Origin of the sequence: Phytoactinopolyspora halophila (assembly GCF_003287285.1) — a bacterium.
GTDB classification, from domain to species: Bacteria; Actinomycetota; Actinomycetes; order Jiangellales; family Jiangellaceae; genus Phytoactinopolyspora_A; species Phytoactinopolyspora_A halophila.
The window spans coordinates 115,343-173,013 of the sequence record NZ_QMIG01000004.1 but is presented as its reverse complement, the minus strand read 5'-3'; the positions used below and the strand labels follow the sequence as shown (position 1 = coordinate 173,013).

The following is a 57,671-nucleotide window of genomic DNA, read 5'->3' as shown; positions in this document are numbered from 1 at the left end:
GTAGAGCCACCTGCCCGCACGCGTGGGCGATAGCCCGTATCCAGCACGGTTCACGGATCAGCCGGAAGAGACGGTAAACTATGGCGACGGAGGGCCGCGCGTCCGGCCATCAACCCATACGAACATGTGTTGGTTGCCGGTCTCGCACGGCAAAATCCGAGTTGCTGCGAGTCGTCGCGCAGGGATCGAGCTCGGAGATCGAGCTCGTTCCGGACCCCGGCGGCCGGCGTCCGGGCAGGGGTGCATATATTCACCCGAGAACCGGATGTCTGGACGTCGCCGAGCGGCGTCGAGCGTTCGCGCGGTCGTTTCGCCGCGGGGGCAGGTTCGACGTTAGCCTGGTTCGGCGATGGCTCGACGCAACGGCGGGAGCCTAAACGAGGCTCTTGAAGGCCGCTCCGGAATGGTTCCGGCTCGGCTGATTGGCCAGGAAGAAGGAGACACGACGTGACTCTCACGAGCGTTCGATGAGCACGCAACGATGAGCACGCACACCACCTAGCCGGTCCGAGCCTCCGCGCCCGGACCGAGAAGGAGAGCAGTGGCAAAGGTCCGGGTACACGAGCTTGCCAAGGAACTTGGCGTATCGAGTAAAGATGTCCTCGGCAAGCTGAGCGATCTCGGTGAGTACGTCAAGTCGGCGTCCTCCACCGTCGAGGCGCCGGTCGTTCGCAGGTTGAAGGAAGCGTTCGCCGCGCAGTCGGAGGCGCCGAGTACGCCAGCCGCGAAGCCAGCGGAGCCGAGCACGAAGACGGAGTCCGACGTAGCAACGCCGCCGCCGGCGGTGTCGGCCGAAGCGGCTCCGGAGGCACCTGCCGCGCCAGCGGCGTCGTCGGCCCAGCCGGCAGCGGATTCGGCGCCGAGCGAGCCGAGCGAGCCAGCGGTCGAACAGGTGCCGTCCGAGCCCGCGGCAAGCGCTGGCACCGTCGAGACGCCGTCAGAACCTGCCGAACCGGCGACACCGGAAACGCCGCAGACGGCACCCAAGCCCGGTCCCAAGCCGGGTCCGACACCCAAGTCGATGCCCAAGCCGGGCCCGCCGGGTGCGGCCCAGGGCGGGGGCACCAAATCGAAGTCCGGTGGATCCGGGGGACAGCGCTCGCGTTCGGGTGGCTCGAGCGCGCCGAAGCCCGGCCCGCCGTCGTCCAAGCCGGGTAGCCAGCGTCCGCCGTCGGGGCCGCGTCCGGGCAACAATCCGTTCAGCTCTGGCGGCTCGACGGGTATGCAGCGGCAGAGCGGCCGCCGTGATGGCGGCGGTGGCACTGCCGGCGAGGGCCAGGGCAGTCAGGGCGGCCAGGGAAGCCAAGCCGGCCAGGGCGGCCAGGCCGGACAGGGTGGTTCCCGCTCGGGTTCGGGCACCGCTGGTCCCCGTCCCAATCCGGCGATGATGCCGTCTCGCCCGTCGCGTCCCAGCGGGCGCCCCGCCGGTGGCGGCGGCGGTGGCGGCCGCGACAGCGGTGGCGGCGGCCGCGACGGTGGCGGTGGCGGCGGCGGTCGTGGCCGTTCCGGCGGTGGCGGTGGCGGCGGCCGTCCCGGCACTCGCCCCGGCGGCGGTCCCGGTGGTCCCGGCGGCCCAGGCGCTGCGGGCCGTCCCGGTGGTGGCCCCGGTGGCCCCGGTGGTCGCCCGGGTCCTGGTGGTCGAGGCCGCGGCGGTGCCGCGGGTGCGTTCGGCCGTCCGGGAGGAAAGCCGGCGAAGAGCCGCAAGAGCAAGCGGCAGAAGCGCCAGGAGCTCGACAACATGCAGGCGCCGACCATCGGCGGTGTCCGCCTTCCGCGCGGGAACGGGCAGACGATCCGGTTGCCGCGTGGCGCGTCGCTGGCCGATTTTGCCGAGCGTATCCAGGTGGATCCCGCGCAGCTGGTCCAGGTGCTGTTCGGCCTCGGTGAGATGGTGACGGCCACCCAGTCCGTCGACGAGGAGACATTCCAGCTGCTGGGGACCGAGCTTGGCTACGATCTCCAGCTCGTCTCGCCCGAGGACGAGGACCGCGAGCTGCTGGAGTCCTTCGACATCGACTTCGCCGACGAAGGCGACGGCCGGACGGCGCCACGGCCGCCGGTGGTCACGGTCATGGGCCACGTCGATCACGGTAAGACGAAGCTGCTGGATGCGATCCGGAACGCCAACGTCGTCAGTGGCGAGTCCGGCGGGATCACCCAGCACATCGGTGCTTACCAGGTCCACGTCGACCATGACGACGAGGATCGGGCGATTACCTTCATCGACACCCCGGGTCACGAGGCGTTCACCGCCATGCGTGCCCGTGGTGCCCAGGTGACCGACATCGCCATCCTCGTGGTCGCTGCCGACGACGGCATCATGCCGCAGACCATCGAGGCACTTAACCACGCGCAGGCGGCCGGCGTGCCGATCGTCGTCGCGGTGAACAAGGTCGACAAGGAAGGCGCCAACCCGGACAAGATCCGCCAGCAGCTCACCGAATACGAGCTCGTCGCCGAGGAGTTCGGAGGCGAGACGATGTTCGTCGATATCTCGGCGCTCAAGCGCGAGGGTATCGACAGGCTTCTCGAAGCGGTGCTGCTCACGGCGGATGCGGCGCTGGAGCTGCGGGCCAACCCGGACATGCTTGCCCGGGGTGTCGCTATCGAGGGTCACCTCGACAAGGGACGCGGCCCGGTGGCCACCGTCCTGGTCCAGCGTGGGACCCTGCGCTCGGGCGATGCGATCGTCACTGGGCAGTCGTACGGGCGTGTGCGGGCCATGCAGGATGAGTTCGGCAAGCAGATCGACTCCGCGGCTCCGTCGCAGCCGGTGCAGGTCCTCGGCCTGACCGCCGTTCCGGGTGCCGGAGACAAGTTCCTCGTAGCCGGCGACGATCGCACGGTGCGCCAGATCGCGGAGAAGCGTGAGGCGATGGAACGCAATGCGGCGCTGGCCAAGGCACGCAAGCGGGTCACGCTGGAGAGCTTCCTGGCCGAGAGCAAGGTCCAGACGCTCAATCTCATCCTCAAGGGCGACGTCTCGGGTTCCGTCGAGGCGCTGGAGGATGCCCTGGCGAAGATCGATGTTGGCGACGAGGTCAACCTGCGGATCATCCACCGTGGTGTCGGTGCCATCACCGCGAACGACGTCAACCTCGCGTCGATCGACCAGGGCATCATCATCGGCTTCAACGTCCGTCCGCAAAACCGTGCCGTGGAGGAGCTCGCCGAGCGCGAGGGTGTCGACGTCCGCTACTACTCGGTCATCTATGCGGCGATCGAGGAGATCGAGGCGGCACTCAAGGGCATGCTCAAGCCCGAGTACGAAGAGGCCAAGCTCGGGGCAGCGGAGATCCGCGAGGTGTTCCGCTCGTCCCGGATCGGCAACATCGCCGGTTGCATGGTCACGAGCGGTATCATCCGGCGGCATGCCTCGGCCCGTCTCATCCGCGACGGCGTCGTCGTCGGCGAGCAGTTGCGGATCGAGACGTTGCGGCGGGTGAAGGACGACGTCACCGAAGTCCGCGATGGCTTCGAGTGCGGTATCAATCTCGGCTCGTACAACGACATCCGGGTTGGCGACGTGATCGAGACCTTCGAGATGAGGGAGAAACCGCGCACCTGATGTTCGTCGGGACGCTGACCCTGGATCTGCTGCTCGGTGACATCCGGTCACTGAAGCAGAAGCGGGCCGCCGTGCGGCCGATCGTCTCGGAGGTCCGGCGCCGGTTCGAGGTGGCCGCCGCCGAGGTGGGCCATCTCGAGCTGTACCGCCGCACGGAACTGGGCGTGGCGGTGGTGGCTGCCGACGCCGGCCACTGCCGCCACGTGCTCGAAGCGGTCGAGCGTATGGTGGCAGACCGGCCCGAGATCGAGGTGCTCTCGGCCCACCCGCACGTGCGTTCGGATGAGGACGATCCATTGCCCACAGGAGGACGAGATGGCTGATGCCGGGCGCGCACGCAAGCTGGCCGATCGGATCCGGGAGATCGCGGCGGAGACACTCGAACGTCGCGTGAAGGACCCACGCCTGGGCTTCGTGACCGTCACGGATGCCCGGGTCACGGGTGATCTGCGGGAAGCCACCATCTTCTACACCGTCTACGGCGACGACAGCGAGCGCGCGTCGACGGCCGCTGCCCTGGAGCGGGTCAAGGGACTGGTGCGATCGGAAGTGGGCCGCCAGACCGGGATCCGGTTCACGCCGTCGGTCGAGTTTGTCGCCGACGCCGTACCGGAGAGCGCCGCGCACATCGAAGATCTGCTGCGCGTGGCGCGCGAATCGGATGAGGAGGTCGCCCGCGCTGCCGCCGACGCGCAGTACGCGGGTGATCCCGATCCCTATCGCGCTGACGACGAGGAAGAAGGCGACCGGGCGGCGCCGTGACCACGGGACAACACGGCCTGGTGATCGCCGACAAACCAGCGGGCATGACGTCGCACGCGGTTGTCGGCCGGATTCGCAAGGTGGCCGGTACGCGCAGGGTGGGCCATGCCGGCACGCTCGACCCGATGGCGACTGGGGTGCTTGTCATCGGTGTTGGCCGTGCCACCCGGCTGCTGGGCCACCTCGCGCTCACCGAGAAGACGTACGAGGCGACCATCAGGCTGGGCGCCAGCACGGTCACCGACGACGCGGAAGGCGAGGTGACCGGCACGGCCGACGCCTCCGGGATAGACGAGGCGGCCGTGCGGGCCGAACTGGCCGTCTTCACCGGTGAGATCCGGCAGGTCCCGAGCGCGGTCTCGGCGGTCAAGGTGGACGGCGTGCGCTCCTACCAGCGGGTCCGCTCTGGCGAGGAAGTGGAGCTCAAGGCCCGTACGGTGACCGTGGACCGGTTCGACCTCGTCGGAATCGACCGGGTCGAGAACTACGTCGACGCCCGTGTCGTCGTCGAATGCTCCTCCGGCACCTACATCCGCGCGCTGGCGCGAGATGTCGGTGCCGCGCTGGGCGTCGGTGGGCACCTGACCGCCCTGCGGCGCACCCGGGTGGGTCCGTACCGGCTCGACCAGGCTCGCACGCTCGACCAGCTCGAAGCCGGGCTCGAACTCGTATCGATGGAGGAGGCGGCGGCCGCGACGTTTCCGCGGATGGAGGTCGAGGCCGAGACGGCCAGGCAGGTCGCCAATGGCGTGCCGCTTTCGCGGACCGATCTCGGCCCGGGGCCCGTTGCGGTGTTCGGTCCAGACGGTAGGCTGCTCTCACTCGTGGAGGATCGAGGGCCGCGAGCGAAGTACCTTGCCGTGTTCACTGGACCAGAACCGAAACGGTGACGCCCCCGACGATGACGCAACGCGATCGCCAGGAGGTCCACGAGGAACTCGAGGCCGAGCTCCTCGTTCTCGGCCGCCGGCTGCGCCGGATGGCTGCGGTTGTTGCGCGCGATGTCGACGACGGCCTGGAAGCGGCCACGTACGGGTTGTTGGGCGCCTTTCTCGACGCCGGAGACATCCGCGCGGGTGATCTCGCCGAGCATTTCGGCCTGGACAAGTCGACGGTCAGCCGGCAGGTCGCCCAGCTGGAGAGTCTCGGACTTGTCGAGCGGGTCGCGGTACCGGAAGACCGGCGAGCCCGGCTGATCCGGATCACCGAGGCCGGGCGCGATCGGGTACATCGGCTGCGCGCCGCGCGTGCGCAATGGCTGTTTGACGCGTTGCAGCCCTGGCCGGCCGATGACGTCGATCGCTTCGCCGAGCTGCTGGGACGGCTGAACGAGGTGTTAGGCAGGGAGCTGAGCCGCGTGCCACGCTGATCGAACGGTGCCGGACGTGCACGGTCGAAGGGAGCGGTGCGGTGACGAGGGAACGGACCACCGAGGCGCTGTACGACGTCGACGAGCTACCTCCGCTTCGCAAGGCTATTCCGCTGGGTGTGCAGCACGTGCTGGTCATGGTGGCCAGCAATGTCACGATTCCCATCATCATTGCCGGTGCCGTGGGCGTCACCACCGGCGAGACCGCCTTCCTCGTCCAGGTGGCGCTGCTGGTGGCCGGGTTGACCACGCTGCTGCAGACCGTCGGGATCGGCCCCGTTGGTGCCCGGCTTCCCATCGTGCAGGGCACCAGCTTCGGTTTCCTGGTCGTCGCCATCCCGCTGGCGCAGGAGTACGGCCTGGCCGCGGTTTTCGGCGGAGCCATCTTCGCCGGTGCGGTCCAGGTGGCGCTGGGGTTGAGCCTGCGCTGGCTGAAGAGGCTCTTCCCGCCGCTGGTCAGCGGCATCGTCGTGCTCGTGATCGGGATTGGCCTGTTACCCACCGGCGTGAACCTGGCCGGAGGTGGCGCGGATGCCGATGATTTCGGTTCGCCCACCCACCTGTTCCTCGCCGGGCTCGTGCTCGTGATCATATTGCTGGCGTACTCGCTCGGCCGGGGCGTGTTCAGTGCGGCGTCGGTGTTGATCGGCCTGGTCGTGGGCTATCTCGTGGCGATCCCGTTCGGCCAGGTCGACACCACCGAGATCGCCGATGCGGACTGGTTCGCCGTGCCCACCCCGCTCGAATTCGGTCTGAGCTTTCCGGCGTCGGCCCTCATCGGCATGGGCGTGATGGCGATCGCCACATCCGTCGAGACCATCGGCGATCTCGCCGCGGTGACCAAAGGGGGAGCGGGCCGCGAGGCCACCGACCGTGAGCTGTCCGGTGGCGTGATGGCCGACGGTGTCGGTACCGCCTTCGCGTCGTTGTTCAGTGCCTTGCCGAACACCTCGTTCAGCCAGAACGTCGGCCTGGTGGCGTTCACCGGCGTCATGAGCCGGCACGTCGTATCGATCGGGGCCGGGCTGTTGATCCTCGCCGGGCTCTTCCCCAAGCTCGCGGCCGTCATTGCGGCGATGCCGTCGGCGGTGCTTGGCGGCGCGGCGATCGTGATGTTCGCGATGGTCGCCGCGGCCGGCGTTCGGCTGCTGGCCGAGGCCCCGCTCGACCGCCGGGACCTGCTGGTCATCGCGGTGTCGGTCGGCGTGGGCCAGGGTATGGCCGCGGTGCCCGAGCTGGTGGCCATCGCTCCGGAGGAGGTGCGGGTGCTCCTGGAGACCGGAATCGTTCCCGCAGGGCTGCTCGCCGTCGTCCTGAACGTCGTGCTGCCCGGCCGGGAGCGTGGCAGCGACTCGCAGCTCGGGGATGCCGAGGCGCCGGACCCGACGCCGTGAGCGAGACGTACCATCGATCGCGTGACCATCAGCGATGCGTGAGCCGAGCCGAAAGTGAGGGAACTGCCCGTGGCCGTGTGGTCTTCGCCTGGCGAGGTGCCGGCTGATCTCCCCGGCAGCGTCGTGACCATCGGGGTCTTCGACGCTGTGCACCGCGGTCATCAAACGGTGATACGGGCGGCGGCGCGCCGCGCCGCGGAGCTCGGGTTGCCCGTGGTGGCGGTGACCTTCGACCCGAATCCTCTCGCCGTGGTCCGCCCGGACAAGGCGCCGTCGCCGTTGACCACGGTGACGGAGCGGGCACGGCTGCTGCGTGAGGCGGGCGCCGATCACGTGCTGGTGTTGCCCTTCACGCGTGACCGCTCGGAACAGCTAGCCCCGGATTTCATCGACGATGTCCTGGTCACGGTCTTGAAGGCGCGCGCGGTGGTGGTCGGCGAGGACTTCCGGTTCGGCTACCGGGCCAAGGGTGACGTGGAGCTGCTGCGCAGTGTCGGCGCGCGGGCTGGCTTCGAGGTGGAGGCGCTGGCTCCCGTGGGCGACGATTCCGGCACGAGGTGGTCGTCCACGGCGGTGCGCTCCATGCTCGCGCAGGGAGACGTCGCCGGTGTTGTGGGCGTGCTGGGCCGTTTCTGGACGGTCGACGGTGTCGTGGTGCGCGGTGATCGGCGTGGTCGCGAGCTCGGCTTTCCCACGGCGAATGTCCCCACGCCCGCGGGGATCGCGGTGCCGCTGGACGGCGTGTACGCGGGGTGGCTGGAGCTGCCGAGTACGGAGGAGTGGTACCGGGCGGCCATCTCGGTCGGTGAGAATCCGACATTCGAGGGCGCGAGCCACCGTGTGGAAGCGTACGTCCTCGACCGTGACGATCTCGACCTGTACGGGCATCGGGTCGTGGTGCATTTCGTCGCCTGGATCCGGGGCCAGCAGCGGTTCGACTCGCTCGATGAGCTCGTCGCGGCCATGAACGCCGATGTCGCTGCCGCGCGGGAGGCGCTTCGCGCGGATGGGCGCTGACTCCGGAATCCAGGCGGTGTCATCGGCGGGCGGCCCGGACGGTTCACCAAGAGCCTTGTGGGCAGGAATGATACGCGATTCGTCCTGGACAGCCCTTCGCTGGTAGCCTTGGGCTGCCGTCAGAACGGCCGCGGGTAAGGGAGAGCTCCGGTGAACAGGCCCGGTGGCGCCGCGCAACGAGCAGTGAGAAAGGGAGTCGCGTGTCGATCGACAGCGCAACGAAACAAAAGATCATAGCTGAGCACGCACGCAGCGAGGGCGACACGGGCTCGCCTGAGGTCCAGGTTGCGCTGCTGACGCACCGGATCACTCACCTGACCGAGCACATGAAGGTGCACAAGCACGACCACCACAGCCGGCGCGGCCTGCTGTTGCTGGTCGGCCAGCGCCGCCGGCTGCTGAACTATCTCAGAAAGACCGATATCTCGCGCTATCGCGCCCTGATCGAAAAGCTCGGTCTGCGCCGATGATCCGATGAGCGGGGAGCGGATTCCCACCCGGGAGCCGCTCCTCGTTGTTTATTTCGGGCGACAACTGAATAGCCATAGACCCACGGGGTCACCGGTTTGTCACGGGAATGTCCACGAGACACAGAGGCCGGTCCTCGGTTGTGGCATCCGGGGTGTTCCACCCCGGGCGCTTCTATCGAAGACCGGCGGTCACATGCGGAAACGGACCCGGTAGACAGCCAGGTGACCCTTGAACGACGAGGAGGGTGACCCATGACGGGTCCGCAAGTCCATTCCGCCGAGGCTGTCATCGACAACGGCCAGTTCGGCACCCGCAGGATTCGCTTCGAAACCGGCCATCTGGCCCGGTTGGCCGCTGGCTCGGCCACGGCTTATCTCGACGACGAGACGATGCTGCTCTCGGCGACGACGGCATCGAAACAGCCCAAAGAGCACCTCGACTTCTTCCCCCTGACAGTGGACGTCGAAGAGCGCATGTACGCCGCGGGCCGGATTCCCGGCTCGTTCTTCCGGCGGGAGGGCCGCCCGAGCGAGGACGCGATCCTCACCTGCCGGCTCACCGACCGCCCGCTGCGCCCGTCGTTCGCGCACGGGTTGCGCAACGAGGTGCAGGTCGTGCTCACGGTGATGTCCCTGCATCCGGAGCACATGTACGACGTCGTCGCCATCAACGCGGCATCGGCTTCCACCCAGCTGAGCGGTCTGCCATTTTCCGGGCCCGTTGGCGCCGTCCGGATGGCGCTGATCGAGGACCAGTGGGTGGCGTTCCCGCTGCACTCCCAGATGTCCGATGCGGTGTTCGACATGGTCGTCGCCGGCCGGGTGCTACCGGATGGCGACGTCGCGATCATGATGGTCGAAGCCGAGGCGACCGTCGACACCTGGCGGCACGTGAAGAACGAGCGTACGGCGCCGACGGAAGCGGTGGTCGCGGCCGGGCTCGATGCAGCCAAGCCGTTCATCAGCAAGCTCGTTGACGCCCAGAACGAACTCGCGTCGAAGGCGGCACGCGAGACCGTCGACTTCCCGATCTTCCTCGACTACGCCGACGACGTCTACGCTGCGGTCGAAGCCAGCGCGCGTGACCGGCTGGCCAGTGCGCTGACCATCGAGTCGAAGACGGAGCGCGAGGAGCAGCTCGACCAGATTCGCGACGATGTCCTCGCCGAGCTGGCCGAGCGCTTCCCGGAACGCGAGAAGGAGATCGCCACCGCGTTCCGCGCGTTGACGAAATCGGCGATCCGGGAGCGGATCCTGCGGGACGAGGTACGCATCGACGGCCGCGGGCCGGCCGACATCCGTACGCTGTCTGCCGAGGTCGGCACCATCCCGCGGGCTCACGGCTCGGCGCTGTTCGAGCGGGGCGAGACCCAGATCCTGGGCGTGAGCACGCTGAACATGCTCAGCATGGAGCAGAAGCTGGACACGCTCGCACCGGAGACATCCAAGCGGTATCTGCATCACTACAGCATGCCGCCGTTCTCCACCGGGGAGACGGGCCGTGTCGGTACCCCCAAGCGGCGGGAGATCGGGCATGGTGCGCTGGCGGAGCGAGCGATCCTGCCGGTGTTGCCCACGCGTGAGGAGTTCCCCTATGCCATCCGGCAGGTGTCGGAGGCCATCGGCTCGAACGGGTCGACCTCGATGGGATCGGTGTGCGCGTCGACGATGTCGCTCATGAATGCCGGTGTTCCGCTGCGCGCCCCCGTGGCCGGTATCGCCATGGGGCTCATCTCCGGCGAGATCGCGAACGAGGCAGGGACGAAGGAACAGCGCTACGTCACGCTCACCGACATTCTCGGTGCCGAGGACGCGTTCGGCGACATGGATTTCAAAGTCGCCGGCACCCGCGAGTTCATCACGGCCTTGCAGCTGGACACCAAGCTCGACGGCATCCCCGCGTCGGTGTTGAGCTCGGCTCTGGAGCAGGCTCGTGATGCCCGGCTGACCATCCTCGACGTGATGGCCGAGGCCATCTCCGAGCCGGACGAGATGAGCCCGCACGCCCCGCGCATCATCACCGTCAACGTCCCCGTTGACCAGATCGGTTCGGTGATCGGCCCGAAAGGGAAGATCATCAACCAGATCCAGGAGGACACGGGAGCCGAGATCGCGATCGAGGACGACGGCACCATCTTCATCGGAGCCGTCGACGGCCCGTCCGCGGAGGCCGCCCGCAAGGCGATCAACGAGATCGCCAATCCGACCATGCCCGAGGTCGGCGAGCGCTACCTCGGCACCATCGTCAAGACCACGAGCTTCGGCGCGTTCGTCTCCTTGCTTCCGGGCAAGGACGGCCTGGTGCACATCTCGAAGTTGCGGTCGCTCGCCGGCGGCAAGCGCGTCGAGAGCGTCGACGACGTGGTGGAGGTCGGGCAGAAGCTCGACGTCGAGATCACCGAGATCGACGATCGTGGCAAGCTGTCGCTGACTCCCGTGGTCGACGAGGCGCAGAGTGCCAACCAGGATGCGGTCACGGCCGGTTCGGAGTGACCGCCGTGCAGACGAGCACTGTGCTGGACGAGGACGCTGGGCCGGTGCGGCGCAGCGTCCTTCCCGGAGGGCTGCGGGTACTGACCGAAGCCGTGCCTACCGTGCGCTCGGTGGCCATCGGCGTGTGGATCGGCATCGGATCGGTTGACGAGCGTCCGGGCGAGGCCGGGGCGACCCACTACCTCGAACACCTGCTGTTCAAAGGGACCCGGCGGCGCAGCGCGCTCGACATCTCCTCGGAGATCGAGGCGGTCGGGGGTGACATCAACGCATTCACCGCGAAGGAGTTCACCTGCTACTACGCCCGCGTCCTCGACGCCGATCTCGCCGTGGCCGTGGACGTCCTGGCGGACATGGTGACGTCGTCGTCGATCGAGGCGGCCGAGGTGGACGCCGAACGCGAGGTGGTACTCGAAGAGATCGCGATGCGCGACGACGACCCGTCGGACGCGGTGCACGACCTCCTCACCGCCCGCATGTGGGGCGACAGCCCGCTGGGCCGCTCCATCCTGGGTACTGCCGAGAGTATCCAGCAAATGCGGCGTGACACGGTGTACGAGTACTACCAGCAACACTATCGCGCCCCGAACATCGTCGTCACCGCCGCCGGGAACATCGAGCACGACGACGTCGTCAAGATCGTGTCGGAGGCGTTCGCCCCGAACGGCTTCCTCGCGGGAGACGACCTTCCGGCCAGGGCGCGGACGAGCGGTACCGCTCCCGGTGTCGACAGCGGTGTCACCCTGATGTCCCGGCCCATCGAACAGGCGAACCTGTTGCTGGCGATGCCGGGATTGGCGCGCAACGACACCCGGCGTTTCACCCTGGGCGTCCTCAACGCGGCGCTCGGCGGCGGTATGTCGTCGCGTCTCTTCCAGGAGATCCGGGAGAACCGCGGACTGGCGTACTCGGTGTTCTCGTTCGCCGCGCAGCACGCGGCGGCTGGCTTGTTCGGTGTCTATGCTGGCTGTCACCCGCGCAAGGCCGACGAAGTACTCGAGGTGACCCGCGGCATCCTGGCCGATGTCGCGTCGTCGGGAATCACCGACGACGAGCTGATGCGCGGCAAGGGGCAGATGCGGGGTGGCCTGGTGCTCGGGCTCGAGGACACCAGCGCCCGTATGAGCCGACTGGCCAAGTCCGAGCTCGTGTATGACGAACTTCCGAGCATCGACGAGCTCCTGGCGCGAATCGACGCTGTGACCATGGACGATGTGCGCGAGCTCGCGTCGTGGCTGCTGACATCGCGCCCGGCTCTGGCGGTCGTTGGTCCGTTCGACGACACGTCCCGGTTCGAGTCCGTCCTGGACTGACCCGCCTGGACTGACCCGCCTGGGCAGGCCCGCCTTGGGTGTTCAGCCTCCGGTGTTCAGCTCGGCGACGAATGCCGAACCGAAGACCCGGGCGGTCCACCGGGTCCCCCACGGAAGTGTCCGGCTCTCGTCGGCGGTGACGACACGTGGATTCGTCAGCGTCCAGGTCCGTCCCCGGCGGATCATCTGGCCCTTCCCGGCGGCAGCCACGTTGCGCTGCCAGTCGGTGGGACCGTACGTGAGCGCGACCACCACGGTGGGGCGGCGTATCCACGCCCACACCACGGTTCGGTATTCGCGGCCGCTGCGCCGGCCCCGGTGCACGATCACCGCCCAGGGCGGGAGATAGGGCGCCCACAAGCCCATGACGCGGTTCGTGACGATCCGGTTGAATCGCGCCATCCGTCGCGGGAGTCGCAGGTACATGGGGCTCATCATGTCAGGCGCCGCCGAATCCGTGCTGGCGCCATGCCTCGTAGACGGCCACGGCTGCGGAATTGGACAGGTTGAGAGACCGGCGGCCCGGGATCATGGGGATGCGTACGTGGGCCGTGACCGCGGGATCGTCCTGGACGTCGGCGGGCAACCCGTCGGGCTCGGGGCCGAAGAGCATGACGTCGCCCGGATGGTACGAGACGTCGGCGAAACCCAGCGTGGCATCCGTGGTGAACGCGTAGACGTTGGCGGGCAACAGCATCGTCCACGCGGCGGCGATCTCCGGGTGGACGGTGACGTTCGCCAGGTCGTGGTAGTCGAGGCCGGCGCGGCGCAGCTTGGCGTCCTCCAGGTCGAAACCGAGCGGTTCGATCAGGTGCAGGTGGGCACCCGTAGCCGCGGCGAGGCGGATCGCGTTGCCCGTGTTGGGTGGGATCCTGGGCTGGTAGAAGACGACGTTGAACACCGATGCGCTCTTTGCCTGCCGGATCTGCTGGTCATCTGGATACCTGACGACGGCGTTGGCCGGGGACGGAGAGCCTCGCTCAGGTGGGCATCAAGCCTAGCCGGTCGCGCTCGACATGCCCTACCTGGAGGCTGGCTTCCAGATCCAGGCGCGGCAGCCGGCACCGACACGGCCGTCAGGTCCGGGCGCGGCACTTCGATACCGAGACGTGCATCAAAACGCCGAAATGACTCCTTTCGCGCATGTTTGACCATCGAAGTGGCCGTGACACGACCGCTGCGGGCGTCCGTCAGACTAGGGGCATGACGATACGCGTTGCGGTTCTCGGTGCACTGGGCCGGATGGGACGAGAGGTCTGCCGAGCAGTGGACAATGCACCCGACCTCGATCTGGTCGCCCAGCTCGACGCCGGAGACGACCTGGGAGATCTCGGTGGGGCGGACGTCGCCGTCGATTTCACGGTGCCCGATGCCACGCTCGGCAATGTCCAGCACGCCATCAGCCGTGGAGTGCACGCCGTGGTGGGAACGACCGGATGGGATGAGGGACGCTTGGACTCGGTGCGCAGCGCGCTGGCCGCGGCGCCGGGGACCGGCGTACTGATCGCGCCGAACTTCGCCCTGGGCGCCGTGCTCACCATGAAGTTCGCCGCCGAGGCTGCCCGATTCTACGAGTCCGCCGAGGTAGTCGAGCTGCACCATCCGAACAAGGTGGATGCACCGAGCGGTACAGCGATGCGGACGGCTCGGATGATCGCCGAGGCGCGTCGCGATGCGGGTCTGCCGGCCGCTCCGGATGCAACGGAGAGCAGTATGGACGGTGCTCGTGGCGCAGACGTGGATGGCGTGCCCGTGCATGCCGTACGGCTACGCGGTCTCGTCGCGCACGAGGAAGTCCTGTTCGGGGCGGTGGGGGAGACGCTTACCCTCCGGCACGATTCCTTCGACCGCGTCTCCTTCATGCCTGGCGTGCTGATCGGAGTGCGCAATGTCGGTTCTCGCCCCGGCCTGACGGTCGGGCTGGATCACTACCTCGACCTGTAACCGGGGCACCGGCAGGCGGGCCTATCCTCGTTCCCATGCTCTTCGAGAAGCGGTTCTGGGCGGGTATCGAGGATGGTTCGATCACGCTGACGTTCCGCCGGTGGAAGCGTCGGCAGGCTGTCGCCGGGCGTTCGTATCGCACCGGTGCCGGGATCATCGACGTGCTGGCCGTCGACATCGTCGACCCCGCTTCGATCAGTGATGGGGATGCGCGGGCCGCCGGATACCCGGATGCAGCAAGCCTGGTATACGAGCTGCGCGGGGATGACACCCTTCCCACCTACCGGATCGAGTTCCGCCGGTCCGATCGCTCGGATCCACGTGCCGAGCTTGCCCGGGAGAGCGAGCTCGACCACGACGAGCGGGCGGAGATCGACCGGCGGCTCGACCGGCTCGACCAGGCATCACGCTCCGGTGCATGGACTCGTGACACCCTTCGGCTGATCGGCGAACATCCGGCCCGCCGGGCGGGCGACCTGGCGGCGATGATGGGCCGCGAACGGGACGATTTCAAGGCCGACGTGCGCAAGCTGAAGAACCTCGGGCTGACCGAAAGCCTGGACATCGGCTATCAGCTGTCACCCCGGGGGCGGGCTTACCTGGCGGACCCCTCGTGATCGGGGACGGAAAATCGGGGGTGGGAAAGAGCCGCCATCACGGCCACGTTCGGCCTCGATCACCTCAAGAGCCGAGGTCGGTATGGACCCGGATCTGCTTGAGTGTGGCCGTTTCGTCACCGGTCAGGTCGAGGGTGCGATGGGCAGTGTCCGCTGCCCAGCCGGCCGATTCGACGAAGTGGCGCAGGGGATCGTCGCCTGCCACGATCCACATCCGGGCATGCTGGAAGGCGTCAGCGCGCAGGGTGTCGACGGCCGCGGTGAGCAGCCGTGAGCCGTGGCCCTGGCCCAGCGCGTCCGGGTCGACGTGAAAGGCGGAGATCTCGCCGTCGGTGGCCGAGGCATCGGGGTCGTCGCAGGGCTGGGTGGCGGCGAACGCGCAAACCTGGCCGTGGTCGAGTGCCACCAGTACCCGGTGCTTCGCCGTGGGTGGCCGAGTCACGGATTGCCGCCACACCTGGGCGAACGCCGATCCGTCGATCTCGTTCAGGAGCTGCTGGGGCAGCAGGGTGCCGTAGAAGCGCAGCCACGCTCGCGCCTGCACCTGACCGATGGCCTCGGCATCCGCTGCCCAGGCAATACGGACGCTCTTGTCGGCGACGGGTTGCTCAGCCACACGTTCCACCCTAACGTCGCGGGATCGGCGATCGGGGCAACCGGGGGTGGTCGGCTCCTGGAAGAGCCCTCGTGCCCGGTTCGGGCGTGACCGGAGTCGTGAGGGCTATCGTGTACCTGTTCTCGGAAGAGTTAACATATCAGGTGCGTAACATCGTTACGTTCCTTTCTCGCTGTGCTTTGGTCATACGGGGTTGGGTAGGTATGTTCATGCTCACCGATAACTCCCTACGTCACTAAGGAACATTGGTCGTGATTATCAAGAAAACGGGAACGAGAGCGGCGATTCTCGCTGCAACAGTGGCGCTTGTCGCCGCCGCCTGCGGATCGGATGACGACGACTCGACCGACGCCCCGGACGAGGCGGCCGAGTCGGGTGGCGAGTTCACCATCTATAACTGTGAACCGCAGAACCTGATGACCGGTAACTCCAGCGAAGTGTGCGGAAGCTCCGTGCTGGAGCAGCTCTACAGCGGACTCACCGCGGTCGATTACGACACGGGTGAGGCGTATGGCGTGGTCGCCACCGACTGGGAGACAGAAGACAATGTCACGTGGACGTTCAACCTGCGTGACGACTTCACCTTCCACAACGGCGACCCGGTCACGGCGCAGACGTTCGCGGACACGTGGAACTGGGTGGTGGACCCCGACAACGCCCAGCAGAACGCCAACTTCTACGACAAGATCCTGGGCTACGAGGATGTCATCAATGGCGACGCCGAGGAGTTGGAAGGCGTCCGGGTCATCGACGACACCACGCTGGAGATCGAGCTCAACGAGCCGTTCTCGCCGCTGCCGATCATGCTGAGCTACACCGGCTTCTACCCGCTGCCGGACGAGGCGTTCGAGGACATCGAGGCCTTCCAGGAGTCCCCGATCGGCAACGGCCGGTACCAGATGGACGGCGAGTGGCAGCACGACGTCGAGATCGCCATGGAACGGTACGAGGACTGGCCGGGCGACGACCCGGGCGTCGCCGACCGCATCGTGTGGCGGATCTACGATGACATCAACACCGCCTACCTGGACGTCCAGGCCGGAGAACTCGACGTCCTCAAGCAGATCCCGCCGGAGCGCGAGACCACGGTGGAGAACGACTTCGGCGAGAATCTCGTCCGGACGGACACCTCGTCGTTCACGTACATGGGATTCCCGCTGTACCAGGAGGAGTTCCAGGACCCGGACGTCCGGCACGCCATGTCGATGGCCATCGACCGCCAGGCGATCATCGACGCCATCTTCAACGGCGCCCGGAGCCCGGCCACGGCTGTCATCCCGCCGGTGCTGCCCCAGCACCGTGAGGATGCCTGCGACTACTGCCACTTCGACCCGGAGGCGGCCGCGGAGATGTACGACGAGGCCGGCGGGCCCGACGAGCTGACGCTCTACTTCAACTCCGGTGCGGGTCACGAGGACTGGGTCGAGGCCATTGCCAACCAGTGGCAGGAGAACCTGGGTGTCGAAGAGATCTCGTTCGAGGACCTCGAGTTCGCGCAGTACCTTGACCTGCACGACAACGCCGAGGTGACGGGGCCGTTCCGGCTGGGTTGGGTGCTGTCGTACCCGAGCCCGCAGTACGCGATGGAGCCGATCTACACCACGGGCGTGAGTTCGAATTACACGCACTACTCCAACGAGGAGTTCGACAACCTCATCACGGAGGCCAACGGCGTCCAGGATCAGGCGGAGGCCGACGCCCTGTACCAGGAAGCCGAGGACATCCTCCTGGAGGACCTGCCGATCATCCCGTTGTGGTACGAGACACGCACCACCGTGCACACCGACCGGGTGAGCAACGTCGAGGTCGACCCGCGGACGTTCGTGCGGGTCGAACAGATCCAGGTCACGGAGTGACGTAGACGTCGTCATCGGTTGAGGGCCGCCCCCTGGTGGGCGGCCCTCACCAGGTGTAAGGGCCGGGTGCGATGAAACGCTATGTGATCAGGCGGTTGCTCCAGTTCCTGCCGGTGGTGATCGGAGCGACCTTCATCATCTTCGCTCTGGTGTTCGCTATTCCGGGAGATCCGATCCGGGCACTGTCCGGTGACCGCCCGCTGAGTGACGCCGTGCAGGAGACGTTGCGGGAGCGGTACAATCTCAACGACCCGCTGCTGATCCAGTATGGGAAGTACATGCTGGGGCTGCTGCAGGGTGACTTCGGCACCACGTTTTCCGGTCGACCGGTCAACGACATCATCGTCCAACGCGTGCCGGTGTCCATCCGGCTGGCGGTGAGCGCGTTGGTGATCCAGGGTGTCATCGGCGGCCTCGCGGGAATCCTCGCCGCCCTGCGGCGGCAGGGCTTCGTCGATTCGCTGGTCCAGGTCTCTACCACGGTTCTGGTGGCCATCCCGACGCTCGTCCTCGGGATGATTGGCCAGGTGGTCTTCGGCCTGCACCTCGGCTGGTTCCCGATCGCCGGAATCGATCAAGGCTGGTACAGCTACATCCTGCCGGGAGCCATGCTCGCCTCGACGTCTATGGCGCTGGTCGCGCGACTACTCCGAACGTCGTTGCTCGAGAACTTGCGGGCGGACTATGTGCGCATGGCGACGGCGAAAGGGCTCAGCCGGACCCGGGTGGTCGGCCGGCACGCGCTGCGGAACTCGTTGATTCCCGTGGTGACGTTCCTGGGTGCCGACCTCGGAACCATGTTGAGCGGCACGGTGATCATCGAGGGGATCTTCAACCTGCCCGGGCTGGGCCGCGAAGTGTTCCGCGGGATCCAGCAGCAGGAAGGAACCGTCGTCGTGGGTATTGTCACCTTGTTCGTTCTCGTGTTCGTGACGCTCAGCCTCGTCATCGACCTCCTCTACGCCTACCTCGACCCACGGATTCGGTATGACTGAGACAACTGCGAGTCAGGATCGGTCCGCCTCCCAGGAGGCGACGGCCGGCGGCCAGACGGGCGCGGCGAGCCTGTGGGGCGACGCCTGGAGGGAGTTGCGCCGCAACCCGTTCTTCGTCGTCTCGGCGCTGCTCATCCTGGTGTTGATCGTGATGGCCATCGCCCCGCAGCTGTTCACCAGTATCGATCCGCGATCGTGCGATCTGTCGCGCTCCCTGGAGCGCCCGAGTGCCGACCACTGGTTCGGTTTCGACCTGCAAGGTTGCGACTATTACTCGAGGGTCATCTATGGTGCGCGTGCGTCGATCGTGATCGGGGTGGCCGTCACCTCCCTCACGGCTTTCGTCGCCATCGTTCTCGGTCTGATCGCCGGCTACTACGGCGGCTGGCAAGACAGCGTCATCTCGCGGTTCGCCGATCTGGTGTTCGCGCTGCCGTTCCTGCTCGGCGCTATCGTGTTCCTCTCCGTCATCGACAGCCGGGGAATACCCCACGTGGCGCTCGCCTTGATCGTGTTCAGCTGGCCGATCATGACGAGGATCATGCGCTCGTCGGTCATTGCGGCGAAGAGTGCCGACTACGTCGCTGCGGCCAAGGTGCTCGGGGCCAGCGATTTCCGGATCATGCGCAAGCACATCCTGCCGAATGCGCTCGCGCCCCTCGTGGTCTATGCGACGGTGTTCATCGGCTTGATCATCGCCGCCGAGGCATCACTGACGTTCCTCGGGGTGGGGCTGCAACTCCCGGCGATCTCGTGGGGCCTGCAACTCTCCGGCGCCCGGACCCAGATCCTGACCGACCCGCACCTGATCTTCTTCCCCGGTGTGTTCGTCGCGCTGACCGTGTTCGCGTTCGTCCTGATGGGCGACGCGCTGCGGGATGCGCTCGACCCCAAGCTACGGTAAGGACCGATTGTGATGACCGGACCCGCCCTGGAGCCTGACGTGACGCTGTCCGCGACAGCGCCCGTGCTCGAGGTTCGCGACCTCTCGGTGGAGTTCAGGACCCCGCACGGGACCGTCAACGCTGTCAACGGGGTCAGCTTCGCTCTCGACCGCGGTGAGACGCTGGCGATTCTCGGAGAGTCGGGCTCTGGTAAGAGCGTCACCGCACAGGCGGTGATGGATCTGATCGACAGCCCGCCCGGATTCGTCACCGGCGGTGAGATCCTGTTCCACGGCCAGGATCTGCTGGCGAACCGGCACCTTCACCATCAGGTGCGCGGGCAGTCGATTACGATGATCTTCCAGGACGCGCTGTCCGCGCTGAATCCGGTGTTCACGGTCGGCTGGCAGATTGGCGAGCAGCTGCGGGTCCACCGGGGCATGTCGCGGCGGGATGCCCGCGCTCGGGTGATCGAGCTGATGGAGCTGGTGAAGATACCGTACGCTGCCGCGCGGGTGGACGACTATCCGCACGAGTTCTCGGGCGGTATGCGCCAGCGGGTGATGATCGCCATGGCACTCGCGCTGGATCCCGAGGTGCTCATCGCCGACGAACCGACCACGGCCCTGGATGTGACGGTCCAGGCGCAGGTGATGGCCTTGCTCGAGGATCTGCAGCGGGACCTCGGGATGTCGCTGATCCTCATCACCCACGATCTCGGCGTCGTCACCGACATGGCGCACCGGGTGTCGGTCATGTACGCGGGACGAGTGGTGGAAGAAGGCGACGTCTACAGTGTCTTCAAGAACCCCGCTCACCCGTATACCGAGGGCTTGATGAGTTCCATGCCGAAAGCCACGCATGGAGATCAGAAACTGGTGCCGATCACCGGGGCGCCACCCAGCCTCGCGAACATCCCGTCGGGCTGCCCGTTCCACCCGCGATGCCCGTACATGCGACCCGACACGTGCGTGAACGAGCATCCGCCGCTTCGCGAGGTCGTCGCAGGCAGGCGAAGTGCCTGCCATTTTGCCGAGGAGGTGTTCTCGTGACGGGAGAGCCGCTGCTCAAGGTCGACGGCTTGGTCAAGGAGTTCCCGCTCGGGCGGCGGCTTCTGGGTGTGGGCGAGATCGGTGCAGTGAAGGCCGTCGACGGCGTCTCGTTCGAGCTCGCACGCGGGGAGACTCTCGGCATCGTTGGTGAGTCCGGGTGCGGAAAGTCGACGGTGGCGAAGACGCTTGTCCGGCTCGAGGAGCCGACTGCCGGTACCGCGACGTTCGAGGGTGAGGACATCTTCGCCATGTCGCCCAAGCGGCTGCGGAAGCTGCGTCGCGAGATCCAGATCATCTTCCAGGATCCCTACGGCTCGCTGAACCCGCGCATGACAGTGGGGGACATCGTCACCGAGGCGTGGGACATCCACCGGGACACGGTGCCGCGCCGGGAACGCAAGAAACGTGCCGGCGAGCTGCTGGAGCGGGTCGGTCTCGACGCGTCCATGATGAACCGCTACCCGCACCAGTTCTCTGGTGGTCAGCGGCAGCGCATCGGCATCGCCCGGGCGCTGACGCTCCGGCCGAAGATCATCGTCTGTGACGAGCCGGTGTCGGCGCTGGACGTCTCGGTACAGGCGCAGGTGATGAACCTGCTGGAGGAGATCCAGGACGACTTCGGCCTCTCGTACATCTTCATCGCCCACGACCTCTCGGTGGTCCGGCACATCTCAGATCGGGTCGGCGTCATGTACCTGGGCCGCATCGTCGAGATCGGCGACGAGAAGGCGATCTACGACGAAGCCACCCACCCCTATACGCAGGCCCTGCTGTCTGCCGCCCCCAACCCGGATCCGGACGAGGCGGCTGCGGCGAAGGCCAACCGGATCGTTCTGGAAGGCGACGTGCCCAACCCGGCCGATCCGCCGTCCGGCTGCAACTTCCGTACCCGCTGCTGGAAGGCGGACGAGAAGTGTGCCGAGGAGGACCCGGCGCTGATCGACCGTTTCGGCCACGGGCATCCGGCCGCGTGCCACTACGCCGAGGTACGCCATCCCGTCGCCTGAGCCCTTGCCCCTCGCGGCCTGAGCCCTCGCCCCTCGCGTGGGCCGCCAGGGATCCTCGCGTCCGGCCGGCTCACGGCACTAGGTGGCCGGCGCGGATGCCCGCGGAGTGGTGTCGCGTTCGTAGGTGACGAAGTCGAAGCCGTCGTGCCGCTCGCGTGTGACTTCGCGCCACTGTGACCAATCGACGGCCGGGAAGTACGTGTCTCCTTCGGGGGCGTCTTGAACCTCGGTCAGCTCGAGGCGATGCGCCAGGTCCAGGGTCTGGGCGTAGATGTCCGCCCCTCCGAAGACGAAGATCTCGTCGTCGAGCGATGCCGCCAGCCGCAACGCGTCGGGCACGGATGCCGCCACGTGCACGCCCTCGGCTGACCAGGCCGGGTGTCGGGTGACGACCACGGTGGAGCGCCCAGGCAGGGGACGGCCGATCGACTCGTAGGTTCTGCGTCCCATTACCAGCACGTGGCCCGTGGTCAGCCGCTTGACCCGCTTGAGGTCCTCAGAGATCTTCCACGGGAGGTCGCCGGCGACACCGATCACGCCGTTGCGGGCAACGGCCGCGAGAATGGTGATCGTCATACCGCGATCGGTGCCTTGATCGCGGGGTGCGGATCGTAGCCGATCAGCTCGAAGTCCTCGTATTCGAACTCGTCGAGGGTGCGCCGGTGCGGGTTCAGCTCCATCCGCGGCAACGGTCGCGGTTCGCGTTCCAGCTGAAGGCGTGCCTGCTCGACGTGGTTGAGATACAGGTGGGCATCACCGAGGGTGTGGATGAACTCGCCAGGTTCGAGATCGCAGACCTGCGCGACCATCAGCGTCAGCAGCGCATACGAGGCGATGTTGAACGGAACGCCGAGAAAGATGTCGCCGGAACGTTGATAGAGCTGGCAGGACAGCCGGCCGTCGGCGACGTAGAACTGGAACAATGTATGGCACGGTGGCAGCGCCATGCGCTCGATGTCGGCGACGTTCCACGCGCTGACCACGTGGCGCCGGGAGTCGGGATGGGTCCGGATCGACTCGACGACCTGGGCGATCTGGTCGATGGCCGTGCCGTCCGGGGCGGGCCACGAGCGCCACTGGTAGCCGTAGATAGGGCCGAGGTCGCCGTCGTCACCGGCCCATTCGTCCCAGATGGTGACGCCACGCTCGTGCAGCCAGCCGACGTCGGTGGAACCGCGCAGGAACCACAGCAGCTCGGTGATCACCGACCTCAAGTGCAGCTTCTTCGTCGTCACCACGGGGAACCCGGCTGCGAGATCGAAGCGCATCTGGTAACCGAAGACGCTGAGCGTTCCGGTGCCCGTGCGATCCGGTTTCCGCGTTCCGGAGCCGAGCACGTGGCCGAGGAGGTCGAGATACTGCCGCACGTCTCGCAATCTAACACCGCGGACACTGGAATGTGGGGCGACAGGTGTGCGCCAGGCCGCGGTAGAAACGGTAACCTTCCATGCATGGCCGACGAGCTGTTCACCCTTGCTGCTGCGACGACGGGTACTCCGGCGTCGGCACCGTTCGGTCGGGTGCTGACCGCGATGGTGACCCCGTTCCACGATGACGGGACGCTGGATCTCGACGGCGCGGCGGCACTGACCGAAGATCTCATCGAGCGTGGTTGCGATGGTCTCGTACTGAGCGGGACCACGGGGGAGAGCCCCACCACGAGCGATTCGGAGAAGGACGCGCTATTGCGCACGGTGCTGGATGCGGCCAAGGGACGTGCCAAGGTGGTGGCCGGCGTCGGCACGTATGACACCCATCACACGATCGAGCTGGCCCGTTCGGCGGAGAAGGCGGGAGCGCACGGCTTGCTGGTGGTGACGCCCTACTACAGCCGCCCCCCGCAAGAAGGTGTGCGTCGGCATTTCACGGCGGTTGCCGATGCCACGGATCTCCCGGTCATGCTCTACGACATCCCGGGACGTTCGGTGGTGCCCATCGCGACCGACACCCTGTTCCGGGTCGCCGAACACGAACGAATCGTGGCCGTCAAGGACGCCAAGGGCGACATTTTCGCCTCCTCAGAGGTCATGGCCCGTACTGGATTGGCGTATTACTCTGGCGAGGACGCACTGAACCTGGCACTGCTCACGCATGGAGCGGTGGGAGTGGTGAGCGTCGTCGCCCATGTCGCGGCCCGCGAGTACTCTCAGATGACGCGCGCTATCGACTCCGGCGACCTCGTCCGGGCACTACGCTTGCACCGCCAGCTCATCCCGGCCGTGCGCGCAATCATGACCCGAACCCAAGGAGCGATCATGGTCAAAGCGGCTGTTCACGCATCAGGACTCATCGCGAGCCGCCAGATGCGCTCGCCCCTGATTCCCGCCACTGACGAGCAGGTCGCACAGATGCGCACCGACCTCGCGGAGGCGGGCCTGCTGTGAGCCACCCGCATCCCGAGCTTCCCGAACCACCACCACTCGCCCCGGAGGCGCTGCGCCTCGTCCCGCTGGGCGGCCTGGGTGAAGTAGGCCGGAACATGATGGTCTTCGAATACCGGGGACGCCTGCTGATCATCGATTGCGGTGTCCTGTTTCCCGAAGACCATCAGCCCGGTGTCGATCTGATCCTTCCGGATTTCGACTACATCCGTGACCGCCTGGACGACGTCGAGGCGATCCTGCTCACCCACGGGCACGAGGATCATATCGGGGCAGTGCCGTTTCTGCTGCGGGAGAAGCCGGACATTCCGCTCGTCGGGTCCCGGCTCACCCTGGCGCTGGTCGAGGCGAAACTCAAAGAGCACCGGATCGACTCGTTCCAGCTGGAAGTGAAGGAGCAGCAGGTCGAGAGGTTCGGCCCGTTCGAGGTCGAATTCCTGGCCGTCAACCACTCGATTCCCGATGGCCTGGCGATGGCGATCCGCACGGACGCCGGAACGATCCTGCACACCGGCGACTTCAAGATGGATCAGTTGCCGCTCGACGGCCGGTTGACGGACCTCAACGGATTCGCCCGGCATGGCGACGCCGGTGTCGACCTGTTTCTCGTCGACTCCACTAACGCCGAGGTGCCGGGGTTCACGCCGCACGAGCGTGACATTGCCGCGGTGTTGGATCGCACGTTCGTGACGGCGCCGGGCCGGATCATCGTCGCGTCGTTCGCGAGCCACGTCCACCGTGTCCAGCAGGTCCTGGATGTCGCCGTGGCGCACGGGCGCAAGGTCGCGTTCGTCGGGCGATCGATGGTGCGCAACATGGGTATCGCCCGCGATCTCGGTTACCTGTCGGTGCCGGGTGGCACGCTGGTCGATCTGAAGAGCATTGACGACATCCCGCCGGACCAGCTCGTGCTGATGTCGACCGGCTCGCAAGGTGAGCCGATGGCGGCGCTGTCGCGGATCGCCAACCGCGATCACCCGGCGATCCGCGTCGAGGAGGGCGACGTCGTCATCCTCGCCTCGTCGCTGATCCCCGGCAACGAGAACGCGGTCTCCCGGGTCATCAACGGGCTGACGAGAGCCGGTGCCACGGTGGTGCACAAGGGCAACGCCATGGTGCACACCTCCGGTCACGCATCGGCCGGCGAGCTGTTGTACGCGTACAACATCGTCAAACCCCATAGCGTCATGCCCATCCACGGTGAGGCGCGGCACCTTCAGGCCAATGCCGAGATCGCCATGCGTGCCGGCATCCCGCGGGAACGGGTGGCGCTGGCCGAGGACGGCGTGGTCGTCGATCTCGTCGACGGCGTGGCCCGCATCGTCGGTGCCGTCCCCTGCGGATACGTCTACGTCGACGGCTCGAACGTCGGCGGCATCGCCGAGGCGTCGCTGAAGGATCGGCGCATTCTCGGGGAGGAGGGCTTCGTCTCCGTCGTCGTCGTGGTCGACTCCGTGACGGGCAAGGTCACCGGGGGTCCCGAGATTCACGCCCGGGGGTTCGCCGAGGAAGACAGCGTATTCGACGAGATCCGTCCCGAGCTGGTGAAGGCCGTGGAGAACGCTGCCGAAAGCGGCAACGCCGACACGTACCAGCTCCAGCAGACCGTACGGCGCACCATCGGCCGTTGGGTCGGTGGCAGGCTGCGGCGCCGGCCGATGATCATCCCGGTGGTCGTCGAATCCTGATCCGGCGCACGGTCGTCGAAGACTGACCCGGCTGCGTGGTTGTCGAAAGCTGATCCGGCGCGCCGGGACAAATGTGACTGAAGATATGGGTGAGTCACCTGTAACCTGATCTCTATGGCGACCCGTACGACCTCTGCCCCCGCAGCGTCCTCGCGGTCGCGTACGTCGTCCAGCGCCACGCGCAAGCGTCCGGCGCAACGTAGCTCGGGAGGGCGCTCGCCGCAACGGCGTCCGCCGGCGCGCCGGCCGGGCCGGGCCGGCCCGGGCCTGCGGCTGGTGCGTGCCATCGGCCGGGGCATCCGTGCCGTCTGGATGGGGCTCGCTCATCTCATCGGGAGTATCGCCCGGCGGATCGGCTCGACTGCCCGCGACATTCCCACCGAACATCGCCGTGACGGTGGCGCGCTCGGGCTCATCGGCGCGGCCATCATCGTCGCGGCGGTGATGTGGTGGTCGATCGACGGCGCCGTCGCCACCGTGATCCACGACGTGCTGGCCGGTGCCGTCGGCACGGCAGCGCACGTCGTCCCGGTGTTGTTGCTCATGGCCGCATGGCGGCTCATGCGCCGGCCGGATCGCAACGCGCCGACCAACCGCCAGGTGTTCGGGTGGACGTGCCTCTCGCTCGGCGCACTCGGGCTCGCTCACGTGGCCGGGGGTATGCCACGCCCGGTCGACGGTGCGGAGGCACTGCAGCGCTCGGGTGGCGCCGTCGGCTACGTCGCCTCCACGGTGCTGGCCGACCTGCTCACCGTGTGGGTGACGGTTCCACTGCTGGGATTGCTGACCGTGTTCGGGATCTTGGTGGTCATCGGCATCCCGATGTACGAGATCCCGGCCTACGCCGCGGTGTTCTGGGACCGCACGGTCGTCTTTCTCGGGTTCCGCAGGCCCGAAGAAGATGACAAGCCGCGGCCGGTGAGCCCACGTCGGCGCAAGGAAGCCGGTCTCGACTCGGCCGACGACGAGCCCTATGACTCGCCGGTGTTGCAAGACAAGCCGTCGAAACCAGGAAGCACGACGAAGCCAGGCAAGGCGAAGGATCACGCGACGGCCGACGACGTGCCACCTCCGCCGTCGGCGGACAGCAGCACATCCACCACCGACCCGCCCCCGCACACGCCGGTGCCGCAACGCGTCGAGCAGCTGGCCCTCTCCGGCGACATCACCTACGCGCTGCCGTCGAGCGACGTGCTGCGGCAGGGCACCGCGCACAAGGCCCGGTCACCCGCGTCCGACGCCATCGTCGAGGCACTGACCGGTGTATTCCAGCAGTTCAACATCGACGCGGAAGTCACCGGTTACACGCGTGGTCCCACGGTCACCCGCTACGAGGTGGAGCTCGGCGCCGCGGTGAAGGTCGAGAAGGTCACAGCGCTGAACAAGAACATTTCGTACGCGGTGGCCAGCGCCGATGTCCGGATCCTGTCGCCCATCCCGGGCAAGTCCGCCATCGGAATCGAGATCCCGAACACCGACAAGGAGATCGTCAGCCTGGGGGATGTGCTGCGATCCCCAGTGGCTCGCCAGGATCACCATCCGATGGTTGCCGGGCTCGGCAAGGACGTCGAGGGCGGCTTCGTCGTCGCCAACCTGGCGAAGATGCCGCACTTGCTGGTGGCCGGGGCCACCGGTTCGGGTAAGTCGAGCTTCGTCAACTCGATGATCACCTCGGTGCTCATGCGCGCCACGCCGGACGAGGCGCGGCTGATCATGGTGGACCCCAAGCGGGTCGAGCTCTCGGCATACGAAGGCGTTCCGCATCTCATCACGCCGATCATCACCAGCCCGAAGAAGGCGGCCGAGGCGCTGCAGTGGGTCGTGCGCGAGATGGACATGCGCTACGACGACCTCGCGGAGTTCGGTTTCCGGCATATCGACGACTTCAATAAGGCCGTGCGCTCGGGTCAGGTGAAGGCTCCCGAGGGCAGCGAGCGTGTCCTCTCGCCGTATCCCTACCTGTTGGTGATTGTCGACGAGCTCGCCGACCTGATGATGGTGGCACCCCGCGACGTCGAGGACGCGGTCGTGCGTATCACCCAGCTCGCCCGGGCCGCCGGCATCCATCTGGTGCTGGCCACACAGCGTCCGTCGGTCGACGTCGTCACCGGCCTGATCAAGGCGAACGTGCCCTCGCGGCTGGCGTTCGCGACGTCGTCGCTGGCCGATTCCCGCGTGATCCTGGACCAGCCGGGCGCGGAGAAGCTGGTCGGGCAGGGTGACGGCCTCTTCCTGCCGATGGGTTCGAGCAAGCCCATCCGGGTCCAGGGTTCGTGGGTCACCGAGAGCGAGATCTCGGCCGTCGTCCAGCACTGCAAGAACCAGCTCGAACCCACCTACCGCGAGGACGTCACGGCCCCGGCGTCGGCGAAGAAGGAGGTCGACGAAGACATCGGCGACGACCTCGATCTGCTGTGCCAGGCCACCGAGCTCGTCGTGAACACGCAGTTCGGATCGACATCGATGTTGCAGCGCAAGCTGCGGGTCGGCTTCGCCAAGGCCGGGCGCCTGATGGATCTGATGGAAAGCCGGGGAATTGTCGGCGCGTCGGAGGGCTCCAAGGCACGAGATGTGCTGATCAAGCCGGACGATCTCGAAGAGACGCTGGCGACCATCCGCGGCGAATAATCCCACCGCCTCTCTCCGCTGATCATGAACACTAGGCATCGTCTATGGCTAGTCTTGTGTTCATGATCAGCGCAGAGAGCGGCGTCGTGGATCTGGTGGCGGCTATCTCAGCTGCGCGGCGATGACGACGTTGCCGTACAGATCCCGAAAGTGCAGCGAGCGGCTGCCCGGGTCCTCCCGTTCGGCCCAGATCTCCACCCCATGGCTGACCAGCCGCTCGCGCACCAGCTGGATGTCCTCGGTGTAGAAGACGAGCAGTGGCCGTTCACCAGCTTGCTGCCCCACGAGCTGGCGCTCACCGTCGCCGGCGGGCATGAGCCAGAGCCCGACGTCTTCCTGGCCGGGGACACCGACGTGCAGGAATCGGAAACCGTCGGTGGTCTGGTCGAACAGTACCGTACAGCCGAGAACGTCGCGGTAGAAGACGAGAGCCTCCTCTTGATCTTCCACGAGAATGACCATCCTGCCCAGCCCGGAGAACATCACAGGTTCCTTTCGCCGTCTTCTGCCGCGTGCGCATTGTCCGACCTCGTCGAGACTAGCCCACCGGTTGAACGGTAGGGCCTGGACTGGCGAACCTCGGCGCCGCGGCCCGCGGCGCCGACTGACGAGGCCCGACTGACGAGACCCCGACTGCGGCGTCGGGGAACCGACTCCGTGGCCGCGGTTCCGATCGGCGTGGCCCCGACTCCGAGGTCGGGCACCGCTGCTGTCAGCCGGATTCCAACTCCGTGCACGTTGAGCCCACGTCCCGTGCACGCTGGGCCCACGTCCCGTGCACGCTGGGTCCACGTCCCGTGCACGCTGATTCCACGTGAATTCGGCTGGGAAAGCGGTTGCCCGCGGACATTCAACGTGCATGGCATCGCGATGGAACGAACAGCATCGCGATGGAGGAACGAGTACGGGGCTCGAAATCGACGGCGAGACGGTATGCACGTGGGCTCACGGTGACGGGCAGAGTCGTCCATGCCGGGTTCCGAGCCTGTGGATAGCGAGATGCGGTCTCCGGCATCATGCGGCAAGCTCTGCCGGCATGGTCGGCATACCCGGGGTTTACAAAGTCGCGGATCTGCTCGCTCGGGGCGTCACGGGGCGCACTATCGAGTGGGCCCACCGTTCCGGGCGCTTCGTCCGGTTACGGCGCGGCATCTACTGTGAACGCGACGTCTGGGACAAGAGTGCGAGCTCGCCCGCAGACCGGCATGCCATCCACCTATATGCTGCATGGCTTGCCATCGGTAAGCGTGGTTGGGCGAGTGGCTATTCCGCAGCGCTCCTCCTCGAACTGCCAGTGCCACGCGGCCAGCCGGATGTCGTGGAGCTCTCCACCGTGCGGCGTGCCGGCGGGCCGGGTTCTTCCGGTCAGAGACCCGGCGGACAACGGTCCTACCCGGGCTTACGTGTGCGGGCTACCGGGCCACTCGTGGAGGGCGAGTTCGTCGTCGTACGTGACGTGTTGAGCGCTTCACCAGCTCGGACGGCCTTGGACGTAGCACGTCATTACGGTTTCGGTGCCGGCTTGGTCATCGCGGACGCGGGGCTTCACGGCCGCGTCATCGAGCCGGGTGAGCTGGCGAAGGTCAGCGACCGAATGGCGGGATGGGGCAAGAGCCACGACGCGCGTTCCGTCGCCCACCATGCCTCGGTCACCCGAGAATCTCCGGGGGAGTCTTGCTCCTATGCCACCTTCGTCACGGCTGCGTTCCCGTTGCCGGAGTGCAACGCGTGGGTGGTTGGTGAGGGAAGGGGCGGTATCCGGGCTGACTTCCTGTGGCGCCGGTACCGGCTCGTCGGGGAAGTGGATGGCTTCCAGAAGTACACGAACCCCACGTGGGCGACGAGCGGCCAGGTACTGCTCGACGAGAAGAAGCGGCAGATGCGTATCGAAGAGGCAGGTTTCGTCGTGGTGCGCTGGACTCCAGCAGAGGCGATGTATGAACCGCGCTCGATACTTGATCGCATCGTGCGCCAGTCCAGAATCGCCGCGCGGATGTACGGGGTGCCGCCCATGGGCTGACACCATGAATCCACAGGGGAGCGGCGTGGACCGGCTGACAGGGGAACGGTGTGGAGTGGCCAGGCAGGGTAGCGGCAGCCGGTGTGGATCCGCTTCGGGCCAGGGCGACCCCCGGGGGATACGCCCCCGTGCCGAGCCCGTGCCGTGCACGCTGGTCCCACGCCCGCCGACTCCACGTGCCGTGCACGCTGATCCCACGCGCCGTGCACGGTGGTCCCACGTGATTTCCTCTCAATTAGGCGCTCTCCAGGGGTATTCAACGTGCATGGCCGGATATCGGCACGACGTGGAGCGGACGGAGAGGTGTAGCGAGGTGGACTGGCGAGGTTGGACCGGCGCCGTGGGGGCTGATGCGGTGAGTCGGTGGCATCGGCTGGTGCGGCCACGGTGAGCTGGCGTGGCCGGGGCGAGCTGGCGGCGTGAGTCGGCCGGGGTGAGCTGGTGTGGGTGGGGTGAGCCGGCCGGGCGAGCTGGCCGGGCGAGTCGGCCGGGGTGAGCTGGCGGCGTGAGTCGGCCGGGGTGAGCCGGTGCGGTGAGGCTGATTCGGATCGTGCCGTCTATGTGCGCGACGGAGTGATGCGGCGCAGCAGCTCTGGACCGTGTTCGTCCAGGTAGCGTCCGCCGATCCGGTTTCCAAGCCGCAGCAGCACCAGCCCGTACGCCGGAGCACCGGCCAATATGAGCCATCCGAGGTCGGGCTGCCACCAGAGCGCGAATCCGAGGCTGAGGTAGATCGGCAGGGACAGGAGCCCGACCACCAGTCCTCCCAGGAACTGCTGCAGCACGACGACCACGTTGCCACCGCTCGGGCTGACGAACGGGTTGGCACCGGCGGGAGCTGCTGGAAAGGCGATGACCACGCTCGTGATCGAGGCAAATGCCAGGCCGACGAACACGGTACCGACGGAGCTGCCAACGGTGGCGGGCAGCAGTACCGGGCGGTCTACCAGCAGGCAGACGAACATCGCACCGATACTGACAACGGGTACGGCCCAGACGGCTGTCCCCAGGGCGCGTCCGGCACGGTCGGTTCGGCCGGGCAACGATGCTGCCAGATGCATCCACAAGGCGGTGCCGTCGTACGCCGTGTGGTTGAGCATCATGAGGCCGAGAAGTGTCCCGATGCCGGGGGCGGCGAGAACGAGCACATCGTCGTGCAAGCCGGCGATCGAGGGCCCGGCGACGAGCGCGACGAGAACGATAGGGATGATCAGCAGGCTGACTCGCTGCCGGGGATCGCGCCACCACAGTCGCAGCACTCGCGCGGCGACCGCTCCGGTGACCGTGCTGGGCAGGAATCTGCGCGCCCACCATGGCGCGAGCGTGTTGGTGCTCGATTCCATGCGCGTGGTGTGAGACGGGCGGGACCGGATGCGATTCCCCGGCATGGCGGCGCCGCGCTCCAGGGAACGGCGCAGCGCATACCCCCAGAGAAGGATCAGCACGGCGATGGTGGCGGCGACGATCGCCAGCCGTGCGAAACCGAGAGCCGGCGCACCGGTGACGACGTCGTAGGGAGCGGCCCACGCGGCGGCGAGCGGGGTCCAGGCGAGGACGCCGGCGAGTTGCTCGGTGAACTCGCGGGTGGCGAGCTGCGCCATGGATGGCAGGCCGAGCTGCAACAAGACGAGCGAGCCGGCAACGAGCAGTCCGGACACCGAGAGCAGATCCCGGATGCGACGGGAACGCAGTACCTCGGACAAGGCGGTCGTGATCATCCGGCTGGCGACGACACACAACATGGTGAGGAGGATGGCGCCGAGGAATGCGACGAGCGCGGCAAGTGCGTGCCTGGACCAGGGGATGACGGTGCTGACCGAGATCACCAGTGTCGCCGCCGCGGGAAGCCCGGCGAATCCGGCCGCGAGCATCCCGACGAGCAGGCGGTTGCGCGGGATGGGCAGGAGCGCGAACTTGTGGGGGTCGATCGACTCGTCCACGCCGAAGATCAGTACCGGAAGCAGGAGCCAACCGACGACGATCAGGCTGCCACCGATGACCAGCACGAGGTAGGTGTCGGAGGGTTGGGCGGTGCGTAGCTGGGCGATGAGGTAGACACCGGTGACGGTGACGCCGAACCCTGCCGCGGCACCGATCAACCCGGCCACCAGACGCGCGTTCGAGACCTTGAAGCCGTTGCCGAGCAGCTGCAACTTCAGCGCGACGACCAGCATGACGAACTGTATCCAGCTGCTGGCGGCATCGACGGGCTCGGTGAGATGGTCCTCGTTGCCCTGCCGGGCGGACGAACGGAGTGTTATGGCCGGGAGGAACGTAGCCATGCCAGCTCTTCTCCAAGCTCTCGATGCCCGCCGACGAGCCGGACGAACCGGTCTTCGAGGGAATCGTCGTGCCGCACCTCGTCGATTGGTCCCGAGGCGAGGACCCGGCCCCGGGCGATGATGGCGACGTGGTCGCACAGCTGCTCCACGAGTGTCATCACGTGGCTGGAGATGACGACGGTGCCGCCGCCGGCGGCGAACGTGCGCAGGATGCTGCGGATGGTTGCGGCCGAGACGGGATCGACCGATTCGAACGGTTCGTCGAGAATCAGGATCCGCGGACCATGGATCAATGCGCACGCGAGACCGATCTTCTTCGTCATCCCCGCGCTGTAGTCGACGACGAGCGTGTCTGCGGCGTCGGAGAGATCGAGCACGTCGAGTAGTTCCCGTGCTCGCTGGCGCGCGAGCTCCCGGTCGAGGTCGTGCAGGCGCCCGATGTACTCGAGCAGTTGTGCCCCGGTCAGGCGGTCGAAGAGCGTGAGGTTGTCCGGCAGGATGCCGAGGAGGCGTTTCGCCGTGATGGGGTCGTCCCAGACGTCGTGGCCCAGGACGCACGCCGTCCCGGCGTCCGGGCGAATCAGGCCGGTGGTCATGGACAGTGTGGTCGTTTTACCGGCACCGTTCGGACCGACCAGGCCGAAGAAGGAGCCCGTCGGCACGTCGAGCTCCAAGCCGTCGACGGCGACGGTCCGGTCGAACCGCTTGACCAGTCTTCGCAAGGCCAGAGCAGGTGGCGTCTCGGGAAGGTCGGGCCCCCCATGTGGGTGGATACGGTGGGCCGCGTCGGTGCTCACGTAGACGAGACTATTAGAGAGTCGGTGACTGGTGAGGCGGCACGCGTGGCGTAACGAGCCCCGGCTTGCGCACGCGCGCGGTCACAGGCTCTAGGCTAGCGGCGTGTCCGATGTGCACCGCTCCAGACCGTCGCCGAGTGCATGGAACGTGGCGAACGCCATCACGGTGCTCCGGTTTCTGCTGGTCCCCCTGTTCGGGTGGCTCCTTCTGCGTGATGGTGGATCCGATGACGCATCGCGGCTCGTGGCGTTCACGGCCTTCGCGGCGGCCATGGTGACCGACCGGGCGGACGGAGAGCTGGCTCGCCGTCGGGGGCTCGTGACCGATTTCGGCAAGATCGCCGATCCGATCGCCGACAAGGCGCTGACCGGAATGGCGTTCGTCGGCCTCTCGGTGATCGGTGACCTGCCGTGGTGGGTGACGGTGGTGGTGCTCGTCCGCGAGTGGGGGATCACGGCGTTGCGGTTCGTCGTGATTCGCCGTGGCGTTCTGCCCGCCGGGCGCGGGGGCAAGGTGAAGACGGCGCTGCAGGCTGTGGCATTGGGCTTGTTCATTCTGCCCCTGCCGGATGCCGTCGATCCCGTTCAGCTCACCGTCATGTCCGTCGCTGTCGCCGTGACGATCGTGACCGGGATCGACTACGTCCTGCAGGCAGTGCGGCTCAGCCGTGATTCTCGTGGAGGAACGGTATGACGGACGCGATCGAGGTCGCCGCGGCCGAGACGATCGCCAGCCTGCGCCGGCACGGCGTGACGGTGGCCACGGCCGAGTCGATGACCGGCGGGCTGGTCAGTGCCGCGCTGACCAGTGTTGCAGGGGCATCGTCGGTTTTCCGTGGTGGAATCGTGGCCTACGCCACATCGTCCAAGGCGCATGTCGTCGGCGTCGATCGCGCGGTGTTGGACAGGCACGGGGCGGTGGCGGTCGAGACCGCGGTGGAGATGGCCGCTGGTTGCCGCCGCGAGCTGGGTGCTGATATCGGGTTGGCGACGACGGGTGTGGCCGGCCCGGATTCGCAGGATGGGCACCCGCCGGGAACCGTGTTCGTGGCGATCGTGGCGGCGCCGGGCGGCGGGGACGCTGCCGGCGGGAATTCGCCGGAAGCGAGCGTGACGTCGTTCACGGGTGCGAGCCGGCTGGAAGGCAGCCGGGGCGAAATTCGTTCTGCGGCGGTTGTGGCGGCATTGTCCGCGTTGCGTGCAGTGGCCGAGGCGTGGCCGGCTGGATCGTGACTTGGCCTGCGCCTTCGCGGTTAGGGCTGGGTGCCGGAATAGTGCAGGTGGTTGAGACGATATACGAGCGTGAACAGGTGGAATCGATCACGGTCGCGACACGTTCACCATCGATCGGTACTCCTCGACGTGGGCTTTCCGGCGTCGGAGGGTACGGTGGTAGTACGCAAGTGTCGAGACCGACCTTGAAAGGGGTGGCCCATGGTTCTCGTCAGGCGCCTCATCGGTGACGTCATCCGACGCCGTCGGGTCTCCCAGGGCCGCACCCTGCGCGAGATCTCAGCGGCCGCACGTGTCAGTCTCGGATACCTCTCGGAAGTGGAGCGGGGACGCAAGGAAGCTTCGTCGGAGTTGCTTGCAGCCATCTGCAGTGCGCTCGACATCCCGTTGTCGGAGTTACTCCGTGATGTGAGCGACGAGATGATGCGCGTCGAGGCCGCGGCGATCGGCGCACTCACCGAACTCCGTCCGCGCGAGGAGCTCGATGAGCGGGACGTCATCACGGTCGGGTGAGCTTGGCGAGGTCTCGCCGGAGGAATTTCTCGACATCCGGTGGTGCTGACTGGGTATGACGAGTGAGCCGGAGCCCCGAAACGGGCATAGCTTCGATCCGGCGGTACGGGCTCTGTCATCCGAGCGTCATCGATCCGTCACCGGCGCCGTTCCCGAAATGTTGCCGCATGCTGCGCAGGTGCGCGACGCGCCAGACTTTCGCGATGCGATGGCTCGATTGGGCAGCGGTGTCGGGATCCTGACCACCTTGGATCCCATCGGCCGGGACTGCGGTCTGACTGTGTCCGCGGTGTCGGCAGTCTCACTCGATCCGCCGCTCGTCCTCGTGTGTGTGAAGAAGGACGGGTTCATCCACGACGCGATCTACGTGGCCGACGGCTGGTCTCTCACCTTCCTCGCGGTGGACCAGCTCGAGGTCGCCCGCTACTGCGCACGGCATCGGCACCCGGGTGCTCGCGACGACTTCAGCGCCTGGACGACGCGCCGCACGGACAACGGCGAGCTCATCTTCACCGGCGGCGTGGCCGCCGTGGAGTGTGCCCCCTACCAGTTCGTCGACGCTGGTGACCACACGATCGCCATCGGAGAGGTGGTGCGCGTCCCGGCAGATATGCGCGGGGAAACACCCTTGCTTCACGTCGATCGCGCCTACGTGACACCTGGCGACATCGTCGACTGACAGCAGGCCATCACGTCGCTACCCGGACGTGCGTCCAGACCCGGGGCGTGTTCATCACATACCCGAGTATCGACTGTCCGCGTATCGACGTGGCTGGACACGTTCGCGCAGGTGGCCACGCCGTGGTGATCGAGGGTCTCCATCAGGAAGCTGATCTGCTGATCCACGTGTGTCATCGTCAAGGGTCCAATAGGTATTAGAGGTGCCAGCAGCCACGCCTGGCGTATCGACGTCTAGCTCCACGGGCGCACTGGAGCGGCCATACCGGAAGACTACGTTAGACAACGCAATATAGACGATTGCGCAGAAAAACGAGTTAATAAATCATTGGTCATATACTTAATGCTTTCTACGGTGTATATATGACCATGTTTATTGCGTACATCTCATTGACCGTCCTGTTGTCGTTCGCGCTGGTGTTCTCCGGGCGGTCGATGCTCGTCAAGGAACCGGACATCACGGAGACCCTGACCAGGCTAGGCGTCCCACATAGCTGGTTCCCGATCTTGGCGATATTGAAGATCGCGGGCGCCCTCGGATTGCTGGCGGGCATCGCTTACCGGCCGCTTGGCATTGCCGCGGGCGTCGGCCTGGTCCTCTTCTTCGTCGGCGCCGTCGTCTCGCACCTGCGCGTCAACGACGTCAAAGGCACACCGGTGCCAACCGTTCTCGTGCTGGCCTCAATGACTCCTGTGGTGCTGGGGCTCGCGACTCTCTGAGCTGTCCCGGCACATGGCCTGAACGGCAGTCCACCACCCCGATACGAGAACGGCTGTACTCATGACTACCGACGTGAAACCACCGACAACGAGGCGGGCCAGCGCCCGTGAGTGGATCGGGCTGGCCGTGCTGGCGCTGCCCACACTGCTCCTCGGACTGGACAACAACGTCCTTTTCCTGGCACTCCCGCACCTGACTGCTGATCTGGCCCCGAGCAGTACCGAGCTGCTGTGGATGACGGATATATACGGCTTCATGATCGCTGGATTCCTCATCACCATGGGGACGCTGGGCGACCGGATCGGCCGGCGTCGCCTGCTCTTTACCGGCGCCGTTGCATTCGGGCTGGCCTCGATTCTGACCGCATACGCGACGAGCCCGGAGATGCTGATTGCCGCCCGGGCGATCCTCGGCATCGCGGGGGCGACGCTGATGCCATCGACTCTGGCGTTGATCAGCAATATGTTTGCCGACGCCAAGCAGCGCGGCACCGCTATTGCGGTGTGGATGAGTGCGTTCCTGGTCGGTGGAGTTGCCGGGCCGATCGTTGGCGGAATCCTCCTCGAGCAGTTCTGGTGGGGCTCGGTGTTCTTGCTGGGTGTGCCCGTGATGGTGCTGCTGCTGGCGGCTGGCCCGGTGTTGTTACCTGAGTTCCGCGACCCGCAGGCCGGGAAACTCGACCTGGTGAGTGTTGGCTTGTCACTCGTGGCAATTCTCCCGGCGATCTATGGCCTCAAGGAGCTGACGGCCGACGGCATCGGGCTGCAACCCGTGCTGGCCATAGCGACGAGCGTGCTGTTCGCTGCCCTTTTCGTCCGCCGGCAGAACATCCTCGCCCAAGCGACGACCGCTCGGAGCCAGCCCCTGGTCGATCTGACCCTTTTCCGTAACCGATCTTTTAGTGCCGCTGTGGGTGTGATCCTGCTGGCCACGCTGATCATGGGAGGTGCTCTCCTGTTCGTCACGCAGTACCTCCAACTGGTCGAAGGGCTGACGCCGCTGCGCGCGGCGCTATGGATGCTGCCACCAATGGCGGGTCTGCTGATCGGAAACATGGTCGCTCCGCAGCTGATGCAACGGATCCGCCCGGGTTCGGTCATCGCGGCCTCGCTATTGGTCGCCGCCGCCGGGTTCCTGATCCTCACTCAGCTGCCGAGTCAGGGTGGGCTGACCGTACTGGTCACCGGGTACACCGTGGCAAGCCTTGGACTTGGACCACTGGCGATGCTTGGCACCTACCTCGTCGTCGGGTCTGCCCCTCCAGAGCGGGCAGGATCAGCATCGTCGATGTCGGAGACCAGCGGCGAGCTCGGTATCGCCATGGGTGTCGCCGTGCTCGGCAGCGTAGGTACTGCCGTGTATCGGGGGCAGAGCACCGACGGTGTGACCGCTGATGTTCCAGCCGACGCTCTCGAAGCCGCCCGTGACACTCTCGCCAGTGCCGTTGCGGCGGCCGACCACCTGCCGGATGTCCTGGCAACCGACGTGCTGGAGTCTGCCCGTGAGGCCTTCACAAACGGCCTGAACGTCATCGCCGGGGTAGGTGCGGCTGCCGCGCTCGCGTTCGCTGTCGTCGCACTCTCGGTGCTGCGACAGGTTCCACCCAGCGGGAAACCAACCACATCAGACACATCCGAAACCAACGAAGGAGCCAACCTTGCCTGACTATGGACACGACCTGCTATTCGGTGCAGGCATCGATTCGTACAGTCACCAATCATCAACTGTGGTGCGGCTCGCCGAGCTCGCCGATCAAACTGGTGTCGATCTGGCTGCCATTTCCGATCACCCCTACCACCCCGCGTTCCTCGACACCTGGACACTGCTCAGCTACCTCGCCGGCCGCACCACACAGATCCGGCTGGCGGCCAGCGTCCACCCCATTCCGTTACGGCAACCTGCCATCCTGGCGCGAAGCGCAGCAAGCCTGGACATCCTCAGCGGAGGCCGGTTCGAACTCGGCCTCGGTGCGGGCGCGATATGGGACGGGATCGAGGCGATGGGCGGCCCGCGCCGCTCACCCGGCGAGGCGGTCGATGCCCTGGAGGAGGCGATCGAGGTTATCCGAGGGATCTGGGATGTCGACACCTCTGGCGGTGTGCACGTCGATGGGAACCACTACCAGGTTCGCGGCGCGCGGCCAGGTCCCCGTCCCAGCCACAACATCGGCATCTGGACCGGGGCATACAAGCCGCGGATGCTCCGCCTAACTGGACGCATGGCCGACGGTTGGTGGCCGTCCCTGCCCGCACTGGAGGAACACGGACCGATCACGCTCGCCGAGGGCAACGCGACCATCGACGAGGCCGCCATCCACGCCGGTCGCTCGCCGCAGGACGTCCGGCGTCTGCTCAACCTGGGCGAACTCCTACCAGTCGAACAGATCGCCGAGCTCGCCCTCCAAGACGGCATCAGCGTCTTCACCGTCGATGCACGCGATCCGCGTGCAATCCACCAGCTTGCGAAGGAGATCTCTCCGGCCGTAAAGGAACTGGTCGCCAAGGAGCGCGCAGGCCGCTAGGTGATCGTCAGCCCACGCTCCACGAGAGGTCGTTCCGGACGTACTGGTTCCGGATCGGCGCGAGTTCCGAGAAGGTGACCACGTTTCAACTGCGCAGGCGGAGGCCGCGCGGGGTGGCGTAGAAACCGGCCGTGGTGAGGGCCTCGCCCAGCGGTGTCGAGGTGATCTGCTCACCATCCGCCCGTTCCACGCGCAAGCCGCCGAGGCCGCCGCGGCGCACGGCGTCGGCAAGCGCGCGAGCGGCCCGGCCGAGCGCGTCGGGATCATCCGTCCAGGACAGGAGGGTCCGGCCGCCGCGTTCGACATAGAGCGCCAGCTCGCCGTCGACGAGCACAACCAATGCCCCGGCCTTGCGCCCGGGGCGGTGCCCGCTGTCGGCCGTATCCGGGCGGTCCGGCCACGGCAGAGCAGCGCCGTACGGGTTGGCCGGGTCGGTCGCAGCGAGCACAACGGCAGCCGACGACGACCCGGTACGGGCGTGCTTGGCCGAGCCCGCAAACGCCCGCAGCCGGTCGACGGCGCCGACGGTGGCGAACTGGGCGGCTCCGAGTCCAGTGACGAAATACCCGCGCCGGGCCCGGCCCGACTCCTCGAACGCCGCGAGCACCTTGTATGTCGCGGCGAAGCCACCGGGCAGCCGCTCGGAGACCACGGCGCCGCGCGTCACTACGCCGTGCCGGTCCAACAACGCTTCCGCGGCCGCGTGCGCCCGGCGCGTGGGATCGAGATCACGTTCGGGCAGCAGCGACCAGCGCCCGGCAGCGGTCGGCGGCCCGGAACGGGCGGGCGTAGCCGGACGCCGGGTCCGCCGGTAGCGCGACCGGGACGGCGCCGCCTGCTGGCGGTGGCTCCTGCTGCGGACCCCGGACGGCCCGGAGAGCGACGTGCGCAGCGGGGCGAGCGTGTCGTTGGTGACCAGCCCGGCCCACACCAGGTCCCACAGCGCATCCACCACATCTTGGTCGGTCAGCGAGCTGGGTCTGGTCACCGCGTCGGCGACGTCGGCGAGCGACTCCGGGCCCTCGCCGGGTGCGTGCTGGCCGCCGGCCGTGCCTGGACCACCACGTCCGGTGCTCACCACGACGGCGTCCGCCAGCTGGCGGAAGAAGAAGCCACCACCGTGCTGGAGCGCATCGAAGAGCGCCCGGTGCACCGGCTCGTCGGGCACGTCGTCGGGATCGGGCAGCGTCAACGGAGCGGTGTCGGCCAGGTGCAGCGACACCCACCCGTCGCCGCCCTGGATGCCGCCCCGGCCGGACCAGATGACCTCGCCGGTCGTGGTGAGCTCGTCCAGCCAGGCCGGGCTGTACTCGGGTAGCCGCGCAGGCAGCACCAGCCGTTCGAGCGCGCTGGCCGGAACCGCGACGCCGTCCAGCTGCTCGACCACCTGCAGCACGCCTTCCGGGCCTCGCAGGTCGGAGCCCACCGACTGCCAGGCTGGCAAAAATCTGGCCAGTGCAGCCGGCTCGACCGGCTCCGCCTCCTGCCGGAGCGCCGCCAGCGAGCGGCGTCGCAGCAATCGTAGGACGTCGGCATCGCACCAGTCGGTGCCGGACTCGCCGGGCCGCAGCTGCCCCTCGACGAGCCGGCCGTCGACGACGAGTTGCCGCAGTGCACCATGCACGATGGCGCGGCCCAGGCCGAAGCGCCGCGCCACGGTGTCGGCGTGGAACGGGCCGTGCGTGCGCGCGTAGCGGGCGACGAGGTCACCGAGGGGATCGGGTACCGGCTCCAAGAAGTCGGGATGGACGCCCTCCGGCACCGGTACGCCGAGGGCGTCGCGCAGCCGGGGGACGTCCTCCATCACTGCCCAGCGCTCTTCGCCAGCGATCGGAGCCGCCACCACCCGCCGCTGGGCGGCGAGCTCGCGCAGGTGTGCGCCGGCGTCATCGGGCTCCTGGCACCGATCCGCGACCTCATCCGCGGACAGCGGCCCCAGCAGCCGGAGCAGGTCGGCGACGGCCTCGGCGTCGCCGGCCTTGCGTTCGTCCACCAGCCACTGCAACTCGGCCTCGGTGCGCTCGATGACGCCGAGATCCAGCAGTTCGCGCAGCTCGGCGTGGCCGAGCAACTCGGCCAGCAACGCGGAGTCCAGGGTCAGCGCCTGCGCGCGCCGCTCCGCCAGTGGCGAGTCGTTCTCATACATGAAGGCGCCGACGTATCCGAACAGCAGCGAACGGGCGAAGGGTGACGCCTGCGGCGTTTCCACCTCCACGACGCGGATCTCACCGCTGGCGACGTCTCGCATCAGCTGGACGAGTCCGGGCAGGTCGTAGACGTCCTGCAAGCACTCGCGCATCGTCTCCAGCAGCATCGGGAACGAGCCGTACTTCGCGGCGACCGTGAGCAGCTGCGCCGAGCGCTGCCGCTGCTGCCACAACGGAGATCGGCGACCGGGCTGGCGGCGCGGGAGCAGCAGCGCCCGGGCCGCCGACTCCCGGAACCGGGCCGCGAACAGCGCCGACGCACCGACCTCGGCGGTCACCAGATCTTCCACGTCGTCCGGATCCAGGACCACGAGGTCCACGTCGGGCGCACCGGCTTCCGGATCGGCGTCCACGCTGTCGAACGTGTCCGGGATGCGCAACACGATGCCGTCGTCGGCGTAAACCGCCTGGACGTCGACGCCGTAGCGCTCGCGCAGCCGGGCATCGAGTGCCAGCGCCCAGGGTGCGTGGACCTGGCCGCCATACGGGGAATGGACGACGAGTCGCCAGTCGCCGAGCTCGTCGCGGAACCGCTCCACCACGATGGTGCGATCGTCGGGTACGTGTCCGGTGGCGGCGCGCTGATCACGCAGGTATGCGAGCAGGTTGTCAGTGGCCCAGGCGTCCAGTCCGGCCCGTTCGGCGCGTACCCGGGCGTCCGGCTCCGCGGCCTGGGACACCTCCCGGACGAATGCCCCGACGGCCGTGCCCAGCTCGGCAGGCCGGCCGATGGTGTCGCCCTTCCAGAACGGCAACCGGCCGGGCCGGCCCGGCGCGGGAGAGACCACCACGCGATCGTGCGTGATCTCCTCGATCCGCCAGCTGGTGGCGCCGAGCGAGAACACGTCGCCGACGCGCGACTCGTACACCATCTCCTCGTCGAGCTCGCCGACCCGGGCGTTGCCTCGCCTGGTGTCGGCTCCGGCCAGGAACACGCCGTAGAGGCCGCGATCGGGGATGGTGCCCCCGCTGGTGACGGCGAGCTGCTGGCTGCCGGGCCGGCCGCTCAGCGTACCGGCGTCGCGGTCCCAGACCAGCCGCGGGCGCAGCTCGGCGAACTCGTCCGACGGGTAGCGTCCGGCGAGCATGTCCAGAACCGCCCGGTACGACGATTCGGGCAGCTCGTGGAACGGGTGAGCCTGGCGGATCAGCTCCAGCAACTCGTCCACGCGCCAGTCGTCCATGGCGACCATCGCGACGATCTGCTGGGCGAGAACGTCGAGCGGGTTGTGCGGGATCCGGAGCTCCTCGATCTGGCCCGCCCGCATCCGCTCGCAGACCACGGCGGTCTGCACCAGGTCACCGCGATACTTGGGGAAGAGCACGCCCCGCGAGATGGCACCGACCTGGTGCCCGGACCTCCCGACGCGTTGCACGCCGCTGGCCACCGACGGCGGCGCCTCGACCTGGACCACCAGATCCACCGCGCCCATGTCGATCCCCAGCTCCAGGCTGCTGGTGGCCACCACGGCCGGTAGCCGCCCGGACTTGAGATCGTCCTCGATGAGCGCGCGCTGTTCCTTGCTCACCGACCCGTGATGGGCCCGGGCGAGTGTCTTCGAAGCTCCGTGCGCCGTGCCGGCCTGCGCTACGATATCCGCCGGCGACCGGTCGGCCTGCGGCGTGTCCTCGGCGATCTCGTTCAGCCGGCTGGTCAGCCGCTCCGCCAGCCGGCGCGAGTTGGCGAACACCAGCGTGGACGTGTGTTCCTGGATGAGACTCGCGACCCGTTGCTCGACGTGTGGCCAGATGGAGCCGCCGGGTGTGTCGTCGTCCCGGCCCACGGCGTCGAGCTCGGACAGGTCGGGCACCGGGACCACCACCCGCAGGTCCCACTCCTTGCCGGTATCCGGTGCCACGACGTCGACGGGATGCGATCCGCCGAGGAACCGGGCTACGTCTTCGACTGGCCGCACGGTGGCGGAGAGCCCGATCCGCTGCGCGGGCCGGTCGAGCAGTGCGTCCAGGCGTTCGAGCGACAGCGCCTGATGGGCGCCGCGCTTGGTGCCGGCGACGGAATGGACCTCGTCGACGATCACGGTCCGCACGCCGCGCAACGCGTCGCGTGCCTGGGATGTGAGCATCAGGAAGAGCGACTCCGGCGTGGTGATCAGGATGTCCGCTGGCCGCCGGGCGAAGCGGCGCCGTTCCTCGGCTGGCGTGTCCCCGGTGCGCACGGCCGTGGTGATGGTGGGCGCGGCCAGCCCCAGCTCCTCGCTCATCCTGGCGATGCCCTCCATGGGTGCACGCAGGTTGCGGTCGATGTCGACGGTGAGCGCCTTGAGTGGGGATACGTAGACCACCTGGCAGCCGCGCGTCGGGTCGGCTGGCGCCGGATCGGTGGCGATCCGGTCGAGTGCCCAGAGAAAGGCCGCGAGCGTCTTGCCGGACCCGGTGGGCGCCACGACCAGCGCATTCCGCCCGGCAGCGACGGTCTGCCAGGTGCCCTCCTGTGCGGGCGTGGGCGTTCCGAACGAGCCCGCGAACCAGGCTCGGGTGGCCGGACCGAACATCTCCAGGACGTTGTCCATACATCTATCGTGCCGTGCGGCACCGACACCCGCGTAGCTTCTCATGGTGTCGCGTCGAAACCCGCGTAGCTTCGTTGCGGTGCCACTTGCACCATCGCGTCCCGCCTTGGAGATACTTGCCGCGTGCGGTTGACCGAATTCTGGGAACGGATGGAACTCCACCTCGGACCTACCTATGCCGATTCCTGGGCACGTGACTACATACTCGATTCGTTGGGCGGGCGGACGGTGTACCAGGCGCTGGAGGCAGGTATAGAGACCAAGGAGATCTGGCGCGCGGTCTGCGAGGCGTTGCGCCTGCCCCCGAGCGAGCGGTGACTCGCCCCACCGCTTCCCCCTTCCGCTGATCATGAACACTAGGCGAGTACATAGGTCGACTAGTGTTCATGATCAGCGGAAGGGGGAAGCTCTGAGCGAAACTCCGGTGAGTTTGTCGGCTACGACGGGTAACGTCCTGGTACGTGGTAGCTCAACCGGATGATCCGCCGCTGATCGCGGCGAGGGGCCTGACGAAGCACTTTGGGGACTTCACCGCCGTCGATGGCATCGATGTCGAAGTGCGCAGGGGAGAGGCATTCGGTTTCCTGGGCCCGAACGGCGCCGGGAAGTCGTCGACGATGCGCATGATCGGCTGCGTGTCACCGCCGAGCGGCGGCACCCTGCGAGTCCTCGGGATGGATCCCATCACCCACGGCTCGCAGATCCGCGGACGGCTCGGCGTCGTGCCCCAGCGTGACACGCTCGACGAGGAGCTGACGGTACGCGAGAACATTCTGGTCTACGGGCGCTACTTCGGGCTGCCGCGCTCGGTCATTCGGGAGCGAGCTACCGAACTGCTCGAGTTCGCCCAGCTCAGCGAGCGCGCAGACGAGCTGGTCGAGCCCCTGTCCGGCGGGATGAAACGGCGGCTGACCATCGCGCGTTCGCTGGTCAACGAGCCCGAGCTGCTCATGCTGGATGAACCCACCACCGGGCTCGATCCCCAGGCCCGGCATGCGTTGTGGGACCGGCTGTTCCGGCTCAAACGTTCCGGAGTCACGCTCGTGTTGACCACGCACTACATGGACGAGGCGGAGCAGCTGTGTGATCGGCTCGTGGTGATGGACGGCGGCAGGATCGTGGCCGAAGGATCACCACGGCAGCTCATTTCGGAGCATTCCACCCGAGAAGTGCTCGAGTTGCGGCTCGCCACAGATGATCACGAACTGTACGAGGCCAAGGTCAGCGACCTGGCCACACGGGTCGAGGTCTTGCCGGACCGGCTGCTGCTCTACACCGACGACGGCGACGCTGCGGCCAAGATCGTGCACGAGCGTGGCCTGGCACCACTGTCCACCCTCGTGCGCCGTGCCACGCTCGAGGACGTCTTCCTCCACCTGACCGGCCGGACGTTGATCGATTGATGGCTGTCACCGACGCGAGATCCCCCGAACCTCACGAACCCGTTCCAGATCAGCCGCGTGAGGGCCGCATGTGGAATCGGGCACTCGCGCACTGGCTGGCGCACTATCGCCGGGTGTGGCGTGGAACGATCATCAGCGGCATTCTCCAGCCGTTGTTCTTCCTCTTGGCCATGGGGATGGGATTGGGCACGCTCGTTGACGCCGGTACGAGTGGCGGCATCGAGGGGGTCGACTACCTGTTGTTCCTCGCCCCGGGCATTCTGGCTGCCCAGGCGATGCAGACAGCGGTCTTCGAGTCCACGTTCCCGGTCTTGGGTGCCATCAAGTGGCAGCGGCAATACCATGCCATGCTGGCGGCACCCCTGGGCATTCCGGATATCGTCCTCGGCCACCTGGTCTTCGTGATGATGCGCGTGGCGATGACCAGTACCATCTTCGTGACGATCGCGACGCTCTTCGGGGCGATCACGTCATGGTGGGTACTGCTGGCGCTGCCGGTGGCCGTGTTGACCGGTCTGGCTTTCGCGGCACCGGTCGTAGCCTTTGCGGCGCGCCAGCGCAACGAGTCCGGCTTCAACATGCTGTTTCGCTTCATCGTGCTGCCAATGTTCCTGTTCTCCGGCACGTTCTTCCCTGTCGAACAGCTGCCTACGGCGCTCGAATTGATCGCGCGGATCACGCCGCTGTGGCACGCCGTCGAGCTGTGCCGCGGGCTGGCGCTGGAGACGATGACCCTCGCGGGTGCCGCGGCACATGTCGCCTACCTCGTGGTCTTGGCCGGGATCGGAATCCAGCTGGCGCTGATGAGCGTGCGAAAGAGGTTGATACTGTGAGCGCGCTTGAGCGATCGCCGCGAGGTGGTGCCGTCCAGCGGCTGGGGCGGATGGTGCCGTTCCCCGCGGGAGCCAGCATGGCGCGTGCGCTCGTCGAACGTAACATTCGTGCCTATCGGAGCCGCTGGATCACGCTGGTCAGCGGCTTGTTCGAGCCCGTCTTCTACTTGTTCTCGCTGGGCGTGGGTCTGGGCGCACTGATCGGCCAGGTCGATGCCGGTGGCGGCCGGATGATCGAATATGCGGCGTACGTCGCACCGGCACTGATGGCGGCGGCAGCGATGAACGGGGCGATCTTCGACGCGACGTTCAACGTCTTCTTCAAGTTGAAGTACACCAAGCTCTACGAGTCCGTGCTGGCCACGCCCCTCGGCCCGCGTGATGTCGCGGTGGGCGAGATCGCATGGGCATTGCTGCGGGGCTCGCTCTACTCCACGACATTCCTCCTGGTTGTCGCGGTCAGCGGCATGGCACGGTCCTGGTGGGCCGTGCTCGCGATTCCCACGGCGACACTCATCGGGTTCGCGTTCGCCTCCGCCGGGATGGCGCTGACCACGTTCATGCGCAGCTGGCAGGACTTCGAGTACGTCAACATCTCGATCCTGCCGATGTTTCTCTTCTCGGCGACGTTCTTCCCCCTGAGCACCTACCCCGAGGCACTCCAGTGGGTGGTCCAGGCCACGCCGCTCTACCATGGCGCGTCGCTGGTTCGTAGCCTGATGCTGGGAGATGTCGGCGTGGGGCTCGTGGTGCACGTTCTGTATCTCGTCATGATGGGGCTCGTCGGGATCACGTTCGCCGCCCGGAGGGTGGAGCGGCTCCTGCTGACCTGAGGTGCCGCGTTCCATCGAGAGATCGACAACGTGCGAGGAGAGACCGATCGTGCAGCTGGACGTGCTGATCACCAATTGCCGCGTGCTGACGATGGATCCGTGGCGGCCCACGGCGACGAGCATCGGTATCTGGAACGGCCGCATCGTCGGGCTCGATGATGACGTCTCGGCCATGCCGGCCGGACAGGTACACGATCTCGGCGGTGCGGTGGTGATCCCGGGCTTCGTCGATGCGCATACGCATCTGACCTGGACCGGCACGGCGAGTCAGCAGGTCGACCTGTCGAGATGTGCTAGCCGCGACGCCGTGCTCGATGCGGTGGCCCGGGCGGTGGCGGCCACGCCGCAGGGACAGTGGGTCGATGTCGTCGGCTACGACCAACGCCCGCTCGGCGAACACCTGACGTGGCGGGACCTGGAGCCCGTGGCGGCGGGGCGCAAGGTGCTCGCGTCGCACATCTCCGGACACGCCTGTCTCGTCTCCCGCGCCGTGCTGGACATGATTCCCGACGGGGAGCTGGCATCGTTCGACGCCGGCGTCGTGCGAGACGGCGACGGCCAGCCCACCGGCGTCTTCTTGGAGGACGCGATGATGCTGGTCCGGACGCGGCGCCTGCCCTACAGCGTCGAGGAGATCGTGGACGCGATCGAAGCGGCGGGCCGGAAATGCCGGGCACAGGGCGTCACGATGTGCGCCGACGCGGGTATCGCCGCTGGACTGGCCGGGTTCTCGCCGGTCGAGCTGGGCGCCTACCAGAGTGCCCGCGAACGTGGTCGGCTCCCGGTGCGGGTGCAAGCGATGGTTCCGGCCAGCGTCTTGCGGCAGTCCGGTGCCGATCCCGCCGACGGCGTTCCCCGCGCGCTCGATCTCGGACTGCGGACCGGGCTGGGCGACGAGTGGCTCTCCGTGGGCGCGCTGAAGATGTGGCTCGACGGCGGGATGTCGGCGCGTACGGCGGCGTTGACCGAGCCGTACCTCGACGGCGGATCGGGACGGTTGAACTATACCGGCGACGAGCTGGCCGAGCTCGTCGCCGATGCGCATCGAGGTGGTTGGCAGCTGGCGATGCACGCGATCGGTGACCGCGCCGTCGATCAGGCGATCGCGGCGGTGCAGTGGGCGCAGGAAGCATGGCCGCGGGAGAACGCCCGGCATCGGATCGAACACTGCGGTCTGGTCCGGCCGGATCAGATGGAGCGGTTCGCTGCGGCTGGGCTGAGCGCTGTGGTCCAGCCGACGTTCCTGAATGTCTTCGGCGACGACTACATGCGCGTCATGGGGGAGGAACGTAGCGCGTGGCTGTATCGGATGCGCTCGTTTCTCGATCGCGGTGTGCCGCTGGCCGGAAGCTCGGATCGGCCCGTCGCAGATGGCGCGCCGTTGCGGGGAATTCAGGCCATGGTGGAACGGATGAGCTCGAGTGGTCGTCCGGTGGGGCCGGACGAGGCGGTGTCGGTAGAGGAGGCCCTGGCGGCGTACACGAGGACCGCGGCCCAGGTGTGCGGGGTCGAGTACCTGGTGGGCAGTGTCGAACCGGGAAAGCTCGCGGATCTTGTCGTTCTCGGTGAGGACCCGCGCCGGGTGTCGTCCTCGTCGCTTGCGGACATCCCGATCCTCGCGACCCTCTCCCATGATCGTGAACACTTGTCGACCCTGTAGGGGGTGTACGTGTTCATGATCATGGGAGAGGAGGCGTGGGTGGGCGTGTCGCGCGCCTTCGAACAGAGTTTCGGTATACGGTGGATGCCGTCGAGACGGTGAAGGCTTGTCCACAGGGCGCGGTGAGGCCGTCGACCTTGTCGGTGCGAGCGCGTAACGTCTCAACTGATGGCCAAACGTAATCAGGGCCGCGGCGCGGCTCGTCAATCCCAGGTGGTATCTATGGCAGCTCCCGCAGATCGCGAGAAGGCTCTCGACACGGCTCTGGCGCAGATCGAGCGTGCACACGGCAAGGGCTCGGTCATGCGCCTGGGACAGGAAACCCGGGCACCGGTAGAGGTCGTTCCCACGGGTTCCATCTCGCTCGACGTGGCGCTCGGCATCGGTGGTCTGCCACGCGGCCGGGTGATCGAAATGTATGGCCCCGAGAGCAGTGGGAAGACGACGGTGGCACTGCATGCGGTGGCCAATGCTCAGAAGTTGGGCGGCGTCGCGGGCTTCATCGATGCCGAGCACGCGCTCGATCCCGACTATGCCAAGGCACTGGGCGTGGACACGGATCAGCTGCTGGTCTCCCAGCCAGACACGGGGGAGCAGGCGCTGGAGATCGCGGACACCCTGATCCGTTCCGGAGCGTTGGACGTCATCGTGATCGACTCGGTGGCGGCGCTGGTGCCGCGGGCCGAGATCGAGGGCGAGATGGGTGACAGCCACGTGGGCTTGCAGGCCCGGCTGATGAGCCAGGCGCTACGCAAGATCGCCGGTGCGTTGAGCCAATCCAAGACGATGGCGATTTTCATCAACCAGCTTCGGGAAAAGGTCGGTGTTTTCTTTGGTTCGCCGGAGACGACCACCGGAGGAAAGGCGCTGAAATTCTACTCCTCTGTTCGCCTGGATATTCGCAGAATCGAGACGTTGAAAGACGGAACCGACGCCGTCGGAAATCGAACTCGAGTCAAAATAGTCAAGAACAAGGTTGCCCCTCCATTCAAGCAGGCGGAGTTCGACATTCTTTATGGTGAGGGAATCAGCCGCGAAGGAAGCTTGATCGATCTTGGCGTTGAGCAGGGCATCGTCCGCAAGTCCGGCGCGTGGTACACCTACGAGGGCGATCAGCTGGGGCAGGGCAAGGAGAATGCCCGTAACTTCTTGAAGGAGAATCCCGATCTCGCCGACGGCATCGAGAAGAAGATCAAGGAGAAGCTCGGTGTCGGGCCACGAGTCGACGCGGAGGCCGATGACGAGTCTGCGGCAGACTTCTGAACACGCCGTATGGAGTGTTGATGACATATCACCAACATCCGACGGTATCCGAAGCATCTAGTCACGCCGATCGTGATGGCGATGATGACTCCGCGCGCGACGATGCCGGAACCGATCCGGAGGAGATGGCACGAGCGGTAGCGCTGCGCCGCTTGGCTGCTGCCCCGCAGACTCGTGCGCAGCTCGATGAGGCGATGGCACGGAAGGGTGTGCCCGACGACGTACGCCATCGCGTCCTCGATCGGTTCAGCGACGTGAAGCTGATTGACGACGCAGCGTTTGCCGCGGCCTGGGTGGAGTCCCGGCACTCGGGCCGCGGCCTGGCGCGGCGAGCTCTGGCGCAAGAGCTTCGCAACCGGGGTGTGGAACCCGAGGTTGCTGAGCGAGCGGTAGAAGTCGTCTCTGCGGACCAGGAGGAAGAAGCAGCGCGCGCCCTGGTGGCGCGACGTCTGCCCAGTACCGGAAGGCTTGAGCCGGCCGCGCGAACCCGGCGCCTGGTCGGCATGCTTGGCCGAAAAGGCTATCCGGCTGGCTTGGCGTATCGGGTGGTGCGGGAGTGTCTCGAAGCGGAAGGCGTGGACGAAACGGAGCTGTCGTTCGAGCCTCCTGACGAGGACGAATGATCTTCATACTGAGGCGGCCCTGCCTTGACCTCGTGTTCGCCCTTACGTAGCCTCAATATAAAAGGTGGAAAGAACTCCGCGACTGCGGTTCGACATAGCAATACGACACATAAGGAGCAGTAGATACGGCACTATCCACTCATCGGGTGAGGGCGAACCGCTTTTATGGCGGCTATGTCTGTGGTGAGTGTGCTGGCTTGGCCGGTAGCACACTCGAGTAGCGCCCTCTGCGGGTGGATGGCCGCCGGAGCTTCGTTGCCGTGCTGGCGCGGTCGTAGAGCGGTTTCCACCACAGCTGCGTCCACTGCAGGGCGCGTATGCAAGGGAGCTGACGATGGAGACTGCAACTGCGATTCTCATCGTCGGCTCGGTTATTGCCGTCGCAGTTGTTCTGGTCCTCGTCGAACTTCTCCGCCGCTCGGCCAAGCGCAGGTCGAAGGCCGAGCGGGAGCTGGAGGAGCAGCATTCCGCGGAGTTGGCGGCCGCCCGGCAAGAGGCTGCCTCGATCCGGGAAGAGGCGCAGCGCGAGGCCGATGAGCTGCGGGCTCACGCGCAGGCCGAGACCGAACAAGCCGAGCAGCATGTGGACGAGATCAATTCCGAGCTCGGCGAGAAACGTCTGGATCTTGAACAACGCGAGGCAAGACTGGGTCAACGAGAGGCGCGGTTACACGTCGAGAACCGTGCCCTGGAGAGTCGCCAATATGAACTGTCCCGACAGGAAGCTGCGGTCGCGGCCAAGCTCGTCGAGCTCGAGGAGCTGGAGAATTCCCGGCAAGCCGAGCTCGCCCGGGTCGCCGGGCTGACCCCGGAGGACGCCAAGAAGGAACTTGTCGAGGTCATCGAAGGTCAGGCGAAGCGAGAAGCCGCGATCAAGGCACGTGACATCGAGCGCGAGGCAACCGAGCAGGCGCAGGCGCGGGCACGGGAGATTATCACGCTCGCGATCCAGCGGCTCGCTTCGGAACAGACTGCCGAGGCGGTCGTGTCGGTGCTTAACCTGCCTGGTGACGAGATGAAGGGCCGGATCATCGGACGTGAAGGACGCAATATCCGGGCCTTCGAACAGATCACCGGTGTCAACGTCATCATCGACGACACGCCAGAAGCGGTGTTGCTCTCGTGTTTCGATCCCGTGCGGCGCGAGATCGCCCGCATGACACTCGAAGAGCTGGTGCTCGACGGAAGGATCCACCCGCACCGGATCGAGGAGCAATACCACAAGAGCAAGGCGGAGGTGGAGAACGTTTGCCAGCGCGCTGGTGAAGACGCGCTCGTCGAGATGGGCATCTCGGACGTCCACCCGGATCTCGTGGCGCTCCTGGGACGGCTGCGATACCGCATGTCCTACGGGCAGAACGTGCTGCAGCACTTGTTGGAATCGGCGCATCTGGCCGGAATCATGGCCGCGGAGCTCGGCCTGGATGTCCAGTTGGCGAAACGTTGCGGCCTGCTGCATGACATCGGCAAGGCCCTGACACACGAGGTCGAGGGAAGCCACGCACTGATCGGTGCGGAAGTCGCCCGGCGCTACGGTGAAAGCGATGACGTGGTGCACGCCATCGAGGCACATCACAACGAGGTCGAGGTCCGCAGTGTCGAGGCGGTGCTGACCCAAGCGGCGGACGCGATCTCGGGGAGCCGCCCGGGTGCCCGGCGCGAGTCGCTGGAAGCCTATGTCAAGCGCCTGGAGCGGCTGGAAGAGATCGCCATGGCGCAGGAGGGCGTCGAGAAGGTCTTCGCCATGCAGGCCGGACGCGAGGTACGGGTCATGGTGCAGCCCGACGAGGTCGACGACCTCCAGGCCCAGGTGCTCGCCCGAGATATCGCCAAGCAGGTCGAGGAGGAACTGACCTATCCGGGTCAGATTCGTATCACGGTTGTCCGGGAGTCCCGGGCAAGCGAGTTCGCCCGCTAGTTCGGCAGCCAGCTGTGTGAACGCCGGGACGTGGTGTGAGGGCGGTGACGGCGCGCCGTGCCGGCACGCGGTGACCGCCCAGCACGCGGTCACGCCCGCAGACCGTGACCGCCCGGGATGATGTGGTCACGCCCGGCACGTCGTCACGCCCGGCACGCGGTTACGCCCGGCACGCGGTTACGCCCAGCACGTCGTCACGCCCAGCACGTCGTCACGCCCGGGATGTGGTCGCCGCCTGCAGGCACGGCATGACGGTGATCGATGTGGAGTTCGGGCACACTGTGCGTGGAGGATGGGCTGCTATAACGACTGTTTTGCCGCGCAGCCCGGCCGAAACTCCACACCGATCGCGAGAACCACGGCTGCCGTATAGGGCCTGCCGCGAAGTCCCCGGCGAAGCGGGCCTGCCGCGAAGTCCCCGGCGAAGCGGGCCTGCCGCGAAGGCACTCGACGAGAGCGGGCCTACTGCGAGGGCACTTGGCGAAGCGGGCCTGCCGCGAAGGCACGCGGCGAACCATGGCGCTCGGAGCGCCGGCGGCGTGCGTATGGCCTGCACAGGAAACCGGATACCCGCCGAGCGGCCGGTCACGGACGAGATACGAATCCGACTCGGTTCCGCCTCCCCGACAGGCGTATGCCGTGATGCCCCTTGCCCGCCCCATCGCACGGTCTTACCGTCAACGCATGACACGGTGATCTTCTCTGTGACAACAGGAAGTTGATCGTTGCACGTGACCCTGTCACAGCAGGGCAACACCCAGCACAGGGCCCGGACCCAGAAGGAGGACGACGAGCATGACGAGGGCGGGGCGCATGATCGCCAGGCGTGTTGCGGCGTTGCTGGCGGCACCGGCGTTGTTGCTGGCTGCATGCGGAGACGACACGGAGATCTTGACGATGGCCACCGGTTCCACCGGTGGAACCTACTTCCCGCTCGGCGGTGCCATCGCTGGAGTGTGGAACGATCACATTCCGGATGTACGGGTGAGCACCCAGTCCAGCGGCGCGTCGGACGAGAATTTGGCCTTGCTCCACGACGAGGAAGTCGAATTGATCATGGCGGTGAACGGCCGGGCCGCGGTCGCGCGCGAGGGCACCGGCGCGTTCGAAGGTGAAGATCACGACATCACGTTCATCGGAAACGTCTATCAAGAGGTCAACCAGATCGTGGCGCGTGCGGATGCCGGTATCGAGACGGTCGAAGATCTCGACGGTATGCGTGTCGCACTCGGCCCTCCCGGGAGCGGCACGGAGGCTTTCGCCCGTGACTTGCTCGACCGTGCGGGAATCGAGGTCGAGGAGTTCCAGGACACCTTCGGCGAGGCGGCCGACCGGCTGCGTGACGGCTCCATCGATGCCGCCTTCGCGATCCTGGCCCTGCCCGCCGGAAGCCTGGAAGAGGTCGCAACGGCTGTCGACCTCAATCTCGTCTCGCTGGAAGGTGAGCTGCTGGAGCAGACGCTGTCGGACGATCCCACGTTGACCGAGATCGAGTACGAGCCGGGCACGTACTCCAACATCACCGAGCCGGCGACCCTCGTGACGAACTGGGCGACGCTGTATGCCCGCTCCGATCTCGACGAGGATCTGGCGTACGAGCTGACCCGCGTGTTGTACGAAGAGAGCTCAGAGATCGCGGAAGCGCAGGCGACGGGCAACCAGATCGACATCGAGTCGGCCGTGCTGGGTCGGGGTGACATCCCGCTGCATCCGGGCGCTGAACGCTACTACGAGGAGAACAACGCCCTGGACGGGGAGGGGTAGCCGGAGCGGACGGTGATCGGCTGAGCTCGGGTGAGCATGACCGAGCGCGACGAGGTGGTGGTGCGGCCGGATTCGCCGGCCGCACCGCGTCGCGGTGTGCTCGCGTGGGGTGGCATGCCCGGGTGGCGCACGATCGGCGTCGTCGCGTTGTTTGCCGTCGTGGTGATCGTGGCGGCGACCCGTACCGGCGATGATGGCCTCGAGTTCGAGGTCCGGGACATGGGCGCGGACGAGGTGGTCTATTCGCGCCCCGTCACGGCGGGGGAAACGTTCCGGCTCGAACACACGCACTCGGTGACCAACCGCCCCGTCGTCGAGATATTCGCGATCGACGACGAGGCGCCGGCGATCCTGTTACGCGAACTGCGGTTCGACGAGTTCGGTCCGAACCTGCCCGCCGGGGCGGAGGAGCTCGGTGACGATGGGGAGACGACGTTTGTGCACGAGAATGGGGCATACCGTGTCTTGCACCACGATATGCGGATCGGCACCGTGCCCCTGCGCGTCGGGAGCGATGCGGTGGATCACACCGTGGTGTTCGCTGACGGTGAGCGGTTGCGGCTGCTCGACGTGACTCGCCGTGGCGAATATGTCGAGCTTGCGGTTCGAGGGTGAGACGGATCGAGGGGCGAAGGGCGATGGCTGGCAAGATCGAGGACGCGAGCCAGGACATCGAGAGGCTTGAACAGGCTGACTTCACCGACGCGACCGTCAAGATCCGGACCCAGATGCGGGCGTGGTGGCGGTGGGCGTTCTTCGTTCTGGCACTCGCGCTGAGCGTGTTCCATCTCTACACGGCCATCGGTGCCCAGCTGCCCAGTCACCAGCAGCGGTCGTTTCACGTCGCCTTCGGTCTCGGGCTCACGTTCCTGCTGTATCCGGCCAAGGTGGAGTTCACCGCGTGGGAGGCGCGGCGCAGCTGGGTGATCACGGCGATCGTTCTCGGCGGGCTGGCCTTCGTCGTGGCGAGCGGCGATGTCGGCCTGCACGCTGCCGCTCCGGCGGCGGTCGTGGTGCTGCTGGTACAGGCTGCCCGGCATCTGCCGCTCGCATTGGCCGGCATCCCGGTGGCCGACGTGCTCCTCTCGATTCTGGGCTTCTTCTCCGGCCTGTACCTGTTTTTCAACTCCGATGAGATCCTCGCGCAGGCCGGCCGGCACGACGAGATCCACATCGCGGTGGGTGCGATCGGCATCATGCTGATCCTGGTGGCGGCGCAGCGTGTCATCGGTACGCCGCTCGTCGCGGTGGCCGCCGTGATGCTGGGATACGCGTACTTCGGCGAGATCATGCCGGGGTTCCTGCGCCATGCCGGTTACTCGATCGATCGGATCATCTCCACGCAGTTTCTCGGCACCGAGGGCGTGTTCGGCACGCCGATCGCCGTGTCGTCGACGTTCATCTACATGTTCATGATCTTTGCCGCGATGCTGCAACGCAGCGGCATGGAACGCTTCTTTACCGACGCGGCCTTCGGCGCCACCGGATGGATGACCGGAGGGACGGCCAAGGTCGGCGTGCTGACGAGCGCCTTCTCCGGGACGATCACCGGAAGCTCGGTGGCCAACACCGTCGGCAACGGCGCCTTCACTATCCCGATGATGAAGCGATCGGGCTACACGGGCGAGTACGCGGGCGCCGTCGAGGCGGCGTCGTCGACGGGTGGACAGCTCGCGCCACCCGTGATGGGCGCTGCCGCATTCATCATGATCGACATGACCGGCCAGCCGTACTCCGAGATCATGAAGGCGGCGATCATCCCGGCCATCCTCTTCTTCCTCGCCCAGTACGTGATCATTCACTATGACTCGAAGCGCCTGGGCATCGGCGGGCTGGCGCGCAGCCAGCTACCGAATGTGCGGAGATTGCTGCTGCGCAAGGGCTATCTCGTCATCCCGATCATCGTGATCTTCATCGTCCTGATCCAGGGATACACGCCGATGTTCGCAGCGACGGTGGCCATTGGCGTGGCAGTGGGGATCAACGTCCTCAGCCAGATCATCGCGGTGGCCTTCCGGCGGTGGCGCACGATGGAAGACAAGCTCACCCCGGTAGCCCTGCTCGACGGGCTGGTCGACGCGGCCCGGCTGGCGTTGCCGATCATCGTGGCGTGTGCTACTGCCGGCCTCATCGCCGGGGTGATCACCCTGACCGGCGTCGGCCTTCATCTGGGTAGCGAGTTGGTGGCGCTGGCAGGTGGGCAGCTGTTGGTGACGGCCTTCCTTGCCATGATCGCGTGCCTGATCCTCGGTATCGGCGTGCCCACGACGGCGAACTACGTGATTACCGCCACGCTTGCGGCACCGGCGATCATGATGGCCGGCGATTTCGCGCCCGAGCAGATCCTGGTCGCGCACCTGTTCGTGTACTACTTCGGTGTCCTGGCCGATATCACTCCGCCGGTCTGTCTCGCGTCGTACGCGGCATCCGGCATCGCGCGCAGCAATCCGATGCGGACGGGCGTGCAGTCGGTACGCATCGCGCTCGGCGGCTTCATCGTGCCGTACATGTTCCTGTTCTCGCACGAGTTGCTCCTGCAGGACGCCACGTGGGTGACGGGCGTGCTGGCGTTCCTGACGGCAGTCGCGGGCATCGTCAGCCTCGGTGTCGGGGTGGTCGGGTATGTTGACCGCAGGATCAGCCCGGTATTGCGGGTGGCACTGGCCGGTGCCGGTCTCTTGCTGCTGCACGGCTCGATCGCGGCCGACGCGATCGGCTTGGTGATCGCGGCGTCGATCTTCGCGTGGCAGTGGTGGAGCGGCCCGCGGCTACGGCGGCGCGAGGCAGCGCTGGCCACCACGTGACGCGCGCCCGGGCGGAAACCGCGTACCCTGGATGGCGAGATGAGCACACGCACGTACCACGTCCGCACCTTCGGGTGCCAGATGAATGTCCACGACTCGGAGCGGATCGCCGGGCTCCTCGACGACGCGGGCTTCGCCAAGGCGGGCTCGAACGACGCCGACGTCGTGGTGCTCAACACGTGTGCGGTCCGCGAGAACGCCGACAACAAGCTTTACGGCAATCTCGGCCACCTCGCCTCGCGCAAATCCGCCCATCCCGGCATGCAGATCGCCGTGGGCGGGTGCCTCGCGCAGAAGGATCGCGACGAGATCGTGCGGCGCGCGCCCTGGGTCGATGTCGTCTTCGGCACGCACAATGTTGGCTCGTTGCCGGCCCTGTTGGAACGCGCGCGGATCGAACAGGAAGCACAGGTTGAGATCGTCGAGGCGCTCGAGACCTTCCCCTCCTCGCTTCCGTCGCGCCGGGAAAGCCCGTACTCCGCGTGGGTGGCCATCAGTGTCGGCTGCAACAACACGTGCACCTTCTGTATCGTGCCGGCGTTGCGTGGCCGGGAGAAGGACCGCCGTCCAGGCGACGTGCTGGCCGAGGTCGAGGCGCTGGTGGCTGATGGCGTGATCGAGGTGACGCTGCTCGGCCAGAACGTCAACGCGTACGGCGTCGAGTTCGGGGATCGCTACGCCTTCGGCAAACTCTTGCGCACGGTCGGCTCGGTGGAAGGGCTGGAGCGGGTGCGCTTCACCAGCCCGCACCCGCGGGATTTCACTGACGATGTCATCGCCGCGATGGCCGAGACCCCGGCGGTGATGCCACAGCTGCACATGCCACTGCAATCCGGCTCGGATCGCGTGCTCAAGGCGATGCGGCGTTCGTACCGGCAGAAGCGCTACCTGGACATCGTGTCCCGAGTTCGAGAGGCGATGCCGGAGGCCGCCATCACCACCGACATCATCGTCGGCTTTCCCGGCGAGACGGAGGAGGACTTCCAGGAGACGCTGCACGTGGTGCGCGAGGC

50 protein-coding genes and 1 pseudogene (2 of these 51 running past the window's edge) are annotated in these 57,671 nt (G+C 66.9%); 42 read left to right on the top strand and 9 right to left on the bottom strand.

All coding sequences use genetic code 11. From position 1 onward, the window contains the following. The 12 genes from nusA to DPM12_RS07290 all read left to right on the top strand — a co-directional run. A protein-coding gene (gene nusA, locus DPM12_RS07345) for a transcription termination factor NusA (protein ID WP_112257640.1) crosses the window boundary here: on the top strand, positions 1-4 show its end. Its footprint begins 1,001 nt before the window's first position; only the last 4 of its 1,005 coding nucleotides appear in the window; its start codon lies beyond the left edge, outside the window; the stop codon is at positions 2-4. A gap of 76 nt (positions 5-80) precedes the next feature. Next, on the top strand, positions 81-377 hold the full coding sequence (locus DPM12_RS24265) for a YlxR family protein (protein WP_112257639.1): 297 nt from the start codon (positions 81-83) through the stop codon (positions 375-377). A 164-nt stretch (positions 378-541) separates the two neighbouring features. Then, entirely contained in the window at positions 542-3,568 is a 3,027-nt protein-coding gene (gene infB / locus DPM12_RS24090; protein WP_112257638.1) for a translation initiation factor IF-2, read from the top strand. Further along, complete coding sequence (locus DPM12_RS07330) at positions 3,568-3,891, top strand: DUF503 domain-containing protein (protein WP_112257637.1); 324 nt, start codon at positions 3,568-3,570, stop codon at positions 3,889-3,891. The genes infB and DPM12_RS07330 overlap by 1 nt, the downstream gene beginning before the upstream one ends. After that, positions 3,884-4,330, top strand: a complete 447-nt coding sequence (rbfA, locus tag DPM12_RS07325; protein ID WP_112257636.1) for a 30S ribosome-binding factor RbfA — start codon at positions 3,884-3,886, stop codon at positions 4,328-4,330. Before DPM12_RS07330 ends, rbfA begins: the two co-directional genes overlap by 8 nt. After that, on the top strand, positions 4,327-5,220 hold the full coding sequence (truB, locus tag DPM12_RS07320) for a tRNA pseudouridine(55) synthase TruB (protein ID WP_112257635.1): 894 nt from the start codon (positions 4,327-4,329) through the stop codon (positions 5,218-5,220). Before rbfA ends, truB begins: the two co-directional genes overlap by 4 nt. 11 nt (positions 5,221-5,231) lie before the next feature. After that, complete coding sequence (locus DPM12_RS07315; protein WP_112257634.1) at positions 5,232-5,699, top strand: MarR family winged helix-turn-helix transcriptional regulator; 468 nt, start codon at positions 5,232-5,234, stop codon at positions 5,697-5,699. Between the two features lie 41 nt (positions 5,700-5,740). Beyond that, positions 5,741-7,093, top strand: a complete 1,353-nt coding sequence (locus DPM12_RS07310; RefSeq protein WP_211658583.1) for a uracil-xanthine permease family protein — start codon at positions 5,741-5,743, stop codon at positions 7,091-7,093. A 69-nt stretch (positions 7,094-7,162) separates the two neighbouring features. Further along, positions 7,163-8,110 carry a bifunctional riboflavin kinase/FAD synthetase gene (locus tag DPM12_RS07305; protein WP_112257633.1) on the top strand — a complete coding sequence of 316 codons (948 nt, stop codon included), beginning with the start codon at positions 7,163-7,165 and terminating at the stop codon, positions 8,108-8,110. 200 nt (positions 8,111-8,310) lie between these two features. Continuing rightward, positions 8,311-8,580, top strand: coding sequence for a 30S ribosomal protein S15 (gene rpsO / locus DPM12_RS07300; protein WP_112257632.1), 270 nt, complete (start codon positions 8,311-8,313; stop codon positions 8,578-8,580). Positions 8,581-8,832: 252 nt separating this feature from the next. Then, positions 8,833-11,073 carry a polyribonucleotide nucleotidyltransferase gene (locus tag DPM12_RS07295; protein ID WP_112257631.1) on the top strand — a complete coding sequence of 747 codons (2,241 nt, stop codon included), beginning with the start codon at positions 8,833-8,835 and terminating at the stop codon, positions 11,071-11,073. After that, the gene (locus tag DPM12_RS07290; protein WP_425467571.1) at positions 11,070-12,386 is read left to right on the top strand and encodes a M16 family metallopeptidase; all 1,317 of its coding nucleotides are present in this window, start codon (positions 11,070-11,072) and stop codon (positions 12,384-12,386) included. Before DPM12_RS07295 ends, DPM12_RS07290 begins: the two co-directional genes overlap by 4 nt. 42 nt (positions 12,387-12,428) lie before the next feature. On the opposite strand, the gene DPM12_RS07285 is transcribed toward DPM12_RS07290, so the two are convergent. Next, positions 12,429-12,812 carry a PNPOx family protein gene (locus tag DPM12_RS07285; RefSeq protein WP_123788430.1) on the bottom strand — a complete coding sequence of 128 codons (384 nt, stop codon included), beginning with the start codon at positions 12,810-12,812 and terminating at the stop codon, positions 12,429-12,431. Between the two features lie 13 nt (positions 12,813-12,825). Then, on the bottom strand, positions 12,826-13,287 hold the full coding sequence (locus tag DPM12_RS07280) for a tRNA (cytidine(34)-2'-O)-methyltransferase (protein ID WP_112257629.1): 462 nt from the start codon (positions 13,285-13,287) through the stop codon (positions 12,826-12,828). 302 nt (positions 13,288-13,589) lie between these two features. Here DPM12_RS07280 and dapB point away from each other — a divergent pair, with 302 nt between their 5' ends. Both dapB and DPM12_RS07270 read left to right on the top strand, forming a co-directional pair. Beyond that, positions 13,590-14,330 carry a 4-hydroxy-tetrahydrodipicolinate reductase gene (dapB, locus tag DPM12_RS07275; protein ID WP_112257628.1) on the top strand — a complete coding sequence of 247 codons (741 nt, stop codon included), beginning with the start codon at positions 13,590-13,592 and terminating at the stop codon, positions 14,328-14,330. A 35-nt stretch (positions 14,331-14,365) separates the two neighbouring features. Further along, a complete protein-coding gene (locus DPM12_RS07270) occupies positions 14,366-14,947 on the top strand; it encodes an ASCH domain-containing protein (protein ID WP_112257627.1) in 582 nt (193 codons plus the stop codon). Between the two features lie 64 nt (positions 14,948-15,011). Here DPM12_RS07270 and DPM12_RS07265 read toward each other — a convergent pair whose 3' ends face one another. Continuing rightward, positions 15,012-15,563, bottom strand: coding sequence for a GNAT family N-acetyltransferase (locus tag DPM12_RS07265; protein ID WP_112257730.1), 552 nt, complete (start codon positions 15,561-15,563; stop codon positions 15,012-15,014). Positions 15,564-15,814: 251 nt separating this feature from the next. On the opposite strand from DPM12_RS07265, the gene DPM12_RS07260 reads away from it, so the two are divergent. From DPM12_RS07260 to DPM12_RS07240, 5 genes are all read left to right on the top strand, one after another. Continuing rightward, the gene (locus tag DPM12_RS07260) at positions 15,815-17,419 is read left to right on the top strand and encodes a peptide ABC transporter substrate-binding protein (protein WP_123788431.1); all 1,605 of its coding nucleotides are present in this window, start codon (positions 15,815-15,817) and stop codon (positions 17,417-17,419) included. A gap of 71 nt (positions 17,420-17,490) precedes the next feature. Beyond that, positions 17,491-18,414: an ABC transporter permease gene (locus DPM12_RS07255; RefSeq protein ID WP_112257625.1), complete on the top strand. Its 924-nt coding sequence runs from the start codon at positions 17,491-17,493 to the stop codon at positions 18,412-18,414. Next, the gene (locus DPM12_RS07250) at positions 18,407-19,318 is read left to right on the top strand and encodes an ABC transporter permease (RefSeq protein WP_112257624.1); all 912 of its coding nucleotides are present in this window, start codon (positions 18,407-18,409) and stop codon (positions 19,316-19,318) included. Before DPM12_RS07255 ends, DPM12_RS07250 begins: the two co-directional genes overlap by 8 nt. Positions 19,319-19,330: 12 nt before the next feature. Next, positions 19,331-20,350, top strand: coding sequence for an ABC transporter ATP-binding protein (locus DPM12_RS07245; RefSeq protein WP_112257623.1), 1,020 nt, complete (start codon positions 19,331-19,333; stop codon positions 20,348-20,350). Then, positions 20,242-21,357, top strand: coding sequence for an ABC transporter ATP-binding protein (locus DPM12_RS07240; RefSeq protein ID WP_112257622.1), 1,116 nt, complete (start codon positions 20,242-20,244; stop codon positions 21,355-21,357). Before DPM12_RS07245 ends, DPM12_RS07240 begins: the two co-directional genes overlap by 109 nt. A gap of 78 nt (positions 21,358-21,435) precedes the next feature. Here the strand turns inward: DPM12_RS07240 and DPM12_RS07235 are convergent, their stop codons facing one another. Together DPM12_RS07235 and DPM12_RS07230 are read right to left on the bottom strand one after the other, a co-directional pair. Then, positions 21,436-21,933, bottom strand: a complete 498-nt coding sequence (locus tag DPM12_RS07235; protein WP_112257621.1) for a dihydrofolate reductase — start codon at positions 21,931-21,933, stop codon at positions 21,436-21,438. Next, positions 21,930-22,724: a thymidylate synthase gene (locus tag DPM12_RS07230; RefSeq protein WP_112257620.1), complete on the bottom strand. Its 795-nt coding sequence runs from the start codon at positions 22,722-22,724 to the stop codon at positions 21,930-21,932. Before DPM12_RS07230 ends, DPM12_RS07235 begins: the two co-directional genes overlap by 4 nt. 84 nt (positions 22,725-22,808) lie before the next feature. On the opposite strand from DPM12_RS07230, the gene dapA reads away from it, so the two are divergent. The 3 genes from dapA (at position 22,809) to DPM12_RS07215 (ending at position 28,054) form a co-directional block, all read left to right on the top strand. Continuing rightward, positions 22,809-23,741: a 4-hydroxy-tetrahydrodipicolinate synthase gene (dapA, locus tag DPM12_RS07225; protein ID WP_112257619.1), complete on the top strand. Its 933-nt coding sequence runs from the start codon at positions 22,809-22,811 to the stop codon at positions 23,739-23,741. After that, positions 23,738-25,426: a ribonuclease J gene (locus DPM12_RS07220; protein WP_112257618.1), complete on the top strand. Its 1,689-nt coding sequence runs from the start codon at positions 23,738-23,740 to the stop codon at positions 25,424-25,426. Before dapA ends, DPM12_RS07220 begins: the two co-directional genes overlap by 4 nt. A 114-nt stretch (positions 25,427-25,540) precedes the next feature. Beyond that, positions 25,541-28,054, top strand: a complete 2,514-nt coding sequence (locus DPM12_RS07215; RefSeq protein ID WP_170313674.1) for a DNA translocase FtsK — start codon at positions 25,541-25,543, stop codon at positions 28,052-28,054. Between the two features lie 102 nt (positions 28,055-28,156). Here DPM12_RS07215 and DPM12_RS23120 read toward each other — a convergent pair whose 3' ends face one another. Beyond that, entirely contained in the window at positions 28,157-28,537 is a 381-nt protein-coding gene (locus DPM12_RS23120; RefSeq protein WP_158542805.1) for a VOC family protein, read from the bottom strand. Between the two features lie 553 nt (positions 28,538-29,090). On the opposite strand from DPM12_RS23120, the gene DPM12_RS22780 reads away from it, so the two are divergent. Beyond that, positions 29,091-30,074 (top strand): type IV toxin-antitoxin system AbiEi family antitoxin domain-containing protein, encoded by a 984-nt coding sequence (locus DPM12_RS22780; protein ID WP_123788432.1) that lies wholly within the window; start codon positions 29,091-29,093, stop codon positions 30,072-30,074. 557 nt (positions 30,075-30,631) lie between these two features. On the opposite strand, the gene DPM12_RS07200 is transcribed toward DPM12_RS22780, so the two are convergent. After that, entirely contained in the window at positions 30,632-32,356 is a 1,725-nt protein-coding gene (locus DPM12_RS07200) for a hypothetical protein (protein ID WP_112257615.1), read from the bottom strand. After that, the gene (locus tag DPM12_RS07195; RefSeq protein WP_112257728.1) at positions 32,332-33,129 is read right to left on the bottom strand and encodes an ABC transporter ATP-binding protein; all 798 of its coding nucleotides are present in this window, start codon (positions 33,127-33,129) and stop codon (positions 32,332-32,334) included. Before DPM12_RS07195 ends, DPM12_RS07200 begins: the two co-directional genes overlap by 25 nt. A gap of 127 nt (positions 33,130-33,256) precedes the next feature. On the opposite strand from DPM12_RS07195, the gene pgsA reads away from it, so the two are divergent. The 7 genes and pseudogenes from pgsA (at position 33,257) to DPM12_RS07160 (ending at position 38,819) form a co-directional block, all read left to right on the top strand. After that, entirely contained in the window at positions 33,257-33,847 is a 591-nt protein-coding gene (pgsA, locus tag DPM12_RS07190) for a CDP-diacylglycerol--glycerol-3-phosphate 3-phosphatidyltransferase (RefSeq protein ID WP_211658582.1), read from the top strand. After that, positions 33,844-34,386 (top strand): CinA family protein, encoded by a 543-nt coding sequence (locus DPM12_RS07185; RefSeq protein WP_112257614.1) that lies wholly within the window; start codon positions 33,844-33,846, stop codon positions 34,384-34,386. The genes pgsA and DPM12_RS07185 overlap by 4 nt, the downstream gene beginning before the upstream one ends. 201 nt (positions 34,387-34,587) lie before the next feature. Beyond that, positions 34,588-34,857: pseudogene (locus DPM12_RS24085) on the top strand (helix-turn-helix domain-containing protein); the annotation flags it as partial. A gap of 220 nt (positions 34,858-35,077) precedes the next feature. Beyond that, on the top strand, positions 35,078-35,578 hold the full coding sequence (locus DPM12_RS07175; RefSeq protein ID WP_158542803.1) for a flavin reductase family protein: 501 nt from the start codon (positions 35,078-35,080) through the stop codon (positions 35,576-35,578). Positions 35,579-35,940: 362 nt separating this feature from the next. Continuing rightward, on the top strand, positions 35,941-36,297 hold the full coding sequence (locus DPM12_RS07170; protein ID WP_112257611.1) for a DoxX family protein: 357 nt from the start codon (positions 35,941-35,943) through the stop codon (positions 36,295-36,297). Between the two features lie 61 nt (positions 36,298-36,358). Then, complete coding sequence (locus DPM12_RS07165; protein ID WP_112257610.1) at positions 36,359-37,963, top strand: MFS transporter; 1,605 nt, start codon at positions 36,359-36,361, stop codon at positions 37,961-37,963. Further along, complete coding sequence (locus DPM12_RS07160) at positions 37,956-38,819, top strand: LLM class flavin-dependent oxidoreductase (RefSeq protein ID WP_112257609.1); 864 nt, start codon at positions 37,956-37,958, stop codon at positions 38,817-38,819. The genes DPM12_RS07165 and DPM12_RS07160 overlap by 8 nt, the downstream gene beginning before the upstream one ends. Positions 38,820-38,904: 85 nt before the next feature. Here the strand turns inward: DPM12_RS07160 and DPM12_RS07155 are convergent, their stop codons facing one another. Beyond that, positions 38,905-43,557 (bottom strand): ATP-dependent helicase, encoded by a 4,653-nt coding sequence (locus DPM12_RS07155; RefSeq protein ID WP_211658580.1) that lies wholly within the window; start codon positions 43,555-43,557, stop codon positions 38,905-38,907. Positions 43,558-43,680: 123 nt separating this feature from the next. Between DPM12_RS07155 and DPM12_RS07150 the strand changes: the two genes are divergently transcribed. From DPM12_RS07150 to miaB, 12 genes are all read left to right on the top strand, one after another. Beyond that, positions 43,681-43,875: a DUF3046 domain-containing protein gene (locus tag DPM12_RS07150; protein ID WP_112257607.1), complete on the top strand. Its 195-nt coding sequence runs from the start codon at positions 43,681-43,683 to the stop codon at positions 43,873-43,875. A 143-nt stretch (positions 43,876-44,018) separates the two neighbouring features. Then, positions 44,019-44,960, top strand: coding sequence for an ABC transporter ATP-binding protein (locus DPM12_RS07145; RefSeq protein ID WP_112257606.1), 942 nt, complete (start codon positions 44,019-44,021; stop codon positions 44,958-44,960). Next, the gene (locus DPM12_RS07140; protein ID WP_211658578.1) at positions 44,960-45,793 is read left to right on the top strand and encodes an ABC transporter permease; all 834 of its coding nucleotides are present in this window, start codon (positions 44,960-44,962) and stop codon (positions 45,791-45,793) included. The genes DPM12_RS07145 and DPM12_RS07140 overlap by 1 nt, the downstream gene beginning before the upstream one ends. Beyond that, positions 45,790-46,626 carry an ABC transporter permease gene (locus DPM12_RS07135; RefSeq protein ID WP_211658576.1) on the top strand — a complete coding sequence of 279 codons (837 nt, stop codon included), beginning with the start codon at positions 45,790-45,792 and terminating at the stop codon, positions 46,624-46,626. Before DPM12_RS07140 ends, DPM12_RS07135 begins: the two co-directional genes overlap by 4 nt. A gap of 91 nt (positions 46,627-46,717) precedes the next feature. Beyond that, a complete protein-coding gene (locus DPM12_RS07130) occupies positions 46,718-48,286 on the top strand; it encodes an amidohydrolase (RefSeq protein WP_112257724.1) in 1,569 nt (522 codons plus the stop codon). Between the two features lie 222 nt (positions 48,287-48,508). Further along, positions 48,509-49,549 carry a recombinase RecA gene (gene recA / locus DPM12_RS07125; protein ID WP_112257605.1) on the top strand — a complete coding sequence of 347 codons (1,041 nt, stop codon included), beginning with the start codon at positions 48,509-48,511 and terminating at the stop codon, positions 49,547-49,549. Positions 49,550-49,569: 20 nt separating this feature from the next. Next, complete coding sequence (locus DPM12_RS07120) at positions 49,570-50,172, top strand: regulatory protein RecX (RefSeq protein ID WP_211658572.1); 603 nt, start codon at positions 49,570-49,572, stop codon at positions 50,170-50,172. Positions 50,173-50,506: 334 nt separating this feature from the next. Beyond that, complete coding sequence (gene rny / locus DPM12_RS07115) at positions 50,507-52,090, top strand: ribonuclease Y (protein ID WP_112257604.1); 1,584 nt, start codon at positions 50,507-50,509, stop codon at positions 52,088-52,090. A 795-nt stretch (positions 52,091-52,885) separates the two neighbouring features. After that, positions 52,886-53,854, top strand: coding sequence for a TAXI family TRAP transporter solute-binding subunit (locus DPM12_RS07110; protein ID WP_112257603.1), 969 nt, complete (start codon positions 52,886-52,888; stop codon positions 53,852-53,854). A 36-nt stretch (positions 53,855-53,890) separates the two neighbouring features. After that, positions 53,891-54,469, top strand: a complete 579-nt coding sequence (locus tag DPM12_RS07105) for a DUF1850 domain-containing protein (RefSeq protein ID WP_112257602.1) — start codon at positions 53,891-53,893, stop codon at positions 54,467-54,469. A gap of 23 nt (positions 54,470-54,492) precedes the next feature. Further along, positions 54,493-56,658, top strand: coding sequence for a TRAP transporter permease (locus DPM12_RS07100; RefSeq protein ID WP_112257601.1), 2,166 nt, complete (start codon positions 54,493-54,495; stop codon positions 56,656-56,658). Between the two features lie 39 nt (positions 56,659-56,697). After that, positions 56,698-57,671: the 5' portion of a tRNA (N6-isopentenyl adenosine(37)-C2)-methylthiotransferase MiaB gene (gene miaB / locus DPM12_RS07095; protein WP_112257600.1), read on the top strand. 553 nt of this gene lie beyond the right edge of the window; the window shows 974 of its 1,527 coding nt (coding positions 1-974); the start codon lies at positions 56,698-56,700; its stop codon lies beyond the right edge, outside the window.

Bases quoted from the DNA above. Each gene is read 5' to 3' on its own strand.
- DPM12_RS24265 (WP_112257639.1), top strand. From the start codon at position 81: ATGGCGACGGAGGGCCGCGCGTCCGGCCATCAACCCATACGAACATGT.
- DPM12_RS07330 (WP_112257637.1), top strand. From the start codon at position 3,568: ATGTTCGTCGGGACGCTGACCCTGGATCTGCTGCTCGGTGACATCCGG.
- rbfA (WP_112257636.1), top strand. From the start codon at position 3,884: ATGGCTGATGCCGGGCGCGCACGCAAGCTGGCCGATCGGATCCGGGAG.
- DPM12_RS07315 (WP_112257634.1), top strand. From the start codon at position 5,232: ATGACGCAACGCGATCGCCAGGAGGTCCACGAGGAACTCGAGGCCGAG.
- DPM12_RS07295 (WP_112257631.1), top strand. From the start codon at position 8,833: ATGACGGGTCCGCAAGTCCATTCCGCCGAGGCTGTCATCGACAACGGC.
- DPM12_RS07285 (WP_123788430.1), bottom strand. From the start codon at position 12,812: ATGTACCTGCGACTCCCGCGACGGATGGCGCGATTCAACCGGATCGTC.
- dapB (WP_112257628.1), top strand. From the start codon at position 13,590: ATGACGATACGCGTTGCGGTTCTCGGTGCACTGGGCCGGATGGGACGA.
- DPM12_RS07270 (WP_112257627.1), top strand. From the start codon at position 14,366: ATGCTCTTCGAGAAGCGGTTCTGGGCGGGTATCGAGGATGGTTCGATC.
- DPM12_RS07255 (WP_112257625.1), top strand. From the start codon at position 17,491: ATGAAACGCTATGTGATCAGGCGGTTGCTCCAGTTCCTGCCGGTGGTG.
- DPM12_RS07250 (WP_112257624.1), top strand. From the start codon at position 18,407: ATGACTGAGACAACTGCGAGTCAGGATCGGTCCGCCTCCCAGGAGGCG.
- DPM12_RS07245 (WP_112257623.1), top strand. From the start codon at position 19,331: ATGACCGGACCCGCCCTGGAGCCTGACGTGACGCTGTCCGCGACAGCG.
- DPM12_RS07240 (WP_112257622.1), top strand. From the start codon at position 20,242: ATGCCCGTACATGCGACCCGACACGTGCGTGAACGAGCATCCGCCGCT.
- DPM12_RS07235 (WP_112257621.1), bottom strand. From the start codon at position 21,933: ATGACGATCACCATTCTCGCGGCCGTTGCCCGCAACGGCGTGATCGGT.
- dapA (WP_112257619.1), top strand. From the start codon at position 22,809: ATGGCCGACGAGCTGTTCACCCTTGCTGCTGCGACGACGGGTACTCCG.
- DPM12_RS07215 (WP_170313674.1), top strand. From the start codon at position 25,541: ATGGCGACCCGTACGACCTCTGCCCCCGCAGCGTCCTCGCGGTCGCGT.
- DPM12_RS23120 (WP_158542805.1), bottom strand. From the start codon at position 28,537: ATGTTCTCCGGGCTGGGCAGGATGGTCATTCTCGTGGAAGATCAAGAG.
- DPM12_RS22780 (WP_123788432.1), top strand. From the start codon at position 29,091: ATGGTCGGCATACCCGGGGTTTACAAAGTCGCGGATCTGCTCGCTCGG.
- DPM12_RS07200 (WP_112257615.1), bottom strand. From the start codon at position 32,356: ATGGCTACGTTCCTCCCGGCCATAACACTCCGTTCGTCCGCCCGGCAG.
- DPM12_RS07185 (WP_112257614.1), top strand. From the start codon at position 33,844: ATGACGGACGCGATCGAGGTCGCCGCGGCCGAGACGATCGCCAGCCTG.
- DPM12_RS07170 (WP_112257611.1), top strand. From the start codon at position 35,941: ATGACCATGTTTATTGCGTACATCTCATTGACCGTCCTGTTGTCGTTC.
- DPM12_RS07165 (WP_112257610.1), top strand. From the start codon at position 36,359: ATGACTACCGACGTGAAACCACCGACAACGAGGCGGGCCAGCGCCCGT.
- DPM12_RS07155 (WP_211658580.1), bottom strand. From the start codon at position 43,557: ATGGACAACGTCCTGGAGATGTTCGGTCCGGCCACCCGAGCCTGGTTC.
- DPM12_RS07140 (WP_211658578.1), top strand. From the start codon at position 44,960: ATGGCTGTCACCGACGCGAGATCCCCCGAACCTCACGAACCCGTTCCA.
- DPM12_RS07130 (WP_112257724.1), top strand. From the start codon at position 46,718: ATGGATCCGTGGCGGCCCACGGCGACGAGCATCGGTATCTGGAACGGC.
- recA (WP_112257605.1), top strand. From the start codon at position 48,509: ATGGCAGCTCCCGCAGATCGCGAGAAGGCTCTCGACACGGCTCTGGCG.
- DPM12_RS07120 (WP_211658572.1), top strand. From the start codon at position 49,570: ATGACATATCACCAACATCCGACGGTATCCGAAGCATCTAGTCACGCC.
- rny (WP_112257604.1), top strand. From the start codon at position 50,507: ATGGAGACTGCAACTGCGATTCTCATCGTCGGCTCGGTTATTGCCGTC.
- DPM12_RS07110 (WP_112257603.1), top strand. From the start codon at position 52,886: ATGACGAGGGCGGGGCGCATGATCGCCAGGCGTGTTGCGGCGTTGCTG.
- DPM12_RS07105 (WP_112257602.1), top strand. From the start codon at position 53,891: ATGACCGAGCGCGACGAGGTGGTGGTGCGGCCGGATTCGCCGGCCGCA.
- DPM12_RS07100 (WP_112257601.1), top strand. From the start codon at position 54,493: ATGGCTGGCAAGATCGAGGACGCGAGCCAGGACATCGAGAGGCTTGAA.